This is a genomic window from Streptomyces sp. NPDC051913, assembly GCF_044593635.1.
Lineage (GTDB): Bacteria > Actinomycetota > Actinomycetes > Streptomycetales > Streptomycetaceae > Streptomyces.
Window position 1 is genome coordinate 1 of the sequence record NZ_JBIUCI010000034.1, and the last position, 41,351, is coordinate 41,351.

General features: G+C 68.0%; 35 protein-coding genes and 7 pseudogenes. 21 read left to right on the forward strand and 21 right to left on the reverse strand.

The genetic code is table 11. From position 1 onward, the window contains the following. The first annotated feature begins 360 nt into the window (after positions 1 to 360). Complete coding sequence (locus tag ACIHIX_RS46560) at positions 361 to 492, forward strand: hypothetical protein (RefSeq protein ID WP_399966746.1); 132 nt, start codon at positions 361 to 363, stop codon at positions 490 to 492. A 462-nt stretch (positions 493 to 954) separates the two neighbouring features. Here the strand turns inward: ACIHIX_RS46560 and ACIHIX_RS46565 are convergent, their stop codons facing one another. Then, entirely contained in the window at positions 955 to 1,221 is a 267-nt protein-coding gene (locus ACIHIX_RS46565) for a hypothetical protein (protein WP_399966747.1), read from the reverse strand. A 1,579-nt stretch (positions 1,222 to 2,800) separates the two neighbouring features. Between ACIHIX_RS46565 and ACIHIX_RS46570 the strand changes: the two genes are divergently transcribed. Beyond that, the gene (locus ACIHIX_RS46570; RefSeq protein WP_399966748.1) at positions 2,801 to 3,187 is read left to right on the forward strand and encodes a restriction endonuclease; all 387 of its coding nucleotides are present in this window, start codon (positions 2,801 to 2,803) and stop codon (positions 3,185 to 3,187) included. Positions 3,188 to 3,490: 303 nt separating this feature from the next. Here the strand turns inward: ACIHIX_RS46570 and ACIHIX_RS46575 are convergent, their stop codons facing one another. From ACIHIX_RS46575 to ACIHIX_RS46600, 6 genes are all read right to left on the reverse strand, one after another. Next, entirely contained in the window at positions 3,491 to 4,669 is a 1,179-nt protein-coding gene (locus ACIHIX_RS46575; protein ID WP_399966749.1) for a cytochrome P450, read from the reverse strand. Positions 4,670 to 5,221: 552 nt separating this feature from the next. Beyond that, positions 5,222 to 5,407: a hypothetical protein gene (locus tag ACIHIX_RS46580; protein WP_399966750.1), complete on the reverse strand. Its 186-nt coding sequence runs from the start codon at positions 5,405 to 5,407 to the stop codon at positions 5,222 to 5,224. Positions 5,408 to 5,411: 4 nt separating this feature from the next. Beyond that, a complete protein-coding gene (locus tag ACIHIX_RS46585; RefSeq protein WP_399966751.1) occupies positions 5,412 to 7,304 on the reverse strand; it encodes a hypothetical protein in 1,893 nt (630 codons plus the stop codon). A gap of 450 nt (positions 7,305 to 7,754) precedes the next feature. Next, the gene (locus ACIHIX_RS46590; protein WP_399966752.1) at positions 7,755 to 8,669 is read right to left on the reverse strand and encodes a replication-relaxation family protein; all 915 of its coding nucleotides are present in this window, start codon (positions 8,667 to 8,669) and stop codon (positions 7,755 to 7,757) included. Positions 8,670 to 8,926: 257 nt separating this feature from the next. Next, a complete protein-coding gene (locus ACIHIX_RS46595) occupies positions 8,927 to 9,457 on the reverse strand; it encodes a DNA-processing protein DprA (RefSeq protein ID WP_399966777.1) in 531 nt (176 codons plus the stop codon). A 224-nt stretch (positions 9,458 to 9,681) separates the two neighbouring features. Continuing rightward, on the reverse strand, positions 9,682 to 10,206 hold the full coding sequence (locus ACIHIX_RS46600; RefSeq protein ID WP_399966753.1) for a hypothetical protein: 525 nt from the start codon (positions 10,204 to 10,206) through the stop codon (positions 9,682 to 9,684). 413 nt (positions 10,207 to 10,619) lie between these two features. Between ACIHIX_RS46600 and ACIHIX_RS46605 the strand changes: the two genes are divergently transcribed. The 3 genes and pseudogenes from ACIHIX_RS46605 to ACIHIX_RS46615 form a co-directional block, all read left to right on the forward strand. Continuing rightward, entirely contained in the window at positions 10,620 to 10,814 is a 195-nt protein-coding gene (locus ACIHIX_RS46605; protein WP_399966754.1) for a hypothetical protein, read from the forward strand. Positions 10,815 to 11,547: 733 nt separating this feature from the next. Beyond that, entirely contained in the window at positions 11,548 to 12,726 is a 1,179-nt protein-coding gene (locus tag ACIHIX_RS46610; protein ID WP_399966755.1) for a Cmx/CmrA family chloramphenicol efflux MFS transporter, read from the forward strand. After that, positions 12,723 to 13,729 (forward strand): annotated as a pseudogene (locus ACIHIX_RS46615) (IS481 family transposase); the annotation flags it as partial. The gene ACIHIX_RS46610 and the pseudogene ACIHIX_RS46615, both read left to right, overlap by 4 nt. A gap of 92 nt (positions 13,730 to 13,821) precedes the next feature. Here ACIHIX_RS46615 and ACIHIX_RS46620 read toward each other — a convergent pair. Next, positions 13,822 to 14,388, reverse strand: coding sequence for a universal stress protein (locus ACIHIX_RS46620; protein WP_399966756.1), 567 nt, complete (start codon positions 14,386 to 14,388; stop codon positions 13,822 to 13,824). Positions 14,389 to 14,665: 277 nt separating this feature from the next. On the opposite strand from ACIHIX_RS46620, the gene ACIHIX_RS46625 reads away from it, so the two are divergent. Further along, positions 14,666 to 15,001, forward strand: a complete 336-nt coding sequence (locus ACIHIX_RS46625; protein ID WP_399966757.1) for an SAV_915 family protein — start codon at positions 14,666 to 14,668, stop codon at positions 14,999 to 15,001. A gap of 20 nt (positions 15,002 to 15,021) precedes the next feature. Then, positions 15,022 to 16,365, forward strand: coding sequence for a diaminopimelate decarboxylase (gene lysA, locus ACIHIX_RS46630; RefSeq protein ID WP_399966758.1), 1,344 nt, complete (start codon positions 15,022 to 15,024; stop codon positions 16,363 to 16,365). Between the two features lie 110 nt (positions 16,366 to 16,475). Here lysA and ACIHIX_RS46635 read toward each other — a convergent pair. The 3 genes and pseudogenes from ACIHIX_RS46635 to ACIHIX_RS46645 all read right to left on the reverse strand — a co-directional run. Then, positions 16,476 to 16,622 (reverse strand): annotated as a pseudogene (locus tag ACIHIX_RS46635) (zinc ribbon domain-containing protein); the annotation flags it as partial. Positions 16,623 to 16,834: 212 nt separating this feature from the next. Further along, positions 16,835 to 17,266, reverse strand: coding sequence for a DUF4240 domain-containing protein (locus tag ACIHIX_RS46640; protein WP_399966759.1), 432 nt, complete (start codon positions 17,264 to 17,266; stop codon positions 16,835 to 16,837). Between the two features lie 39 nt (positions 17,267 to 17,305). Continuing rightward, positions 17,306 to 17,551, reverse strand: a pseudogene (locus ACIHIX_RS46645) (transposase); the annotation flags it as partial. A 90-nt stretch (positions 17,552 to 17,641) separates the two neighbouring features. On the opposite strand from ACIHIX_RS46645, the gene ACIHIX_RS46650 reads away from it, so the two are divergent. Beyond that, positions 17,642 to 18,154 carry a hypothetical protein gene (locus ACIHIX_RS46650; RefSeq protein ID WP_399966760.1) on the forward strand — a complete coding sequence of 171 codons (513 nt, stop codon included), beginning with the start codon at positions 17,642 to 17,644 and terminating at the stop codon, positions 18,152 to 18,154. 343 nt (positions 18,155 to 18,497) lie between these two features. Then, positions 18,498 to 19,406: a hypothetical protein gene (locus ACIHIX_RS46655; RefSeq protein ID WP_399966778.1), complete on the forward strand. Its 909-nt coding sequence runs from the start codon at positions 18,498 to 18,500 to the stop codon at positions 19,404 to 19,406. Positions 19,407 to 19,958: 552 nt separating this feature from the next. Here ACIHIX_RS46655 and ACIHIX_RS46660 read toward each other — a convergent pair. Then, positions 19,959 to 20,564: pseudogene (locus ACIHIX_RS46660) on the reverse strand (transposase family protein); the annotation flags it as partial. Positions 20,565 to 20,810: 246 nt separating this feature from the next. After that, complete coding sequence (locus ACIHIX_RS46665) at positions 20,811 to 21,740, reverse strand: oxidoreductase (RefSeq protein ID WP_399966761.1); 930 nt, start codon at positions 21,738 to 21,740, stop codon at positions 20,811 to 20,813. A 111-nt stretch (positions 21,741 to 21,851) separates the two neighbouring features. Here ACIHIX_RS46665 and ACIHIX_RS46670 point away from each other — a divergent pair, with 111 nt between their 5' ends. Both ACIHIX_RS46670 and ACIHIX_RS46675 read left to right on the forward strand, forming a co-directional pair. Beyond that, positions 21,852 to 22,460: a TetR/AcrR family transcriptional regulator gene (locus ACIHIX_RS46670; RefSeq protein ID WP_399966762.1), complete on the forward strand. Its 609-nt coding sequence runs from the start codon at positions 21,852 to 21,854 to the stop codon at positions 22,458 to 22,460. 16 nt (positions 22,461 to 22,476) lie between these two features. Further along, the gene (locus ACIHIX_RS46675) at positions 22,477 to 22,881 is read left to right on the forward strand and encodes a PPOX class F420-dependent oxidoreductase (protein WP_399966763.1); all 405 of its coding nucleotides are present in this window, start codon (positions 22,477 to 22,479) and stop codon (positions 22,879 to 22,881) included. A gap of 1,346 nt (positions 22,882 to 24,227) precedes the next feature. On the opposite strand, the gene ACIHIX_RS46680 is transcribed toward ACIHIX_RS46675, so the two are convergent. Both ACIHIX_RS46680 and ACIHIX_RS46685 read right to left on the reverse strand, forming a co-directional pair. After that, positions 24,228 to 24,905, reverse strand: a complete 678-nt coding sequence (locus ACIHIX_RS46680) for a hypothetical protein (RefSeq protein WP_399966764.1) — start codon at positions 24,903 to 24,905, stop codon at positions 24,228 to 24,230. Positions 24,906 to 25,901: 996 nt separating this feature from the next. After that, positions 25,902 to 26,144 (reverse strand): WhiB family transcriptional regulator, encoded by a 243-nt coding sequence (locus tag ACIHIX_RS46685; protein WP_399966765.1) that lies wholly within the window; start codon positions 26,142 to 26,144, stop codon positions 25,902 to 25,904. Between the two features lie 1,230 nt (positions 26,145 to 27,374). Between ACIHIX_RS46685 and ACIHIX_RS46690 the strand changes: the two genes are divergently transcribed. The 3 genes from ACIHIX_RS46690 to ACIHIX_RS46700 are packed head-to-tail and all read left to right on the forward strand — an operon-like array spanning position 27,375 to position 30,471. After that, positions 27,375 to 28,958, forward strand: coding sequence for a PP2C family protein-serine/threonine phosphatase (locus ACIHIX_RS46690; protein ID WP_399966766.1), 1,584 nt, complete (start codon positions 27,375 to 27,377; stop codon positions 28,956 to 28,958). Next, positions 28,955 to 30,046 carry a B12-binding domain-containing protein gene (locus ACIHIX_RS46695; protein ID WP_399966767.1) on the forward strand — a complete coding sequence of 364 codons (1,092 nt, stop codon included), beginning with the start codon at positions 28,955 to 28,957 and terminating at the stop codon, positions 30,044 to 30,046. The genes ACIHIX_RS46690 and ACIHIX_RS46695 overlap by 4 nt, the downstream gene beginning before the upstream one ends. Further along, positions 30,043 to 30,471 (forward strand): STAS domain-containing protein, encoded by a 429-nt coding sequence (locus tag ACIHIX_RS46700; protein ID WP_399966768.1) that lies wholly within the window; start codon positions 30,043 to 30,045, stop codon positions 30,469 to 30,471. The genes ACIHIX_RS46695 and ACIHIX_RS46700 overlap by 4 nt, the downstream gene beginning before the upstream one ends. Positions 30,472 to 30,564: 93 nt before the next feature. Here ACIHIX_RS46700 and ACIHIX_RS46705 read toward each other — a convergent pair. The 3 genes and pseudogenes from ACIHIX_RS46705 to ACIHIX_RS46715 form a co-directional block, all read right to left on the reverse strand. After that, a pseudogene (locus ACIHIX_RS46705) lies at positions 30,565 to 31,032 on the reverse strand (transposase); the annotation flags it as partial. Positions 31,033 to 31,166: 134 nt separating this feature from the next. Beyond that, complete coding sequence (locus ACIHIX_RS46710; protein ID WP_399966779.1) at positions 31,167 to 31,331, reverse strand: hypothetical protein; 165 nt, start codon at positions 31,329 to 31,331, stop codon at positions 31,167 to 31,169. A gap of 99 nt (positions 31,332 to 31,430) precedes the next feature. Next, positions 31,431 to 31,914 (reverse strand): annotated as a pseudogene (locus ACIHIX_RS46715) (DUF2252 family protein); the annotation flags it as partial. 641 nt (positions 31,915 to 32,555) lie between these two features. Between ACIHIX_RS46715 and ACIHIX_RS46720 the strand changes: the two are divergent. Then, entirely contained in the window at positions 32,556 to 33,788 is a 1,233-nt protein-coding gene (locus tag ACIHIX_RS46720) for a PP2C family protein-serine/threonine phosphatase (RefSeq protein WP_399966769.1), read from the forward strand. A gap of 333 nt (positions 33,789 to 34,121) precedes the next feature. On the opposite strand, the gene ACIHIX_RS46725 is transcribed toward ACIHIX_RS46720, so the two are convergent. Then, positions 34,122 to 34,790, reverse strand: a complete 669-nt coding sequence (locus tag ACIHIX_RS46725) for a GAP family protein (RefSeq protein WP_399966770.1) — start codon at positions 34,788 to 34,790, stop codon at positions 34,122 to 34,124. Between the two features lie 292 nt (positions 34,791 to 35,082). Here ACIHIX_RS46725 and ACIHIX_RS46730 point away from each other — a divergent pair, with 292 nt between their 5' ends. From ACIHIX_RS46730 to ACIHIX_RS46755, 6 genes and pseudogenes are all read left to right on the forward strand, one after another. Then, positions 35,083 to 35,967 (forward strand): YhjD/YihY/BrkB family envelope integrity protein, encoded by an 885-nt coding sequence (locus tag ACIHIX_RS46730; protein WP_399966771.1) that lies wholly within the window; start codon positions 35,083 to 35,085, stop codon positions 35,965 to 35,967. Between the two features lie 190 nt (positions 35,968 to 36,157). Beyond that, positions 36,158 to 36,601, forward strand: coding sequence for a DUF6325 family protein (locus ACIHIX_RS46735; RefSeq protein WP_399966772.1), 444 nt, complete (start codon positions 36,158 to 36,160; stop codon positions 36,599 to 36,601). A gap of 35 nt (positions 36,602 to 36,636) precedes the next feature. Then, the gene (locus ACIHIX_RS46740) at positions 36,637 to 36,924 is read left to right on the forward strand and encodes an SHOCT domain-containing protein (RefSeq protein WP_399966773.1); all 288 of its coding nucleotides are present in this window, start codon (positions 36,637 to 36,639) and stop codon (positions 36,922 to 36,924) included. Positions 36,925 to 37,199: 275 nt separating this feature from the next. Continuing rightward, on the forward strand, positions 37,200 to 38,618 hold the full coding sequence (locus tag ACIHIX_RS46745) for a DUF2252 domain-containing protein (protein ID WP_399966774.1): 1,419 nt from the start codon (positions 37,200 to 37,202) through the stop codon (positions 38,616 to 38,618). A 422-nt stretch (positions 38,619 to 39,040) separates the two neighbouring features. After that, positions 39,041 to 40,348 (forward strand): chloride channel protein, encoded by a 1,308-nt coding sequence (locus tag ACIHIX_RS46750; RefSeq protein WP_399966775.1) that lies wholly within the window; start codon positions 39,041 to 39,043, stop codon positions 40,346 to 40,348. A gap of 104 nt (positions 40,349 to 40,452) precedes the next feature. Then, positions 40,453 to 40,692 (forward strand): annotated as a pseudogene (locus tag ACIHIX_RS46755) (haloacid dehalogenase); the annotation flags it as partial. 86 nt (positions 40,693 to 40,778) lie between these two features. On the opposite strand, the gene ACIHIX_RS46760 reads toward ACIHIX_RS46755, so the two are convergent. Beyond that, complete coding sequence (locus ACIHIX_RS46760; protein ID WP_399966776.1) at positions 40,779 to 41,132, reverse strand: nuclear transport factor 2 family protein; 354 nt, start codon at positions 41,130 to 41,132, stop codon at positions 40,779 to 40,781. Positions 41,133 to 41,260: 128 nt separating this feature from the next. Next, positions 41,261 to 41,338, reverse strand: a complete 78-nt coding sequence (locus ACIHIX_RS46765; RefSeq protein WP_399950088.1) for a hypothetical protein — start codon at positions 41,336 to 41,338, stop codon at positions 41,261 to 41,263. Positions 41,339 to 41,351 lie beyond the last annotated feature (13 nt).

Genomic DNA, 41,351 nt, shown 5'->3' on the forward strand with positions numbered 1-41,351 from the left:
CGCACGAGCACGAGACCAACTACTACGCTCAACACCAGCCCCAACCGGCGGCTGGAGTCAACGCATAGAGCCTCCACCGATCCCGGAGCGGTTCACCTGTGTCCGAACCCTCGGTCTGCCGGCGACGGCATGAAGCGTCGCGCCGACGTGGGCGGCTGACGCCGGCGTGACCGTGCCGATTTCTGCGCGTTGGGTGAAGTGACATGCGTGGATCGGAATGTCGTACGGTTCCCTGTTCTCGCCGGCGTGGAGTCGGGAACTGCTGGTCCTGGTGACCGCCCTGTCATGGCAAGTGGCCCCTGGTCTTTCCTCGAAGCCAGGGGCTATCGATTCGAAGTAGCTTCTCGCGGACGGGCTTGCTTGAGGCGTTACCAGCTCTTCCTCGACCCGACCGACGACAGGGCACGCTCCATCGAGAAGGCCGCCGACCCCGCCCGCGCCCACTTCGGCCCCTTCGCAGTTTTCCCGGCAACTTTGGCCCCGCTGCCCTGAATCCGTTGGTTGTTTGCCCGCAATGGCAAGGCTTGCCCACCCAACTCCCCAGGCTTGCCCAGGACATGCGCACTGGTCACAATGCTGCTGGCCTTCGTGCGGTTAGACCTCCCTCCCGGTGGGCAAGCGCTCGGCCCAGAGGTTGGACGGGTGGGCCATCGCGGCGCTGAGACGGCTCCGGCCGGGTCGTCCGCGCACATCAGCGGGCCCAATCTGCCGCCGCCCGGCCGAGGCGTGGCTGAGCACCTCATCTGGCCAGGTGAGCATCACAGTTGGCCGCTGGTTCTCCCCGCCTATGACAGGGAGAAGCAGCAAGTGGATCAGCGGAAAAGTACTTGGCCTCAGTGGTGGATCAGGAGCTCGCGCAGTAGTCGCAAGGCGTTGGCGGCAGCCGAGACTGCGGCCAAGGCCACACTCCACCGCGGCTTCAAGTTGCCCGGCGTCCTCTGCTGCAAGGTATCGTCAGAGCACATGATGCATCACCTCTCTTGTGGTGATCTTCGGAGCCTGTCGGGGCGAGTCGAAGCTGTGGAGGCCGCTCGCGCCGGCAGGCTTTGCAAATTGGCTGCTTGCGAACAAATCAGCGTGTTCGAGCGCGTAATCGCAGGTCAGCTCGCGTTTTCGCGACAGGAGCTGCACCAGCAGCCCGGCTGTTTGAACGGTAACAAGAGATCGGCGGTTAGCAAATTCGATCCCGGCTATTCGGACACGGATTCCGCTGCTACGCACGGGAGTTGATCGGGCTCCCCCCTGCGGAGGGCTGTGGCCAGGGCCGCAGCGAGGTGCTCGCCGATCTCCCGCGTCGGGTTCTCCACATCTTCCGCGCCGACCTCGCTCGGCAGGCCCTAAACCGGCACAGTGGACCGGTGAGTACGGAAGGAATCAACCAGCCAGGTGCCTCCCCGAGGCGCGACCGCCCCTCCGTGCAGCCGCGTGAGAGCGTCCAGAAGCTGCTACTCGGCGTTGCGGCGTGACCCAGCGCAGGTGTTCGTCTCCGGCGTCGGGCACCAGTCGGCAGCGAGCGCGACATGGTGTGCGGGTGAGGGAACCGATGAATCGATTCCGGACACTTTCGGAGGGTGATGGGCGCTCATTGCATCCGGCCCCGCATCCAATGCAAAGCATCGCAAACTACCGTGTCATTCTGCGCCGACAGCAGTGTCTCCGCACGCATGTGCACTCGGTGAGGATCTGTGCATGGTCCTGCAGGGATTCCTGCGACCCTCATACATAAAAGAAAATTTGACTTAAAGTGATTCGGGTACGGGCTATTGCAGCCGACTGGAATTGCCCCGCGGAGCGTTGCTGCGGCGCGAATGCAGCAATGCGCCGTCGGTAGCGTCGAGGCCCGCGTGACCAACGGGGCGCCCCCGGTCAGGCCATCCTTCAGCGTCAGCTCGACTGTGGCCGTCGGCATCAACCCGCGCAGCGCGTCCCCAGCCGCACTCGACCAGCGACTCGCCGGGCGGACGGCGCCCGGCGTGGTCGCCGCGTGGCGCAGCAGCCCGGTCTCGGCCGCAGATGCCCGATACCGTCGTGGACGCGCTGCGCACGGAACCAGAGTCCTTGGCCTGCAACGCCACCCATCGGCGCTGAGCGGCCGGGGCACCAGGCGATTCTTCTGAGACCGGCCGCCGTGCCGACGTCGTATCTTCGTCGAGCAGGTCGACGGGCTGAGCGAGCGGTATCGACGCTCCAGCTTCGGGCTGAAGCAGTAGCTGCGGGGCGTCGCCGTTGAGCTCGGCGGAGGGGTCGTGAACGGCTGTGCCGCAAGCTGCACTTGGCGGCGGGCCGCAGCCGGCTGCTGGGACTGCTCGAGGTTCCGCCGGTTCCCGACCGGGCCCCGGGCGTGCTCGTGGTCGACGAGCTCGCCTTCCGCCGCGGTCGCCGATATGGCAGCCTCCCGGTCGGCGTTGAGGCCGACTGCCCTGGGAGAATTGGATCTAGCGGTGGCGGAAATGACTGCCTGCTCAGAGCCACATTTCGGGATGGGCCAGCGTGATGACCTCCCGGTGCGAGGAGGACGCGGCGCCACAAAAGACTGCGGTTGGCGCATCCGTAGCCGCGGCCTGTGAGGAACTGTCGAATGACACGACGTACCCAGCACAGGGAGGCGGTGCTCCATGAGCGCACCCACACCCGCCGGCCCCCGGTCGGAAGGCCATGGCCTCCAGCCGCCCGCCTTCGGCCGACCTTCCCCGGCACGGATCGCCAGCGCTGACCACGGCTACGCCCGCCTCCTTACTGCCCAGGCTGCGCACGCGGACACCGGCGATCACGGCCAGGACGACAACGCGCCCGGTCCCCGATGAGCGCCACCCACGTAGCGCTCCACGATCCGCGCGGCTTGGCCGAGGCCGAACTCCCCCTGGACCGTGCTCCGCACGAGGCACTCATCACAGCCGTCCTCGCGTGGAAGGACCCGGACCTGGCACCCCGTGACTACGAACTGATCGCCCTTCACCTCACTGGGCACGCCCGCGCGGTGGCCGCCGACGTTGGGCGCCTCGCTGCAGCCCTGCCCAAGAACGACGGCCGCGGCGCCCTCGCCGAAGTCGTCCTCCGCGAAGCTGATGGCCGCCTGTCTGTCCCGTTCAAGGGCACTGCCGCCTGTGTCCAGAACCGCGCCCGTCTCGTCCGGGCCCTGTACACGCGGCTGGACCGCCTCACAGAAGCCGTGACCGCCGCCAGGTAGCCGACACGGCGTCACCAGTCCGAGAACAGGGGCACTCCGTCGGCAATCGCCGGTAGATCTGGTGGCGTGCACCTCAACGAGCTTGGCCCGCTGCTGGTCCGCCGCCGGGACGGCCGCCTCTGCTTCGACCGCTCCGCGCCGACCGGTCCCTGGGCGCCGTGCAGTGGCCGGAGGACCAACCTGGCGAATTGAAGCTGGCGAATCGGACAGAGCTACCTGAACATTGATCAGATGCTCTCTTAGTGAGTCAGATCATGTCACGCAGCCCTGCAGCAGTTCCGGCATTCGTGCTGTGTCGGACGGTTACACCAGGACGGGAAGCGATGCGAGCCCGCGGACGAGGCGCGTGTGGCGCCACTCCAGCCGGTCGGCTGGTCCAGCGAGCTGGATTGCGGGATACCGGCTCAGTACCGCTTGCAGGGCGATCTCCGCCTCGGCCTTGGCCAGGGGAGCGCCGACGCAGCGGTGGATGCCGTGGCCGAAGCTGAGGTGGGCGGTGGCGTTCCGGTCCAGGTCGAGCAGGTCTGGTGACGGGAAGCGGGCCGGGTCGCGGTTGGCGGCTCCGAGGGCGATCAGTACCGGGGTGCCGGCCGGGATGTCGGTGCCGCCGAGCGTGATGGCTTCGGTGGTGAACCGGAAGGTGGCGGTACTGACGGGGGAGTCGAATCGAAGCAACTCGTCGAGTACGGCCGGGACATCGTCCGGATTCTTGCGGAGGCGATCCAGCTTGGCGGGGTGCTGGAGCAGCGCGAGGGTGGCGGTGCCGAGAAAGTTGGTGGTGGTCTCGTGCCCGGCTACGAGCAGCAGTACCGCCAGGGAGACCAGTTCCTCTTCGCTGAGACGGTCGTCTCCGTCGCGCGCCGAGATGAGTCCGTCGAGGAGGCAGTTGCCGGGGTTCAGGCGCTTGGCGGCGATGAGCGTCGTCATGTAATCGGCCAGGGAACGCGAGGCCGAGTCGATGGTGTCGGGATCGCCTGCCGCGAAAAGCTCTCCGGACCATCGCCGGACGTCGGGTCGGTCTCCCGCAGGCACGCCGAGCAGTTCGCAGATCACGATGACCGGCAGCGGCACCGCCAGGGCGGCCACGAAGTCGAACCGTTCACCGACGGGCCACTGATCCAGCAACTCGTCGGTGACGCGAGCCATGAACGGGCGCAGCTGCGCGATGGCTCCGTTCGTGAACGCCTTGGTCACCAGCTTGCGCAGCCGGGTGTGCTGGGGTGGATCGGTGGCCAGCATGGTCCGTGCCACCGCCGGGTGAAGCCGACGTCGTGACTCCTTGCCCGCGAAGAACGCGGCCGTGTCCTTCGAGAGCCGAGTGTCGCCGAGGGCTTCCCGGGCTTCCGCGTAGCCGGTGACCACGTAGCTGGGGTGCCCATTGGCCCCGGTGGGCAGGGGCTGCACGGGGCAACTGGACCGCATGGCCGCGTAGGTGGGGTAGGGGTCCTGGAGGAAGCGGGGATCTTGGCTCAGGTCGGTCATGCTTTCAGGCTGCAGCCCGCTCAAGCTGGTCGTCATCCGCGACACGCCCAACACAGGGCCCTCAGGAGTTGGTTGGTCGGTTGCCAGAAGGAGCAGGAGCCGCTCCGTGTCCGCGCAGAGGTCCTTGCAGGAGAGGGCCATCGCCGACGGCAGGACGACTCGTCGGCGAACCGGCCGGTCTTCGAGGCGGGCGGCCCTGCCTTCACAACCACCGCTTCGACCGCCGTGGCTCCGTGCTCCGTTCCAGCGCCGAACGTGGCCCGGGCCCGAGATCGGGAGGGCCCTCGTGTGGGCCGGCCCTGACAGTCACGTGCGCGTCTTCGATGCCCGCTCCGGACAAGCCCTCACCGACGGCCCGCAGGAGCGGGCCGTCGTCATGGCCGAGGTCGACCTATTCCTCACGTGCCTTGTTGCGGAGCAGGAGGTCTGGCCGGGCGATGGCCCGCTGGCCCCACTCTTGCGTCAGGTGTGAGCCCACCGCTTGCCAGCGTACACGTGATGATGCCCAGCCGAGCGCGCGGCGCCGCAGGACGGTCTGCAGGATGTCCTCGGTCAGTCGGCACCAGGCCCGGCAGACCAGGGACCCGTGCTTGCCGTCACGGCGGCCAGGTACGCGGTGACGGCGGCTGTGTCCTGGGACTGGGTGCGTAGTCCGCTGTGTCCGTCCGGGCGGATCAGGAGGAGTTCGGCGTCGTGAGCCTGATACGTCGGCCGTGCCGTGGCGAGTGCGGTGACCATCGAATCAGGTTCTCCGCAGGACTCGGCCTGCGCCGGCCGCGATGGTGGTGGCCAGCAGCCAGCCGGTGCCGATGAGGACGATCCCCGCCCACTGCATGGCCCCGGACGGCTCGTATGCCCGTTCCTGGCCGAGATCGACCAGCGGCAGCAGGAGATCGAGGGTGTAGATGACCGGCTGGAAGCGGGGGTACGGGCCGCCGCCCACGGGTTCGGGCCGCCACGTCCCGAAGAGTGCGGAGCCGGCGGCCAGAAGGCACACCAGCAGCCATACTGCCCGCAGTGGGCGGTATCCGTAGCCGACCCCTGCGTCCTGCAGCAGGCTCCACAGCCGGGCGGGGAACGCGAGGGTCGGCCGCAGGTTGCGCTGCTTGGCGACCAGGACGGTCCGGGCGTCGGCGTCCCGGCCGTGGCGTCGGTAGACATCGGCCAGTTGCTCGTAGGGCTGGGGCTTGAAGCCCTCCGGGTCTTGCATCAGCCAGGGGAGGCGTTCCGTGGCGGGCAGGGTGGGACGCAGCATGTCGTACACGGTGCCGTCCAGGATCAGGGAGGCGGGCCAGGTAGAGGACTCGTCCCAGATCAGTGCCGCCTTGGTACGGCTGAGGTCGACGCTGCCCCTGGGAGGCTCTCGGAACTGAAGAAGCAGTGCGGCGACTTTCGTGCCGCGGCAGACGAGGGCTTCCTCTTCAACAGCCGTGTCCAGGATTGCACCCTCGAAGGACAGGACGCTGCGCACGGTGGCGTTGCTCATGCCGACCTTGCCGTGGACAGTGAATCCGCGGCTCATGTGCGCGACGCCTCCGATGTCGGTGCCGTGGGCGCTCAGGGCGGTCGGGCTGCTGTTTGGCGCGGTCAGTTCGGCCCCGTCCAGCAGGAGCGAGCCGCCGATCCGGGCGTCGCACAGGTCGACGGTGCCGTGTGCGGAGAGACCGTCACGGCAGTCGAGGTCGCCGCCGATGTGCGCGCGGGCCGCCGTCAGTGCCGTACCGGAAGAGTGGTTCAGGCGGGCGCCCTTGAGGACGACGCTGCCGCGTATCGAGGTGTCCGCGAGGGTGATCGGTCCGTCGATGACGAGCCCCCGCTCGGCCTGGATGTCGCCTCCGATCTGGGCGCAGCCGAGGTGGAGAGCGTAGTCGCCCGCGTCCAGGCCCGGGCCGGTGAGGGTGGCGTCGAGGAGTTCCAACGACGCCCCGATCGAGGCGCCGCAGAGGTTGACCGTTCCGGCGCAGGAGAAGCCACGGCCCATGTACAGGCCGCCGCCGACGGTGAGTTCGGACATCTGGAGATTTCCCCTGGGGGTGCTGATCGTCGCTCCCCGGAGTATGACCAGGTCCTGCACGCGGGCATTGGTCAGGTAGAAGGTGCCTGCGCAGTCCAGACCCGTCGCCGACAGGGATTCGTCCACGGCGACGGACCGGGCGTCGATGGCGGCTTCCCCGGGGCCGGGGCGGATCTTGGTGCCGTCGAGGAAGAGATGGGTGCCGACGGTCAGCGAGCGCAGGTCCAGGGTGCCGCCCGCCGTGCAGCCGGTGACCTTGAACTCCCGGGCGGTCCGGGCGCTGTGGGCTCGCAGCCCGGGGAACTGGCACTCGTCGAGTTCGAGCGCCTCCAACTGTGCGCCGTCCAGGCGCGGCGCCTCATCCAACCGGCACCGCCGCAGCCGTACGGCCCCGCCTATGGCGGCCTCGGACAAATCCAGCTCCCCGCGTATCCGCATGCCCCGCAGCCGGAGCCGGGCGAGGTGGCCCGAGCGCGGGGGCGGCACGGTCAACAACAGCTGGCGCACGGCCTCTCCCCGTACCTCCGGCACACCCTCGCACCACTCACCGCGCCGGTAGGCCTCCCACATCCGGCACTCGCCCTCACCCCACCCCGTCGGCGGGTCGTCATCGTCCGCCACCCGAGTCCCCCTCTATGCAGTGACGCCGATCAAATACCACGTTGCTGCCCACGCGGGGGAAGAAGTATCCGGGCTCCGTATGGAGGAGCTTGTTCGCCTCATCCCGATCTCATCGATGGCGCGTCACGTGCACTGCGGTTCATGTGGCCAACCATCGCGGTCTTGTGTCACGGGGATCACCGCTGGTCACTCTGTGCGGCGATAGATGGCTTGGACTGAGCAATTCGGTCAACGGATGCTCAGGCCAGAGGGCCGCTGTAACCACAGTTCCAGAGGCCCTGCACGCCCTGCAGGCCCGTGGGACGGGTGAGGCCAGGGTGGCCGGAACGCTCGGACGGCCAGTTCCGGGAGGCGGATAGGTCTTCAGCGCTATGGGTGCCCCAGGAGTGGCGCTGCTGGCCGGAACGCGTAGGCCTCAGGCTGTTGGGGACGCAGCCCCGGTCGATCTGATCACAAGCTGGTCCAGGGGCGCTTATCGCCGCGGGCCAGTGGTACCCACACCGGTGCGGACGGTCCGTGCTTTTCGATGTCCTCCAGGACGGCGGCACCGAGTGGCACCTCCCGGGCGAGGGCGGCAACGAGGGGGTGTTGGGCGGTCATGGCCTGCAGGTCGCTGATGCGGTCTTGCAGTCGTGCTCGGGTGGCGCCGGTGACGACGAACAGGACGCGGGGAAAGACGGGATACCAGCGCAGCCATGCCGGGCCGGTGGAGGCGGGTCGGTGGCGGCCGATGGGCTGTGTTTCGTGGTGGAAGAGTCTGGCGGAGTCGATGAGTTTCACGGCGAGGCGTTCGCTGCTCATGGTGGTGCGGTCGACTTCGACGAACGCGCGGAGTTTGCGGCGGTGTTGGCTGTCGACGTGCGTGTAGTGGAGGACGGCGTCGGCGACGAGTCGTTGGCCGTCGCCGATGGGGTGGGCGACTTCGGGTGTCCAGTCCCATGGTCCGTGTTCGTGTCCGAGGCGTCGGGCGTCGGTGGCGAAGGGCAGGTGGGCGCGGACGACGCACAGTGTGTGCGGTGTCTTCAGCGAGGCGGCGGTGGTGGAGGTGATGGGGTAGGGCGGCCGTCCCCGCAGCAGGGGGAGATCACGGGTCAGCCGTATCCCGTTGGGGGTGAGGTACCAGGCGTGGGTGCGTGATCGGTCTGCTTGCTGCAGCGGGGTGAGGTCGGCCAGGCCCGTGGTGCGCAGTTTGTTGAGGACGCGGGAGATGAGCTGGCGGGGGCTGTTGGGGCGTAGCATCGGCCGCAGTTGGCCGGTGGTGGCCATGCGGTGCAGGGGAAGCCCGGTCAGGACCTGCAGACGCAAGGGTTCAGCCGGGCTGGGGGCCGGTTCGGGGCCCGGAACACCTGAACGGGAACGGGTCATAGCAGCAGACAACCGCCTGCCCCTGACCATGAGCCCGACCATGGGGCCCTGACCATGGTTACGGCTCAGCAACGGCCTTGTGGTCGGGGCGTGGTCGGGCCCACCGGCTCCGGTCTGTCCGTGCCAGCTGATCGGATGAAGCCAATGGCTGATCCGAGCAGCGTCTGCTGCTGCGGGGCGTGGTGGCGAAGCCGCGCCGTGCCGGCCATCGGGCGACCCCCGGCCCGCAAGGGACCACTCCAAACCGGCATTGGTCTTCAGCGTCGCGCCGCTGGCTGCGGTGCCGGGCCGGTAGATGACTGCCGCGCGCTGCCCCTTTCGTGGAGGGCGCGCAGGAGCGGGGTGTGCACGTGGGGAGGGGCGTCATCCAGGGCGCGCGGCAGAGGGGGCAGCGTCGCCCGGCCCGCTTCGATGGCGGTCTGTTGGGCGGTGGAGTCGACGGCGTGGGCGAGCGTGACGCTGATCGTGTAGTTGGCCTCCGCGAGGGTGGCGGCGAAGTGGTGCGCGCGGGTGACGGCGTGCTTGGTGAGGGCCCGGTCGCCAGTCATGGTGACGGTGCTGACGGTCAGTTGTGCAAGTTGCTCGCGGTCGCGGACCCACAGGCTCAGCGGGCGGGTCCCAGGTTGGGGGGCGTGGACCGGGACGACTACGGGGCGCTGATTCTGGCGAACACGTTCGATGGGATGTCGAGGAACGATAAGGACCTGCTGGACTACTACGACGACGGGTGACTGAACGACGGCACTGGCAGACGTGGAGGCGGAAGGGCCCCGCGCCGGATTGTCCAGGCGGGGCCTTCGTCATGTGGTGGCGCTACTGCCGGAGCAAGAGGGCCTCGTACTCGCTGCAGTCGCCCCCTTCAGCGGTGCGCGCGTTGCAGCCCCGGCCGTACTCGTGGCTCTCGTATTCTTCGGCGGTCGCAGCCGCGTACTCGGAGCAGTTGCGGGCGGTGCCCTTCCTGACCTTGCGATGCAGGCCGGATTCAGGCGATCAAGATGGCGCCATCTTCCGATCAGTTGGTGGATCCGCACGGTGTGAGGCCTGTAGCCTTCGAGTCCTTCGCTTCCAGCGGCGCTGGCACATAAATCTCTTTCTCCGCCAAAGCGATGTCGCGCCGATCGCGTGCCGTGAGGCTCTTGATGTCTCCTCCGGGGAGCCGTTGCCACAACGTTCCGGAGGGCTCTGCGGCAACGAGCGAGGCAATGCTCCAGAAGGTGAGACGGAAGCGAGGGCTCACTTGGGTCTCAAGGACGCTGTAGGGGATCTCGTACCGGGTGCACGGGGGGATGGTTCCGAGTAACACCATGCCTGCTAGGGGCCGTTTGGCAATCCTGCCGTTCGGTTGCGTCCAAAGCTCCTCAGAGGCGATCTTCAAGTAGACGATCACAGGCTCAAGATTGCGATTGGCCACGAACTGTGTCCAAGTCACGCCGCCGCTGTCGTCTCGCTCGGTTTTCCACATCGTGAGGTGCGACGTCAGCTTGCGGCCCTCTTCCTGATGGTCCTCCCTGGATTGCGCAAGCTGGTCGTCGGCCACTTGGGCAGACTTCCATGTACCCCACGCCGAAACCGCCAGGCTTGCTGCGGCGACGACAGCAGCAGCAACTGCCGTGTGCCTTGTCCAGTCAGTGCGCTGATACCAGCGGTAAAGCCACCGAAATGGAGCGCTGGCCCAAAACCACATCGACCGAGGCGAATGGCGCTGATGGGAGCGTATTCGCAGCGGTGGGCGAGGGGTAATGGAACGTATGCGTAGCCGAGGTGGGCGAGGCCGTGGAGCAGGCATAGAACCTCTCGAGATTGGGCTTATGTCGCCCAAGACGCACGCACGCAGGCGTCAGTTCCGCCCTACGGGTGCCAGACGACGCAAGGACTTTCCTCGAGTGTTCAAGCCTTCCTGAGACGCATGCTCCGCGTTGGGCCGCGGGCACCACCCCACAGCCCAGTGGCGTGTCTGGACCGGGCAGGATCAAGCTCCTGGCGGGCGTCAAGGATGAGGTTCTCCGTGCTCATTTCCAGGCTGCATTGATCGTGAAGTACTCGGCCGCGAAGCTGCCCGAACTGGGCGGTGTCCTTGAGCTGGTGGAGGTTCTTCCGGTGTCGAGCGTCAGTGGTGCGTTGCTGCAGAAGCAGATGGGACGGTGAGTTCCTGACGGGCCTCAGAGGATCTGGGCACTCCGGGATTTCTGATGTTGGCCTGCGGGTAGTTCATCGCGAGATGGCCTACCCGGAGGAGGCGTGAGCGCCCGAAGGCCATAACGACCCGCAAGCCCCGGGAGGGGCGGTTGCCGAAGGGTGGAGGGGACAGGCAACCAACGGGCGTGACCAAGGAGTCCAGGCATGTTTCAGGCGTGCCGGGATCTTGGCACGCCTGAGAAGCGGCCACAGGTCCCGGAGAAGGGACCTACCGCTGTGAACACCCTCAACGCGGCGCTCAGTGCAGCCGCAGCAACTCTCGCGCTCGGGGCCGAGGTCTTCCGCTTCCTTCGTGACCGTCGAGCCCGGAGGCGGTCTGGGACGTCCATCGACGAGAGCTGATGTGAGCCGGCCGTCTGACGCTCCGGGAAAGGGGCGTCAGGCGGCCCGAGTCGTGAGTCGTCGTAGACGGCCTAGGTGTTGCGGGACAGGACGTTGGTAGGCAGGCCGATGTTCGGGAAAGCAGGATGCTTCGACGTGCGTCGGTCGGGTAGCGTGCGGGCCATGTCGAGTCCTGAGTCAGACAAGGTGGGGGCTTTCGGTCACGCCGTCAGCCCCCTGAACCACTGAGCTCGTAGCCCTGTCGTCGCGCCGCTTTCTGTGGTGGGACGAGTTTGCGCTCGGGGCTGGCCGCGGTGACGAGATGACCTTCTCGTGCCTCTCCTCACCTCGGAGCCACTCGATGCCTCTCCCGCTGTACCTGCTTGCCATGGCGGTCTTCGCCATGGGCACCTCGGAGTTCATGCTTGCCGGCCTCTTGCCGGACATCGCCTCGGAGTTCGACGTCACCGTCGGGACAGCAGGCGTGCTCACCTCGGCTTTCGCGATCGGCATGATCGCCGGCGCACCCCTGGTGGCCGCGCTTGCCCGCAACTGGCCCAGGCGCCCAGCCCTTCTCGGGTTCGTCCTCGCTTTCGCGGCAACGCACGCCTTGGGCGCCGTCACCACGGGCTTTCCCATTCTGTTCGCTACCCGAGTGGTCGCGGCAGTCGCGAACGCGGGGTTCCTCGCCCTCGCTCTGACCACAGCGGCCGCTCTGGTCTCACCCGACAGGAAGGGACGCGCACTGGCCGTCCTGCTGTCGGGCACGACGGTGGCCACGATCGCCGGTGTCCCCGGTGGGTCAGTGCTCGGCACGACACTCGGCTGGCGGGCCACCTTCTGGGCAGTCGCCGCTCTCTGTCTGCCTGCCGCTCTCGGCATCCTGAAAGGCATCCCCGCAGGACGTGACGAGGACGAGGCGACCGGCAGGCCGGCGTTGCGAGCGGAGCTCGCCCAGCTCGCCCGGCCGCGGTTGATCCTGGTGATGCTGCTCGGCGTGCTGGTGAACGCGGCAACCTTCGGCAGCCTCACCTTCCTCGCCCCCGTGGTGACCGACAGCGCCGGGCTGGGCGAGTTGTGGATCTCTGTCGCTCTGGTGCTCTTCGGTGCCGGTTCCTTCGTGGGCGTCACCGTCGCCGGACGGCTGTCCGACCGAAGTCCCGGCCCGGTTATCGCGATCGCCGGTCCGTTGCTGCTCATCGGCTGGCCCGCTCTGGCGGTGCTGGTCAACGAGCCGGCCGCCCTGTTCACTCTCATGTTCGTGCAGGGCGCGCTGTCGTTCGCGCTGGGCAGCACGCTAATCACCCGGGTCCTCTACGAGGCCGCGGGAGCCCCCACGATGGCCGGCTCGTATGCGACGGCGGCGCTGAACGTGGGCGCCGCCGTCGGCCCCGTCGTCGCTGCAGCCACGCTCGGCACCGAAGCCGGGGCTCTCGGACCGCTCTGGACAAGCGGGCTTCTCGTCGCGGTCGCGCTGCTCATCGCATTCCCCCTCCTCACCGTCATCACGGCCGGCCGGAACACAGAGGTGCTGCGGTGACACATGCGAACGCGCCCTTGAACATCGAGGGACGCCGACGGCTTGGGAGCGCTGCCGCACCCGTGCGATCGCACACGTCGCCGCCGAGGCGGGTGTCTCCCGCGCCTGTCTGTCCAAGTGGAAGAACCGGTACGACACGCACGGCGAAGTCGGGCTGCAGGACCGTGTCCGAGCGTCCCGCGGTCTTCACCGACCCAGATCCCGCCCGATGTCGTCGAACGTACCGAGCAGCTGCGGCGGGACAACAACTGGTCCGCCCGCCGGATCACCCTTGCACTCGCGAGCCAAGGCGTGCGGATCAACGAACGCACCGTAGGCCGGTGGCTGGAGCGCCTGGGCATCAACCAGCGCCGCTTCCTCGAGCCCGACGGCTCGACCAACAGGCGTCCGAAACGGATCGTGGCCCGCGACCCGGGCCACATGGTCCGCCTGGAGGTCAAGAAGGTCGGGCGTATCCCCGACGGCGGAGGGCGGCGGGCCCACGGACGCGGCTCCGAAGCAGGCCAGGGCTGCACAGCGCGCAAAGACCGGTGGGGCCAAGGGCGGGTACGTCTACCTGCACTCCGCCGTCGACGGATTCTCCCGCCTGGCCTATACCGAGCCCCTTGCCGACGAAAGGGCCGTCACCACGGTGGCATTTCTCAGCAGGGCCCGCGCGTTCTTCGCCGCCCACGGCATCCACCGGGTCGTGCGTGTGGTCACCGACAACGGCGCGAACTACCGCGCCGCGATCTTCGAGCGCGCCCTCATCCCGTGGGCCTCCCGCCATCAACGGACCAAGCCGTACACGCCCCGCCACAACGGCAAGGTCGAGCGCTACCAGCGCATCCTCGCTGAAGACCTCCTGTATGCCAGGCAGTGGTCCTCTGAAGCAGAACGGGCGCGGGCGATCGCGGTCTGGAACGTCCACTACAACTACCACCGGCCTCACACCGCCGCCAGTAACCGTCCTCCGGTCTCGCGTCTCCACGTGGGCGTCACCAACGTCATGGCCAGCAACACCTGGGCCCACATCCCGAGCACGTTCGCGAACACCAGTTGGCCATCTGACTCCTTCCTGAGCACGCGGACCTGCGGCGGTCGTTCCCAGCGCGCTCAGCTGCGAGGCGGCGGCACTGCGAACTCCCGCTCCACGTGCCGGGTGTCCAGCCGCAGCTGCAGCACGTTCCGGCGGTGCGCGGACTCCAGAGTGGCCTGGAGTGGGGAGTGCGGTACTGCCAGTACCGGGCAGCCGGCGTGGGCGAGGCAGTGGCGGGCGACTGAGGGCCACATTGCTCGGCGCAGCCGGCCCCGTCGTCCGGCGCCGATCACGATGACGTCGTTCTCACGGTCGGCGAGCTGCACCAGCGCCGGTCCCGGGACGCCCCGGGCGATGAGTGACCGGCCGGGCAGCCCGGTGTCCGTGCCGCCGAACACCTCGTACAGCGACTTCAGCAGTCGCTCCCGCGCCAGCCGCTCCCAGTCCTCGACCAGGATGGTCGCGGCCGTGGACCTGCGGGCGGCGATGTTCCCACCGGGCGGCTCCCAGGCCAGCACCGGCCAAAGCTCGGTGCCCCGCCGCCGGGCCTCGTCTGCGGCCCGGGCCAGGGCGGTGAGACTGCCCGGCGAACCGCTCACTCCCACGACGAGGCGAGCGGTCGAAGACGGGTGGGACTCGGACATCTGATCCTCCTCGGAACAGCCTCCATCTCACCTCTGTTCCTGGGCTTTCGAACACCGCTCGCGGCACTTCTTGGCACCCTTCTGACGGCCCTTCACACGCCCACCCAGCAGCCGCGTCAGCACTCCGTCAAGGTCGCCCGGATCACCGTCAGCGTCCCGTCAGGGCCCGCCCGTCAGCGGGGGAGACCGGGCATAACGTCGAGGGCGAGCCCCGGTCCGCCTCCCCGCGTCCGGGGCCTCACAGATCACCCGCACCCTGCCTTTCAGGAGGCACCCCATGGCAGAACTCCTTCAGGACGACGATCCCGAACCCTGCGATCGATCCCCGGCCGGCCCCCTCTACGTTCCCGTCCGGCCGGGCCCTTCCGGATGTGCGGCCCGGCTCTTTCGCACCCCGCTCGGTGACCGTTCGGCCGTCGCCTTCACCTCCGCGCACAGACTCACCGCCGCGCTCGGCCCCGACCAGGCATGGATCCGCCTCGCCGAGCCCGCCCTGCGCGCGCTGACCGCCCCGCTCGGTATCACCACCGTCACGGTGGACCCGCTGTTCTCGGCATCGGCTCCCGCCCCGGTCGAGCCCGCCGCTTCCGTTCCCGCACTGCGGATCGCCTGAGCCCGAGAGGGGCCGTCACGATGACCACGGTTCACGAAACCGCCGCCACCACCGAAGCTGCCGCGTCCGCCGAACTGTCGGTGTGGCCCGCCTCCACCACCGAACCCCGGCACGGCCACCTCGCGGTGGGCGGCGTGCTGCTGGCGGCGATCGCCGACCGCTTCGGCACCCCCGTCTACGTCCTCGACGAGGCCGAGGTCCGCGACCGATGCCGCACCTACCGCGACGCCTTCCCGGACGCCGAAGTCCTCTACGCCGCCAAGGCGTTCCTGTGCCGGGCCATGGCCCACTGGGTCGAGGAGGAGGGCCTCGGCCTCGACGTCTGCTCCGCCGGTGAACTGGAACTCGCCGTCACCACCGGCTTCCCGCCGGACCGCATCACCCTCCACGGCAACGCCAAGTCCCCGCACGACCTGGAGGCCGCCCTGCGTCTCGGCGTAGGGCGGATCGTCATCGACAGCCCGTCCGAGATCGCGCGGCTGGCCGCGGCGGTCGGGCCTGGCGGCCACCAGAAGGTCATGGTCCGGGTCGTACCCGGCATCAGCGCCGGCGGCCACGAGAAGATCCGCACCGGCACCGACGAGCAGAAGTTCGGCCTCTCCATCGCCGACGGCTACGCCCAGCACGCCATCGCCCGCATACTCGATCAGCCGCAGCTCGAACTCACCGGCCTGCACTGCCACTTGGGCTCACAGATCACCAGCGTCAAGCCGTACCTCGTCGCCGTCCGCCGCATGGTGGGCCTGATGGCACGCCTCCACGAGCAGCATGGCCTGACCCTGCCTGAACTCGACCTCGGAGGCGGCCACGGCATCGCCTACCGGCCCGGCGAACCCGCCCTGGACCTGACATCCTTGGCGCGCGAGGTCCGCGCCGAACTCACCGACGCGTGCGCCGCGGCCGGACTCGCCGTCCCCCGACTGATCATCGAACCAGGGCGGGCGATCGCAGGTCCGGCGGGCGTCGCGCTCTACCATGTCCTGTCCGTCAAGCGCACCGGCTCGCACACCTACGTCGCCGTGGACGGCGGCATGAGCGACAACCCGCGCCCTGCCCTGTACGGCGTCCGCTACGCACCCCGCCTGGTCGGCCGCCACAGCACCGCGGCCCCGGCCCGGGTGACCGTCGTCGGCCGGCACTGTGAGGCGGGCGACGTCCTGGCCGCCGACGTCGAACTCCCCGCCGACGTACGCCCCGGAGACCTCCTGGCCGTACCCGTGGCCGGCGCCTACCACCTGTCCATGGCCTCCGGCTACAACCTGGTCGGCCGCCCGCCGGTGGCCGCCGTACGCGAGGGCCTCGCCCGCGTCTTGGTCCGCCGGGAGTCCCTGGAGGACATCCGACGGAGGGACGTGGGGCTTTGACATGCTCCTCGCTCTGAAGGGCGAGGATTCTGGCCCTCCTTGACTGGCTGCCGTGTCGCTACGCGGCGCGGTGTCCGGTCGGGAATCCGTGGCTTCCGGCTTCTTCGCACTGCGCTGCAGGTCCATTCCCGGACGTTGAGGGGTTTGGGTCCGTCCACGGCGCCGCAGGTGGAGCAGGTCTGGGAGGTCGGTGTGAACCGGCCGATCGTGACCAGGGTGCGGCCGTACCGTTGCGCCTTGTACTGGAGCATGCCAATGACCTGAAGGCGTACCGCAGCTGTATGACGATCACCGTAGGCACGTCGAACCCACGTCGTGACCGGAGGCGTGTGAACGATCCGTCACCGTGACGAAGCAGGGTCCGGCTCCGCCGCAATGAGGCCGCGACGCTCCGCGTCGCAACCGCAAGATTCGCTTCGCCCCCGGCCCAAGACGTCGTTTCTGATGGTGAGGAACGGATCGTCGGCGTCTATAGCTCCGTCCACCCGGCACGATTGGAGTAGGACTCGTAGCTGTACTGGGTACTGCGGTCCCACTCGTCTCCGGTGAGGTGCTCGTATGCGTTGTTGGGTACGTAGAGCAGTGCCTCGGCCCAGACGAGGTCGCTGGCGTAGGGCATGAACCGCTGTGGGTCCCGAAGTACGCTCTCGTACTCCTCCCGGCCAGCTGCGACGACCGCAGCCCTGGTGTAGAGGAACTGATCGCTCGACAGATCATCGCCATATTCCTGACGGTCCAGTCTGTACAGTGCCCAGGAGAGCTGCTCGGCGAAGCCGACCACGTCAAACACGGGTCCCTTTGCTAGGCGGGCTGCCAGAGAAGCGGCGAGCTGATGGCCGTCAGGGTCAGGGGTTGAAGGGCTGCACTCATGGATGAGCTGCCAAAAAACGTCCTCGTTCATGTCGCAGAGCATGACGGACGGGTGTGACAGGCAGCATCGTCAGGCCTTCTCCCTGGCCAGTCTGCGATAGGCGATCAGGGCTGCGGCTATGCCGACGAAGGCGAGGAAGTGTTCGGCCTTGCGCTCGTAGCGGCGGTGGAGTCGGCGGCAGCCGGCGAGCCAGGACTCGGTTCTCTCGACGACCCATCGGTGGCGGCCGAGCCGCAGTGAGGACTCGATGCCCTTGCGGGCGATGCGGGGGCGGATGCCGCGCCTGCGGAGCCATCGGCGCAGGTGGTCGTAATCGTGAGATTGCTCCGGGGCTCTGAGGATCTGCTCGCCGGGGTATTACCGAAGAACGCGGGGTCCGTAAGGTGTGTCGGGGGGATGCGGCTCATGGTATTCAACATCATCTCGCTCGTGATGTCGGTGATGGCCTTGGCGGCATCCACGTGGGGGGTCAGCCAGCAGATCAGACGGGCCGGCGCCGACAGTGATCTGGCCATGACGACGGAAGTGCTGTTGACCCACATTCGCGACCCTGAGTTCCAAAAGGATCAGCGCTGGGTCCTGTTCGAGCTGACCTCGCAGCACAGTCCTGACCAAGGTATCGACCTTCTGCCGGATGAGGCCAAGTACCGGGCGTGGAACGTCGCGTTTGTCTTCGAAGCCATCTCCATCATGATGCGCTTCGGCATCGTCAACTCCGAGATCCTCATCAGCCTGTCGCACCATCGCCTGATGCGGACTTGGGAAGTCCTGGAGCCGTACATCCAAGCCGAGCGTGCCCGGCGCGGCAGCGTGGTCTTCCCGTTCTTCGAGGACGCCTACGCCACGGCGCGACGAACCGATCCGGAGGCGCTACATCGCCGGCTGGGACTCAAACAGGCAGACGGCAGACGGCGGTGAGCAGAAAGCTGCTCGGCACGTGCCGAAGAAGTTCACCCAGCGGATCGAGTACGCGGCAACGAACAGTGGCGCCGGCAGCAGCAGTTGGACCAGCCCGCCGACCAGGCCACGCCCACTGGTCAGCTGCCCACTTGCGCGTCGACGCTGCTGGTTCTCTCCGCGGACGGCAAGGGCATCGTCATGAGGCCAGAGCATCTGCGCGAGGAGACCGCCCGCGCCGCCCAATGGGCCCAACACGTCTTTCGCACCCGGCTGTCAAGTGGCGAGAAGGCGAACCGGAAACGGATGGCGACGCTGGCCTGCGTCTACGACACCGCCCCCGGCCGTCCGCCGCCCGCACGACGTGATCGCCCCGCCCGGCGGCGGCACCGGCAACTGCTGGCCTCGGCCAGGACCTCGGGCCAAGCACAAGTGGCTCACCGGCTCCGTCGAACAGGACTCCGCCCAGGTCATCGCCTCCACCTTCGCCCAGGCCGAAGCCCGCGACTCTGAACACCTCCGCGACAGGATCGTCCTGGTCGACGGCGCCCGCCACCAACTCGACCTGATCCAGGCCGAAGCCGCCCGCCGCGACGTAGGGATCCACATTGTCCTGGGCATCGTGCACGTCCTGGCAAAGCTCTGGTCCGCGGCCCGCTGCTTCTACGCCTCCACCGATCCTGACGCCGAAGAATGGGTCGCCGCCCACGCCGCCCGCCTCCTAAACGGGGCCACCGACGACGCCGTCATCGCCCTGAACGCCGAGGCCGACGAGTGCCACCTGACCGGCGAGCAATGCACCGGCGTCGACAGGTGCGTCCGCTACCTGAGCAACATGCCGTCTCTTCACTACGACCAGGCCTTCGCCAAGGGCTGGCCGATCGGCAGCCGTGCGATCGAGGGAGCGGCCAGGTATCTGGTCGCCGACCGCCTCGCGATCACCGGAAGCCGGCGGAGGCAACGCCTTGTTCCACCACCAAGAAAGGGACCGTCAGTCGGCATGGGAGGAGCCTATGACCCTCTGTGGCTGTACCCACTGCCTCAAGAAGCTCGTTCAATCCTGACGCTGCAGGTCGACAGGCCGAGCTCGGCGGTGATTGGCAGTCACTCGAGAAGCCGCCATGAGGTCACCAGCCAGGCGAGTAAGAGCGAGGACACGGCGGCGGCGACGATGAGCTGCGGCACGTGCAGGGCCGACGGCAGCGGCACGGCCATGATCGCGTTCACGCCGCACATTTGGATGAGGACGAGCAGAATTCCCGTGAGCTTGTAGGACGGCCAGGCATCGCCCGCTCTGCGGATCAGCCAGCTGACTAGGACGATGGCGAAAAGACCGCCCGTAGCGAGGCCCTGACCGATGGGAGTCTGCGCGAATTGACTGGTCACCCACATGATCACCGTTATGGCGATGGCCATGGACAGGGCCCCCACCCACCAGTCCGTGACCCATCGCGGTGGCGGATCCACGATCCACCGCGGCGGGGTCGCCGAGTGGCCCGGCTGTGAGTATGCGGGAGGGGGCAACTGCGGATAGGACGGATAGGCGGAGGCGGTGGGGTACTGCGGCCGGGCGTCTGCCGGAGCTTGGCTCGGCCACGTCGGGTACGGGCCGACGCCAGGATCCGCCTGGTCCGGGAATCGGCGAACCTGCGCCTTGTCCTTGCGCACTTCCCGGATCCCGAACCCTACGCTGGTGAGTCCGAAGGCGATGGTGATCCCGTTCGCGATCCAGTCCGTCACAGGCCAAGTGTCGGCTCAGCGAACCGAAGTTGTCACTATCTTGGAACGTCCATCTGGCCGAAATGGGCGAGACCAGGATGAGCGCGGCCTCCTGCTGCGGGCTGAGGTGCGTCTGGCTACAGCGTCTGCGGTGCGGAATGAGCAGGCCGGTTCCCTGGTAGTCGCTGTCGGCGATGACTGGGGCCCGCGGCAGCCCCGGTCGACACCGGACTCGGTGAAGGCCCTGCAGTCGTCGCGACTGCCGGGCAGCGGGAGACCGATCGCCACGACCAGGCGGCTGTTGGCGTCGATGACGACCTGCAGGTTGGTCGAGTACCGGTAGTTCTTGCTGGAGGCGGCGATGCTCCGGTCGCGGTTGGGCGCCAGGGTGCCGTCGACGTTGCAGACGGTGTCCTTGCGCGGCCGGCGGGCCGGGGAGATGGCCAGCAGCGGTGCGAGGTGATCGAGGATGCGGCGGCAGCAGACGTCGAGACCCCGAACAGCGGTGCCACCTGCCGCAACGTGAGATTGGTTCGCCAGTACGTCGCCACCAGCAACACCGCTCCTGCAACGGCAGTCGCCAAGGCCGGCCCCGCTGAACGTCGCCGCCACGACGCCGTACCAACGCCACCAGCCTGGCGAACTGCACCTCGGTCAGCGCGGAGAACGGCTCCATCCGTTTCAGATCATCCGCTGAGATCACCCCACCCATGCCCAGCCAACGCATCAACAGCACCAGTTACGAGACAACCTCCAGGGTGGCCCACGCAACGGGCCCAATGGGACGGTCGGAGGCTTCACCCCTGCAGCGCCGCACAAGGCGGGTTCCTGAGGGAGATCGATCCGGAACTTGAGGGGCTTTCGCGCCAATGAGTTCATGTCTGTTGCGTTTTCGGCATTCCGGACGTGGGAGCAGGCGCTGAGGGGCGATTGCTTCTGTTGCCGAGTTGATCCGTTGTCACGCGGGGATCGAAGTACCGGTTAGTTGCTCAGAGAGGTTCCAGAGGCGGCGCTGGAGCTCGGGGTCGTGGGAGGCGGCGCTGGACTGAACCGCGATGGGGTGTCCCTTGCTCTGCTGGAATCCTCGAGGGCCGTAGTACTGCCCGCCGCGGGCTTGAGGGTCGGTGGCGGCACGCAGAACCGGTAGGGCGCCCATCACCGGCGACTGCAGGAGCAGGGGGCGGATGGCGGCGAACGCGGTGCGGGTGAGCAGGGAGTTGTGTGCCATTGCCTGGCGCGAACCGGTGGTGTCGGCGCCACCGGGGTGTGCGGCCAATGCGAGTGGTCCGCCGTTGCCCACGCGGCGGTGGAGCTCATAGGTGAACAATAGGTTGGCCAGCTTGGAGTGCCCGTACGCAGCGGTCTTGTTGTAGGTGCGTCGCTGCCAGTCGAGGTCGTCGACATCGATGGGGCCGCCCATGCGGTGGCCGGCGCTGCTGACGGTGACCACTCGTGACGCGGGATCAGGGGGCAGCAGGTCCCACAGCAGTGCGGTCAGGGCGAAGTGGCCGAGGTGGTTGGTGCCCATCTGCAGCTCGAAGCCGTCCGCTGTGATGGTCCGGCGCGGGGTGTACATCACGCCGGCGTTATTGATCAGCAGATCGATACGTGGGTGCTCGGTGCGGATTTCTGCTGTTGCCGAGCGGATCGAGGCGAGGGAGCTCAGATCGAGGTGCTGGACGCGAACCTGGGCAGTGGGCTCGGTAGCGGTGATCGCCTCAGCGGCTCGTTTGCCTTGGGCAGGGTCCCGTACCGCGAGCGTCACCGCTGCCCCGCGCACGGCCAGGGCTTTCGCGGTTTCGAATCCGATCCCGGTGTTGGCTCCGGTGATGACCGCGGTGCGGCCTTGCTGGTCGGGTATGTCGTCGGTGCTCCAGCGCTGGCGCATGCTTTGATCCCTCCAAGGATTCACGGTGTGTAGGGAGGCATTGGCGGTCGACGCACCATTCACATGGTTAATACCATTCACCTCATGGTAAATCATGTTAACCTTTGGGGTATGGCAGTCAAGCGAGCACGCCCGAGCGGCGTCCACCACGGAGACCTGCGCAATGCGCTCGAGCAGGCCGCGCTGGCCCTCGTCGACGAGAAGGGGCCGCACGGATTCACCCTCGCCGAGGCATGCCGCAGGGCCGGCGTCAGCGTCTCCGCGCCCTACAAACACTTCGCCGACCGTGATGCCCTTCTGGCCTCCCTGGCTCTGAGGGGATACGAGGAGCAGCGGCGGCGCTACCGGGCGGCGCTGGCCGATCACGCGGATCCCGCCGAGCAGCTGGCCGCCTTCGCCGCTGCTTACGTTCGGTTCGCCGCCGAGGAAAGGGCCCTGTTTGCCATCACGTTCCTCGCCGGCCTCAACAAGGAACACCATCCCGAGCTCGCCGCGGCGGGAGCCGTCCTGCATGACGACCTGACACCCGTGACCAGCCAGATCACTGGAGACCTGGAAGAAGGGCTGGACCTGCTGGTCCAGGTAGCCGCGGCCGCCCAAGGCCTGGCCTTGTTCCATCAGGAGCAACTCCTGCCCGGCGCCCGCAACTCCAGGGCCTGGGTCGAGGAGCAGGCGGCCCGTACCGCCCGTGCACTCGCCGCCCGATGCGGCCCCCAGTGACACCGGAGGAAAGACCATGTCCACTACCCAGAAGTCCTATACCGAGGCCCTGCCTCACATCGCCGGCAGCAAGCACGTTCTGCTGACCACCTTCCGAAAGAACGGAAACCCCGTCGCCACACCTGTCGGCACCCTTGTCGACAACGGCACCGTCTACGTGCTGACGGACCCGACCACCGGCAAGGTCAAACGCATCCGCAACAGCTCACAGGTCACCATCGCGCCGTGCACGATGAGCGGCGCGATCCCGCAGGGCGCGCCCACCGTCAGCTCCACCGCCCAACTGCTGGACGGCCCCCAGACCTCCCGCGTCCAGAATCTGATGAAACGGCGTTTCGTCATGTACCGCCTGGTCGGCCTTCTCGATCGCGCTCTACGGCGTCAGCGCCCCCTCGTAGCCATCGCCATCACTGCAACCTGAACCGCCTCGCGCCAGACCTGCCGAACCTCGCCTGGCGAGTCGCGGTAAATGGTATTAACCTTAAATTATTCGTACCCCTGACTCGCAATCCCGAAGCACCCTCATGGACACCCGCTATAGTTTGATTCAGATCGAGCGCGTCGCTTTCCCGTCGGACGGAGCGCCCCTGATCGGTCAGCTCTTACCGGCCCCCGGCAGCGAACTCGGACCGGCTGGCGGCGATGATCGTCACGGGCGCGTGGGGCACGGTCAAGGAGCAGATGCCCGCCGGATACACCAGAGAACTGGCGTCACCGCGGGTACGCAGCGCTCACGTTTGACTTCAAGGGATGGGGATAAAGCGACGGACGTCCCCGGTCCATCCACCGGCGATACAGCCAGCTCCATGATCAAGCCGACCAGCATCAAGACCAGCGAGGAAGTGCGTGACCGGCTTGGCCGTTGCCAGCGCGGGCCCCGTGGACGAGATCGCTCGCTGTGAGGTCAATCCGCGGGCCACTGCCGTGCGGTGACGGTCCACGGAGGTCACCTCGTCCAGGAAACGGCCTGGGCTCCGCGCGACGATGGACACGTGATCGCCCGGTCAGCACCTTACTGATCCTTTCGTAAGTTCGGTGGGTGTGCTGGGTGGATGGTCAGGCCGGCGTGGGCGAGAAATGACCATGGCAGTTGTGGATTGTGGTTGATACGTTGGATGCCTTGCTCGGTGGCGTCGGCGACATCGGCGAGGTGGTCGCCAGCTAGGTTGGCGAGTTGCGCCTAAACGCGGGCATCACCAGCAAGGAACTCGCCCAACGTCATTAGTCAGCCGAATGTTCGCTCGGTGATGTCCGTGGGATGGAAGTTGCGGACGGGCGTCCAGAATTCGTGAAGTCTGAGGTCGTCGGCCCAGCTGTCGAGTTCCTCGTCCGTGTCGTGGAAGAACCAGGACTCAAAGTGCCCACAGTGCCCGAAAGTTGCGGGACGGGTTCGTCATGGAGTTCGCAGTGGAGCTGGATGTAATGGTCGTGCTCGCCTGAGGCATCGTTGACCTCGAACTGCCGGGCAAAGTCCTGGGTGAAGGCGGGTTGCCCATCGAAGGCGTGGGTTCCGATCTGGCAGAGCAGGCATCCGCGCCGGGAGTGTTCGCTGCATCGAAGCGTTGCGAGCCAAAGCGCACGAATCTCAGCCACACCTCGTCCACGCCCAGTTCGGCGAGAGGTTGTTGTCCAGGGCTCAGCTCATGCCGAAGCTGCTCCCGGGCCCACTCTATGGGCAGTCTCTTCGACATTCCTGTCCGTCTCGGGCGCGAGGGAATCTGAGGTTTCACGGAGTTACAGCATGCCTTCGAACGGTCGTCGACGGTCTCAGTACCGCACGTCGGCCGTCATTGCCGAGGTACCCGTCAGGCGCAGCATCTTTCCGTGATTGCTGATCTCCGTGGTCCCCTCTTGCCCGTCTGCTGACCATTTCAGGAGGCCCTTCCAGCGGCAGTCCCGTTCCCTGGCTTTCACGATGAGCGTGAAACGTGACATCTCTTTGTCGGTGACCCCGAACGGGAACGCCGTAACCGGGCTCCGTTCCGGGTCGTCTCCCAGGTCACCATCCGCGGGCACGATGTAGGCGACCGGGGAGTCGAGATCGACCGTGATCAGCTTGGACGTCACCAGCCCTCCGCCGAAGTAGTGGAAGTATGGGCCGGCCAAGGCATCCTGACACTCCTTCTCGATCTCCAGCCCGTCGATGTTGACTGTCGCGGGCGTCGAGCTCTGAAGACTGAAAGTGATCACCTGACGCAGGGCCGGGACGGCTTCGCCGGTTCTCTGCCATTCGCGGAGAACCTTGCTGATCTCGTCCCGGTCGGCGGACGGCAGCGACTTACCGGGTGCGATCCAACCCTGGGTCGGGTCCTGGTAGATGACTTCGCGTGGCACGAGTTGCAAGGTGGTCGGCGGCGGATCACCGATGCCGAAGAGGTCTTTCACCCACTGCTCAACCGGAGTGGTTACTGCAGTCACGACCACGGCCGTCACCACGGCGCCCACCAGGGCGAGGATCCTCGGACTGAGCCAGCGCCGTGCACCCTCGCCGCCCCCATCGCCTTGTGAGGGACGTTGGGTAGGCGGACCGTCGTCAGGCCCCGTACGAGAAGACATGACTCGAAGGCTAGGCGCCGATCTGCCCACGCCGGGCTGCACGCACCCCGGCACGCCCACACCATCCCGCGCTCAGCCGAACAGGGCGAGCATCAAGCGCGGGTGTTGGACACTTGTTCAGTAGCCCTTCGCCGCCGGCCTGATGGTGATCCCAATGTGCTGAAGGTCAGCCTGTTTCGGATCGCAGGGCCAGTACCGCATCGCCGAGTCGCACATCCCAGCCATGGCGCGCCGGCACGGCTTGGGCGCCGGCGATCCCGGCCTGCGGATCGGTCAGCGCTATGGCGACGTCCTCATGGAAGGGGAAGCTGTTCCACCTCAGTTCCCACCGTTTTCCCGTGGCCCCACAGACGTCGGCCCCTCCGGCTCCACGCCAGCGTGCGGCCCAGAGAGTCCATGAACCAGCTGCCCAGTGCCCATTGCTGGTTGGGGGTCGCGCAGGCCGATCCTTGAGGTCAGACCCGACAGGAGTACCAGCGCCTCCTGCGTCATGGACGGTACGTCGTCCAGGGCCTTGCGCTCCGGGCCCGTCAGGCCGTGGTGCACGCTCCACACCCGGTGGTCCTGCCACTGGCGGTCTGCATGCGCCGGAGGCGCTGGAACTGCTGGAGCCTCAGGTGAGGTAGCCGCCGCGGCGTCCTGTAGGGCCTTCGATCGGCTCCTCAGCGAGGTTCCCCCGCGCCCCTTGTCCGGGACGACGGCCGCTCGCCGGCTGAGTTGGCGACGACTCGAGCTGCAGGTTGTGACCGTCATGTCTGGGATGGTTCTCTCACGAGCCGTCCCACAGCCCCAGCCGTTACAGACGGCGCTGGCGATGTCTCTCGCACAGCGCCGTGAGCCCGAAGATCCCACCGAGCAGAAGGCCGCCGATCGGCGCGAAGGGGGCTAGTCCGTATCCGGTCCTCGCTCGTTGAGCAGTGCGCGGCGGATGGCGCGCCGCTGAGCCGCTGTGGTGGCGCCCCAGATGCCGGCGTCCTCCCCGTTCTCGATGGCCCAGAAGCGGCAGTCGAGCAGGGCCGCGCAACGACGGCAGACCGCCCGGGCTTGATCGACTTGAGGGTTGCTGTCCAGCTCCGTGAGGGGAAAGAACAGCTCGGGATCTTCGTCCAGACAGGCGGCGTCACGCATCCATCCGCGATCGCTCCAAAGACGGCGAGGGGGGACGAGGTCGTGCACGGTGCACCTCCGCACAGTTCCAACTGCGGTCCGGCTGCGGCAACGAGGTGCCGCAGACCCGGCAGAGGTGCTCCTTTCACTGTAATGGCGGTGCGGCAGGGATGCGCGCCTTGCTTGGGCTCCTGTGATCGCAGGGCCAGGCCGCGCTGTTGCCCGTACTGCTCGTCAGTGCGGCCGTTGGCTTCTGGCCACGACCAGGTGCCGCGGTATCCACAGGCAGTGGATGTGACAGAGGGGGATGGAGGCGACGGATCGGCACCTGATCAGGTGATGAGTCTGTTTGCGGCTTGCACTCCGCCCGTGGGGTACCGGGAGTGGTAGGCGGTCGAAGATGTCGCGCAGAGCGCGCTAGCTGTGGTCCGGCGCAGCGGTGGTGACGCCTGTCGTGGTAGATGGCGCGGCCGGGCGGCATCCGGCGGTCTGCTGGCCATGGGCGTGTCGCAACTGGTCACGAGCGTGCTGTGCATGCAGTTGGCCGATCGGGAGCGTCCGCCGAGCAGTGATGTTCGCACGATGAGGTCGAGGATCGGGCGTTGAACAGGAATATAGGGCTGTTGCTGTTTCGGCTGTCATGCTCTGCCGCGTGCGCCTGGGCATCTCCGTGACCGGCCGTCGCGCGCTGCCTAATCGGTTGCGCGACGTTGCCCGGTATTCATGGCGACAGTTCGATGGGGTTGATCCCGGGCGCTGTGGGCACGGTGTGGCCCGCGCGCCTGCTTCTGTCGGCGTGGATGTGTTGCCGCGCAGTGGCGTCGCTTGTCGGCCTGATCCGATCCCTGTGAGCGAGAGCGCTCTTGTCTCACACCGAAGAGTGAATTCCAGGCCGCTGTGGGTGCGGCGCGCTGGTGGGGGACCCATCTGCTTCGCTGCAGAATCTACAGCGTTGTGAAGATCGTAGGGGGGTGGGTGGCGGGTGCCCCGCTGTGTCTCTCGCTCGAATCGCACTGGGCGAGTTGTTCTTGAAAAATGTGCACACTGAACCTTCACATTTGGGCAGATGGGAGGTGTTGCGGGAAGCGGCTTGCCAGACGGGCATTCGCGAGAGATCGTTGCCTGACGGCAATAATTTCTCTGGGGTTGGAGAGGTGAGGGACTCGCGCAGCGGGTCCTCAGTATTTGGTTGCTACTCAGGCGCAGGCGGGCGCGGAACCAGACTTCCCGTGGGGCAGTGCCCCTTACCCGGTGCTGGTCGCTGATGCGGCGGGCACGCTCACAAAGCGCAACGAAGCCGCTCGAGTGGCGCTGCCCGCAGCGTGCCCCGGAACGCATCTTGCCGATGTGGTTCCGGCCTGGCTCGCCGCGGCCCACCGCTCAACGTGCCTTGCTGGCCTGCGGGGCGTGCATGAGCCGAAGGCGCCGCTGTCCGGCGTGATCGCAGGACGGCGTTTCGAGGCGCACTCCAGCGTGCGGGACGACGGCACGGTGGCGTGGTGGCTGGTGGACGACACCGACCATCAACTGGCCCGTGAGGCCCTGCGTATGGAGCGGGAGCAGACGGCGTTTCTCGCGGCGGCGTCCAGTGCACTGCTGTCCTCGCTGAATCTGGGACGGTGCATGGACGTGACCGCGCAGATGGCGTCCGATCACCTGGCCGATGCGGCCCTGGTGATCGCACCGTCCCGTGGTCGCCGGTTGCCCGTGGTGTCCTGCTTGCGTGGTGGCACCCCTGTCGCGTCTCAGGAAGCGATCGATCCTGACGAGGTTCCCGGTCTGGGTGAGGCTCTGCGTGGGTTCCCTCCGGTTCCTTCCCGATGGATCGATGCCTCCGCGGCGCCGCACTGGATGACTCCTGAGGGCTTCGGTCCCATCGGGGCGATAGTCATCACTCCGTTGCCCGGCCACGGCGTTCCTGCCGGTGCGCTGGTCCTGCTGCGCAAGGAGGGCAGAGCCGCCTTCACCGATGAAGAAGAGGTCTTCGCCCGCCTTTTCGCCGCACGTGCCGGAGCGGCGATGTCAGCGGCTCGCCTGTACGCGGAGCAGACAGCCATCAGCGAGGTCCTTATGCGGGATCTGCTGCCCCCGGTGCTGCACCAGATCTCCGGTGTGGACTTCGCCGGCAGCTACCGCCCGTCGGCGGATCACGAGCGGGTCGGCGGGGACTTCTACGATGTGCACCCCGGCACCGCCGAGGGGGAAGCCTCGCTGGTGGCGCTGGGTGATGTGTGCGGCAAGGGTCTGGAGGCCGCAGTCCTCACGGGCAAGATCCGCAACACGCTGCATGCTCTGCTGCCCCTGGCCGACGATCACGAGCGGATGCTCAGTCTGCTGAACACCGCGCTGCTCAACTCGCATCACACCCGGTTCGCGACGCTGGTCCTGGCCTCCGCAGCCCGCAAGGCCAACGGCGTGTGTGTGCGGTTGACCAGCGCCGGCCATCCGCATCCTCTGATCATCCGCGCGAACGGAACGGTTGAGGAAGCCGACACCCGCGGCACCCTCATCGGCGCCCTGCCAGACGTCGGGGCCCGCACCGCGACCGTTACGCTCGCCCCTGGTGAGTCCTGCGTGCTCTACACCGATGGAATCACCGATGCCAGGGGCGGCCCGCTGGGCGACGCGTTCTTCGGTGAGGAACGCCTTCAGCGTGCCCTGGCCGAGTGCGCCGGTATGCCGGCGGAGGGCATCGTGGAACATGTCCAGATGCTCGTCTCCCAGTGGCTGGGCAACCGAGGCCATGACGACATGGCCGTCGTCGCGATCTGCGCACCACGCACCCACCATCTCAGCGCGGTGGACGGCCACACCCGGGGCAGGTACACGGCATGAGCACAAGCACTTCGCACCGCTTCCCCACGCCCACTCACACCCGCGAAGCAGCAGGCCAGCTGTGGGACGCCGCAGCGGCCAGAGATGAGCAGGCCGCCACCGACGTCGTCCTTCGCGCCCTGGACGAGGGCCTGGATCCCGAGTCCGTCCTCCTGGACGTGATCGCGAAGGTTCAGGTCAGAGTCGGTGAGGAATGGGCCGCGAACCACATCAGCGTCGCGCAGGAACACGCCATGACGGCCATCAACGAACGCGCCGTGACCGCACTCGTCCTGCATCCCACCACCCGCCGAACGCCCAGCCGAGGCCGTATCACGGTGGCGTGCGTGGACGGTGAATGGCACGCGCTGCCCGCTCGGCTGCTGGCCGAGGTGCTGAGGCTGCGCGGCTGGCAGGTCGACTACCTCGGAGCGCAGGTACCCGCACCGCACCTCATCGCCCACCTGCACACCACGAAGGCCGACGCGGTTGCGCTGTCCAGCTCCATTCCCACCAGGCTCCCCGCCGCTCATGCGGCAATGACCGCCTGCCAGGCCATCGGAGTCCCTGTCCTGGTCGGCGGAGCCGCGTTCGGACCCGACGGCCGCTACGCACAATTGCTCGGTGCCCAGGCGTGGGCCCCCGACGCGCACGCCGCCGCCGACCGGCTCGCCAGGGCACCCCTGCCGCGCCCTCGGACTGACCATCAGCAAGTGGACGACCTGCCGCACCTGGCCGACCAGGAATACACGTTGGTCGCCCGCAGCAACGCCTCCCTGGTACGGACCGTCCTCCTCGGCCTCCAGGACGCGTTCCCAGCCATGCACGCCTACGACGACATGCAGCGCGAGCGCACGGCGGAAGACCTCGCTCACATCGTGGAGTTCCTGGCCGCCGCCCTCTACATCGGCGACGAAGACCTCTTCACCGGGTTCATCACTTGGACCGCTCGGATTCTCCAGGCGAGGAAAGTGCCCACGCAGTCCCTACCACCGGCCCTGAACCTCCTCGCCCGCGAGCTCAAAGACTTCCCCCGGGCCGCGCGCATCCTCCAGCACGGCATCCAAGCCCTCACCACCCACCACACCGCAGCCGGAACGCCAGCATGACCATCCTGCCTCCCGCACTCCACCTGACCATCGATGACACCGAGGACACGGTCCGCATAGAAATCACCGGAGATCTCGACTACGACACCGCCGATCTCCTTCTGCAGCAGGCCACTGCCCAGCTTTCGGCCCGGCCGGGTCTCCAAGACCTGCACCTGCACTGTGCGGGAATCGGCATCGTCGACTCCACAGGACTGTCGATTCTGTTGATGATCGGCCGCCGTGCCACCGCGGCACGGGTACGTCTGCATCTGGACGAACGGCCTGCGCCGCTCAACCGTCTTCTCAGCATCACCGGTACGCTCGAGTACTTCACGGCAACGTCCCTCACCGGTGACGCAGTCACGCACCAGGACACGACGGAACGCCCCACGACGAGAGCAGCAGGAACGGTCGGTCCGACCGGACCGGACGCCACTACCTGAGCCAGCGGGAGTGTAAATCCAACGGCGGATCCCACGATCATGGGACTGGAAGACGTTCGGGTCTGTCCCGTAGTCGGTGGTGACGTTGGGTGGTCAGGGCAGGAGGATGCGGTGGCGGAGGAGATCGAATCCGGCGCGTCCGTGCATCTGCCTCATGCTTCGCTTCGTGCGGGTGTTGACGCCTTCGGTGCGGCCGTTATGGAAGGGCAAGGTGAGTCCGGCGTTCACCGCGGGCCGGTCGATTTCGAGGCCGTTGGCGAAGCTGCGCAGGTGAGGTAGCACGACAGTGCGGGTCGCGGTGATCCACTCGGTGAGTCTCACGTCGTTGCCTTCGACTGGTTTCAACAAGGCGGCGAAGCCACGCACGAGATCGGCGAGGTCAGTCATCTCCGGGCAGGCTGCAGCGATTTTCTCCAGCAGCGCTGTGTCCTTCGGCCGCAGGTTCTCGGGGTGGGTGAGTAGGATCCGGGCGGCTCGGCGTGGAGTGAGCACCGGACGAGCGCCCTCGGCGCGTCCCTGGTTGAGGTAGCGGACCAGGAGATTGGCGCTGCCGGTGTAGCCCAACTCGGGCCGTGCGGTGGGCATCGCGGGGGGCGTGGCATGGACGGCGTCGACCGGGACGATCGCGTTTTGCGGCAGCGGCCCGCCGGTTCACAGCGGGCCATGGCGAACTCTGGGCGGCCGTATCCCGGCCATTACCGCCGGTTGAGACCGTGTGTCTCGCCCTCGACCGCGCGGGCGGCCCCGACGAAGGCCCCGGGCCGGTGGGTGACCCGGCGACGACGAGCGCAACGTGCCACCCGGAGTCCCGCCAGGGCCAGCAGATCCACGCCGAGGACGGCGAGCAGGGCGACGATCACGAGGTTCCCTCCGTTTCCTCGGCCGTCGCCTGCTGCCGCCGTACAGGATCCCCCGGTACGGTGCGGCGTTCCTGCAGGTCGTACGGCGCGTCCGCGCACTGCCTGGACGATCTCGTCGCATTCCGCGGCTGAGAACGCGTTGGCGCGGCCGGCGATCACCAGACTCTCGGCGAGCCGCTAGACGTCCCACTCGAACGGGTCCTGGCAGGGTCTCGTCGAAGTCGTTGATGTCGAAGACGAGGTGGCGTTCGGGGGAGGCGAGAAGGCGGAAGTTCAGCAGATGCGCGTCGCCACAGAGCTGAACGCGCAGTCCCGTGTGGGGAGCGGTGCCGAGTGCGCAGGCCATGATCGCGGCCGCACCCCGGTAGAAACGGAACGGGGACTCGAGCATCCGGCCGTACCGGATCGGTACCAGCTCCGGCACGCGGGTGGAGGACTGCGCTTCGATCACGTAAACCGGATCGGGCCGCTTCTCATCCGGGTCGAAGAGGGCATGGCTGGAGCGCGGCCTACGGGCCCGGACTCCTATGCCACGCGCCGCACGTTCGCACGGAGTGAGGGAAGCGTGGTTCGTCGCGGCCATGACCGGACCTCTTTCTTCGCATCGTCACATCCCTCGCCTCTCGCGGTATCACCCGAGGCAGGTGATGCACGGTCGTGGTTCAGACAGGTGTGATGGGCCTTGTGCGAGACAGAGGGACCGTGCGGACACGGACAGCGCGCCTGGCGCTCGTCGCGGGGGCGGCCGTCGGCGTGTTCATTGTCGCGGGCGCCGGTGTCAAGAGCACCGTGCTGTTCGGCGTCGGTGGGCGGGGCCCGCCGGAACCGCGGCGGCGTTGGGGTGGGTGCTCTCCCACCGTGGCCTGCCCAGGACGCTCGCCACCTCGTTCGGCGGGGTGCTGCCTGTTGCCGTCCGCGTGCACTTCGTAGCGGTCGGCCTGCTGTGGCCTGTCCTGGTCGCCCTCGCCCCGTGGGCCTGGGGATGTGGACGGGACGTCTCGCACTCACCACCCACGCCCGACTCCGGGCGCCGCAGGAGCGGCCCGCACAACCGCTCACGCGGCTGTTCCGCATCATGAACCAACAGTCGGGCGGCGGAAGGGTGGGCACGTTCCGCCTCGCGGACCGAGCCCGGGAACTCGGATCCGAGGCCGTCGCGCTCGATCCCGCGCACCCCCGTCGTCGCACATCACCAATCACCGTCGGTGTCGAGGCAGGTTGCACATGAGGGAACCGCAGATCGATTACGCGGAGGTCTTCCATGCCCTGCCCGGCATGGTGGCGTTGCTGTCGCCCGACCTCGTGTACGTCGATGTCAACGAGGACTTCGAGCGGCTGGCCGGGCGCACCCGCGAGCAGCTGCTGGGCCGGTACATCTTCGAGGTCTTCCCCGAGAACCCGAATGACCCGGCCGCCGCGGGCATGCGGGAGACCCGGTCCTCGATGCTGCGTGCGGTGGCCACCGGCGAACGCGACACCATGGCGATCATCCGGTACGACATCGAGGATCCCCAGCGCCCCGGCCATTGGGACGAGCATTTCTGGAGCCCTGTCAACGCACCGGTGCTCGGGCCCGACGGGCGCGTGGTACTCCTCGTGCACAGGGTGGAGGAAGTCACCGAACTGATCCGCGCCCGCGGCGGCGAAGGAAGCAGCGACCGCCAGGCCCGTGTGCTGGAAGCCGAGCTCTACACCCGCTCCCGTGAACTGCAGGAAGTCAACGAACGCCTCCGCAGGGCCCACTCACATGAACGCGAGGTCGCTCTGGCTCTGCAGGAAGCGATGATGCCCGCCCCCGTCCCCCTCGGGCAGCACCGGGCGGCCGTGCGCTACCGGCCCGCCGTCAGTGCCCTGAACGTGTGCGGCGACTGGTACGACCTGGTCGACCTGCCGGGTCATCGCCTGGCCATCGCGGTCGGCGACGTCGTCGGCCACGGCCTCAAGGCTGCCTGCGTCATGGGCCTGCTGCGCAGCGCACTGAGCGCGGCCGCCCGCGTCGCCGACGGCCCGGCCCAGGCCCTGGAAGTCCTTGGGCTGTACGCCCGTTCCGTCAACGGCGCCGAGTCGACCACCGCGGTGAAGGTTTTCCTCGACTGGGACGACAGCACCATCACCTACAGCAGCGCCGGCCATCCACCACCCGCCCTGCTCCATCCCGACGGCACCGTGACCTTCCTCGACCAGGCCACCGACCCGCCGCTCGGAGCCCGCCCCGAACATGTCCCGCGCCCCGAGGCCACCACTCCCTTGACCGACGGCGCCACCCTCGTCCTGTACACCGACGGCCTGATCGAACGCCGCGCCGAGGACATCGACACCGGCCTGACGCGCCTCACCGACTCCCTCACCCGCCACCGCCTCACTGACCCCGAGGCACTGGCCGACGCTCTCCTCGCCGACCTCTTGCCGGCTGAGGGGAATACCGACGACATCGCCCTGGTCGTCATCCCCTTGTGACCCGCAGCCTCCGCCGCCACAGCCACGCTGCTCCCACCGCCGGGGAGGGCGCGGGCAGCACGATTCCAGGACTGGCCAGTTGCTGCCGCCCAGGCGCGGTCACCGGCGACGACGCCCAGACCAGCGCGGCGGGGCATGCCACCCGAGCCAGGGAGCAGGCTTTCGAGGATTACGCCCGCTGGACACGGCGACCCCCTTCCAGTGCGGCAACCTCCGTGTTGTGCGCCGAATGCGTGTCAGAACATCGGCGTGGGGCCGGACGCGTCCGTTTCGCTGAGGCTGCGGCGCTGTGATGGTGCTGTTCGCTTTCGGTATCTGCGCGGTCGAGAAGGCTCAGGATGTCAACTGGGCGATGCTTCTGCTCACCAGGAACAGCCCGGCCACCAGTGCCACGGACACAAGCGCCTGCTCCTGATGGGTCTCGATCCAGGTACGCAGCTTCCCCAGGCGCAGCCGCGCGGAGTCCGGAGCGAACGTCGTGTAGACCTCCATCGCCAGCAGGCTGCTTGTGGCAAGGAGGCAGTACCCGAACAGGGCCAGGTAGGAGGAGGCGTGGGACAGGTCGGCGCTGACCACCGTCGCCGCGCCGGCTGCCACGAGCCCCCACGGCTGGAGCAGGGGACCCAGCCCCGCCGCGGTCCAGAGGGAGAGCCGGTCGACTCGCGCCATCAGCCCGCCGGAGGACGTGTGCCGGTGGCCGGTCCGCTCGCGGTTCCTGTGCCGTGACCGGTGCCGGTGCCAGCCGTACCCGACCATCCCCACGCCGATGGCCAGCTTGGCAGCGGACGCTGCGGTGGACGGTGGGGACTTGGGAGGGGGAGGTTCGCCGCCGGTGCTGAGCAGCACGGCGGCCAGGACGGCCACGAAGCAGGCCAACCAGGCCAGGATGAAGACCAGGCCCTTCCAGATTCCGCCACGTGCCGACAGGACCAGGACGAAAGCGGTCACCGACAGCGGGAACACGGCGATCGCGAGGCCGATGAGCATCAGGTCAAGCACCATGACGGCCTCCGCTTGACCCTGCGCGCCCAGTCGCGGGGCGGCTCTCGCTCATGGCCCCAGTTTCACCACCAGACCCACACCTCACAACTCCCCGATGGCGGGGCCTGTCGGCGCCGGATGCCGTGCGAGGAACCGTTCACCCGTTCGGCGGTGCGTCGTGCCGTGGCCGAGGGCCGGGCGGGCGCAACGGCGGCACGCTGGCAGCATGCAGCCAAGGACAGGGACGAGGACCGGAGAGGGCGGCCCGGACCGCCCGCCGCGCCGGGCGTCGTGGCGGGAGCGGGGTGCCTTGATGCGGTCCCGGCTGATGGGACTGCGGACCGCGGCCGAGACCCGGTTTCCGGTGATCACACGTCTGCTGTCGCAGCTGATCTCGGTGAACGTGTTCGACTCGGCGACCCGGCTGGCTGCCCAGACGTTCCTCACGGCTGTGCCCCTGCTGTTCGTGGTGGCCTCCATCGCCCCGCAGTGGCTGCGTGACCAGTTCGTCGCGTCCGTACACGACGCCTTCGGGCTGTCGGGCAGTGCGGACGACGAGCTGAACAAGGTCCTGCAAGGCACCGGCGACCCGTCAGACGAGTTGCGGCAGACCACCGGCGTCGTCGGTGGGCTGATGGTGCTGCTCTCGGCCACCGCGTGCAGCCGTGCCATGCAACGGTTGTGCCAGCGGGCATGGAGCCTGCCGGGGGCGAGCGCGCGGGTGGCTGCCTGGCGATGGATCGCCTGGCTCGCGACGTGGTTGGGCATGTTCGCCGTTCAGGGGAGCCTGCGCAACGGCTTCGGCCTCGGCCTGTGGCTCGGCGTGCCACTGCTGCTGATCGCGGAGACCGGTGTCTGGTGGTGGACGCAGCATCTGCTGCTGGTCGCGCGTGTGCCGTGGCGGCCGCTGCTGCCGGGCGCGCTGCTCACTGGAACGGCCCTGAGCGTTCTCACCTCCACCGCGTCGCTGTACGTGCCCCGGGTCCTCAACCACAGCCTGGAGAAGTACGGGTCGTTGGGTGCGGTCTTCACTCTGTTGTCCTGGCTCATCACGCTCTGCGTGGTCGTGACCCTGTGCATCACCGCCGGCGCGGTCATCGCCTGCGAACCCTGGCCGGCCCGCCACCTGGGCACACCCGGACCGTATGGCCCGCCCTCCGACGACCCGCCAGCAGACGCCGCTTCATCCGGCATTTGAGCACCGGAATGACTCGAGGGCACTGGGCGCCGACACAGGCGGGCGGCCCTGAGCCCTGATCCCTGAGCCCGCGAGCTGGGAGCCCCCGGCCGGTGAACGACGTACCGAGGTGCGAGGGCCAAGTTCCGGTGATGCAATCGATGTGCGGGGCTTTTGGGGGACGACAGCCGCGAGCACCAGAGGTGACGGCGTGAGCGACGAATTCGAAGAACTGGGTCCGATCGACTATCTGGTCGTCGAGTTCCCCGGGAACCGGATGACGGGCGAGGGCTTGCCCATCCTCGTGGATCTCGTGGACCGCGGACTGATCCGGATCCTGGACCTGATGTTCGTCAGGAAGGATGACGACGGATCCGTGACTGGCGTGGAGATCGCAGACTTCACCGGCGACGGCGAGCTCGACCTGGCCGTCTTCGAGGGTGCGTCGTCAGGGCTCCTGGGCCAGGACGACATCGACGAGGCGGCCGAGGCGCTGGAGCCCGGGAGCTCCGCCGCCATCCTGCTCTACGAGAACCGCTGGGCCGCGCCGTTCGCCGCAGCCCTGCGCCGCGGCGGGGCCAGGATGGTCGCCTCTGGACGGATCCCGGTGCCCGCGCTCGTCGCTGCTCTCGACGCGACCGAGGCTTCTCACTGAAGAGTCGACCTATGACGGGCAGAAGGGAAACAGTCATGCCAGGTCTCCTCCGCGGTGTCGCGCGAACCGCCGTCGTCGCCGGAACGGCGACGGCCGTGTCGAACCGTGTGTCACGCCGACAGCAAGGCCGATGGGCGGCCCAGCAGGAAGCCCAGGCGCCCCCGCCCCAGCCTGCGGCCTACGCCGAACCGGCGGCGGCTCCGGCCGCCTCCGATATGACCAGCAAGATCGAGCAGCTGAAGCAGCTCGGCGAGCTGAAGGACCAAGGCGTGCTCACCCAGGCCGAGTTCGAGGAGCAGAAGCGCAGGCTCCTGGCCACGTGATCGGACCCCCACTCCCGGGAGTCATGTCCTACTCGCGGCGGTAGGGACGGCGGACAACGGTCCACTCGTTCATTGCAACGCCGGCTGATGCGGGATCGGGACACATTGGGAGCGGCGCTCGTTCTGGGGGCCGCCTGATCGACAGGGCGCGATGGGCGGAGTCGGTCTGGATCTGATCCATGTCGTGCTCGGCAATGCGCGCCCATCGGGTCAATCCAATGCCGATGCCCTATACGTCAGCCAACACTGAGCGCCCTAGCCCTGGAGCCACCGCCATGACAGAGAACCACCTGGACGGCCGGGACGCGCGGCATCGCACCCCGCAGGAGCGCGCCGCGCTCGGTAAGGCGGCACGCAGCGACGTACCCCGCTCCAGCCACGGCGAGTTCACCCCGGGACCCAAACGGCCCGATCCGCTGCAGATCATCGAGAAGCAGTCGGCGACGCGGCTGCCCGAGCTCGTGCCGATCCGCTACGGGAGGATGTCCGAGTCACCGTTCCGGTTCTACCGGGGGGCCGCCGCCATCATGGCGTCCGACCTCGCGGAGACGCCGAGGACAGGATTTCGGACCCAACTGTGCGGTGACGCCCACATGTTGAATTTCCGGTTGTTGGCCTCGCCCGAGCGGCGCCTCATGTTCGACATCAACGACTTCGACGAGACCCTGCCGGGTCCCTGGGAGTGGGACGTCAAGCGCCTGGCGGCCAGTCTCGTCATCGCCGGCCGGGCGAACGGCTTCAGCACCAAGGAGCGGGCCGGGATCGTCCGGGCCACCGTGCAGTCGTATCGCGAGAGCGTGCGGGCGTTCGCTGGAATCGGCAACCTGGGCGTCTGGTACGCCCAGTTCGACGAGAAATGGGTACGCGACCAGTTCGGGGCGGACCTGTCCGCGAGGGGCCGGAAACGCTGGGATCAGGCCGCGGCCAAGGCGCGGTCGCACGACACCGTTCAGGTCTTCGACAAGCTCACCGGTGTCGTCGACGGCAAGCGCCGTATCCTCCCTGACTCACCGCTCATCACACGCCTGGAGGACCTGCTGCCGGACGACCAGCGCGGTCAACTGGAACAGCAGATCAGTCGGCTGATCGAGCGCTACGGCAAGACCTTGCAGTCGGACCGGCGCTTCCTGCTGGAGCAGTACCGGGTGGCCGACATGGCCCGCAAGGTCGTCGGGGTGGGCAGCGTGGGTACCCGCTGCTGGATCGTGCTGCTGCTGGGCCGGGGTGACGAGGACCCGCTGTTCCTCCAGGCCAAGGAAGCCGACGAGTCGGTGCTGGCGCCCCATGTCGGAGGCACCGCGTACCCGACGCAGGGGGAGCGGGTCGTCTCCGGGCAGCGGCTGATGCAGGCCACCAGCGACATCTTCCTGGGCTGGGAGCGGGTCGAGGGACTCGACGGCCGGCGCCGGGACTTCTACGTACGCCAATTGCGGGACTGGAAGGGAGTCGCCGTGGCCGAGGACATGGTGCCGCGGGGCATGCGCACGTTCGGCGCGCTGTGCGGTGCGACGCTGGCCCGTGCCCACGCCCGGTCCGGCGACCGCATCGCCATTGCCGCGTATCTGGGCGGCGGGGAGTCCTTCGACCGGGCACTGGTCACCTTCGCCGAAAGCTACGCCGACCAGAACGAACGGGACCATCAGGCCCTCGTCGACGCCGTCAGCGCCGGGAAGCTGCCGGCCGAGGCCGCGTGAGGCGACGTCCGCGTGCTGTCGCCTCACCAGCCTCACCCCTTACGGGTGATCACCCGTAACAGGGTGCCGCGCATGCTCGAAGAAGCACCCCTGGGTGCGACTTGTCACCGACGGAGGGAGGAACCGGCCAGGGCCACGACCAAAGCCCACCGCCGCTTGGAATCCGGGGCGGCCGCCGATGGACTGACGACGTTCGCCGCCATCCTGCTGTTCATTGCCGCAGTCCTCGACCTCTTCCGCGGCATCATCGCCCTCGCCGACGACGACGTGTACGTGCACACCCCGAACCAGGCCGTTGGACGCTCAGAGCGACGCGGCCACGGGATGCGATGCCGAACTCGGGAGGAGCCATCGCCGCAACGACGTCCGAGAGCGGGTCCGCGCCCGGGAGCCAGCCTCCGGAAGCCGACCTGCTGAGGACCATGCTGGCCCGACCGGAGTACCGCAAGGCCTTGGTGTTCTGCGGGCTCATCGGGATCCCGGTCGCGCTGATCGCGTTCTGGTTCCTCGTGGCCCTGAACCGGTTGGAGCGGTTGATCTGGACGGACTGGCCCAGACACCTGGGCCACGAGCACGCTCCTTGGTGGTGGGCACTGCCCCTGCTGACGGTGGCCGGTCTCATCGTCGGCCTGGTGGCCGCACGGCTGCAGGGCCGGGGCGGACATGTCCCGGCCGGGGGCCTGCACGCGGGCGGCATCACCCGCAAGGCGCTGCCGGGTGTCCTGATCGCCGCCCTGGTGGCTCTGCCGCTCGGCGCCGTGCTGGGCCCTGAGGCGCCGCTGATCGCGATGGGCACCGGACTGGCTCTGCTCTTCGCGCGCCTGGCCCGCGCCCCGGAGACCGAGGCGAGCACCGCGCTGCTCGGTGCGGCGGGTGCGGCCGCCGCTGTCTCGGCGCTGTTCGGCAACCCGATCGTGGGCGCGGTGCTGCTGATGGAGGTGGCCGGGGTGGGCGGGCCGCAGCTGTTCGCAGTGATGCTGCCGGCCCTGCTGGCCAGCGGGGTGGGGGACCTGGTCTTCACGGGGTTTGTCCGCTGGACCGGCTTGGCGACGGGAAGCCTGGACATCGGCCTGCCCAAGCCGCCGCCGCTGGACTGGGCCGACGTACTCTGGGTGCCGGTGCTGGCGCCCGCTGTCGCGCTGTTCATCCACTGGCTCTTCGTGGGTGGGCGCTTCGCGGCCCGCTTCGTGGCGACCGGGACGGTACGCGGCACCACCCTCTGCGCCCTGGGCGCGGCGCTCTGCATCACCCTCTACGCGGTCAGCACAGGTCGCTCGCCGGCGGAGGCGGCCCTGTCCGGGGAGTCCGCCCTGTCCCACCTGGCGCAGGACCCGCACGCCTGGCCGGTGGGTGCCCTCATCGCGGTGCTGGCCTTCAAGGGCTTGGCGTACGCCCTGTGCCTGGGCAGTCTGCGCGGTGGCCCCGTCTTCCCCTCGCTGTTCCTGGGCGGTGCTGCCGGAGTGCTACTGGCACCGCTGCCCGGTCTGGGGCTGGTACCGGCCATGGCGGTCGGGATGGCGGCCGCAGTGACCGCAGCCCTGCGGCTGCCGGTGAGCAGCGTCGTCCTGGTGGTACTCCTGCTGGGCAACGTGGACACGGTGGCGCTGGTGGTGCTCGCCTCGGTCGTGTCCTTCGTACTCGCCCAACGACTGCCGGAGGGGCCGCACATCCCGGCGATCAGCGAAACCTCGGCTGACCGGGCGGCCGGCCCGCAAGCGCCACGGCGCTGACCGGCGGTCCTGCCTCAGCGCATTCACACTGCCCTTGGAATTTCCCGGCCGGCTGCGCTCGCCTCCGATAGGGGGATACCTCATGGCCGAGCCGAGCCCCTGTGCTGGAGGTGCCTCGTCACACACTCCACGCAATGTTCGGGGCGGTGATCGCGCAGGGCCGTGATGACCGTGAGGTTTTTCAGGAGTTCAGGCCGGGCTTCGATCTCTACGACGAGCGCGAGAAGCGGGCCGCCGCTGGCCTGCCGGAGCGGTTCTGCGAGGACGGTCCTTATCAGGATGTGCGGCCCGCGCTGCGCAAGTTGCGGGCGGATGGTCTGTGGCTGGGCATCGCGGGGAACCGGCGGCGGCCGGCGCTGAGCCCCGGCCTGTACGCCGAGGTTGGCCACGGCTCGCCGAGATCGTCGTCCCCGCGATGCCGTGGCGTCGGTCAGACGGTGAACATGGTCAGGACGGTGGCGATCCGCGCGTCGCGGATGGTGATGATGTCGATCCCGCGGACTGCGGGCGCCCCGGGCGGGCCGAAGGCCCAGGCGAGCGCTGCGGCGTCGGCGCCGGCGTAGCGTCGGCCGTCCTCGGTGAACTCGAAGTCGGCGGGGGCGTTGGCGAGGAGGGCGGCGGCCTTGTCCTCGATGGCGTCGCGGCCGGTGGTGACACCTTCGGGGTCGGTGAAGACGACGTCCTCGGTGTAGATGCGGTCGATGGCTGCGCGGCGGGATGCGGGGTCGCGGTTGCCGAAGACGTCATGCAGGTTGGCGGTGAGCAGGTCGGTTACGTCGCGCATCGTGAGTGAGCCCTTCAAGGGTGGCCGGTGCGTCCGGCCAGCCTCACAAGGCCCGGCCGGACACCCGTTGCGGTCATGTCAGGACAGAGATCAGCTGATCGGCTGATCGGCTGACCAGGCTGTCGTGGTCAGATCTGGCTTGCGCCGCCGTCGACGTATATCTCGGCGCCGGTCATGTAGCTGCTGGCGTCACCGGCGAGGAACAGGACGGTCTCCGCG

What these genes read in the sequence shown, in the direction of transcription:
- ACIHIX_RS46685 (WP_399966765.1), bottom strand. Translation starts at nt 26,144, where the DNA reads ATGCGTGACGCCGCCTGTCTGGACGAAGATCCCGAGCTGTTCTTTCCC.
- ACIHIX_RS46720 (WP_399966769.1), top strand. Translation starts at nt 32,556, where the DNA reads ATGAGGGAACCGCAGATCGATTACGCGGAGGTCTTCCATGCCCTGCCC.
- ACIHIX_RS46650 (WP_399966760.1), top strand. Translation starts at nt 17,642, where the DNA reads ATGGTATTCAACATCATCTCGCTCGTGATGTCGGTGATGGCCTTGGCG.
- ACIHIX_RS46620 (WP_399966756.1), bottom strand. Translation starts at nt 14,388, where the DNA reads ATGTCCGAGTCCCACCCGTCTTCGACCGCTCGCCTCGTCGTGGGAGTG.
- ACIHIX_RS46745 (WP_399966774.1), top strand. Translation starts at nt 37,200, where the DNA reads ATGACAGAGAACCACCTGGACGGCCGGGACGCGCGGCATCGCACCCCG.
- lysA (WP_399966758.1), top strand. Translation starts at nt 15,022, where the DNA reads ATGACCACGGTTCACGAAACCGCCGCCACCACCGAAGCTGCCGCGTCC.
- ACIHIX_RS46590 (WP_399966752.1), bottom strand. Translation starts at nt 8,669, where the DNA reads ATGACCCGTTCCCGTTCAGGTGTTCCGGGCCCCGAACCGGCCCCCAGC.
- ACIHIX_RS46640 (WP_399966759.1), bottom strand. Translation starts at nt 17,266, where the DNA reads ATGAACGAGGACGTTTTTTGGCAGCTCATCCATGAGTGCAGCCCTTCA.
- ACIHIX_RS46610 (WP_399966755.1), top strand. Translation starts at nt 11,548, where the DNA reads ATGCCTCTCCCGCTGTACCTGCTTGCCATGGCGGTCTTCGCCATGGGC.
- ACIHIX_RS46725 (WP_399966770.1), bottom strand. Translation starts at nt 34,790, where the DNA reads ATGGTGCTTGACCTGATGCTCATCGGCCTCGCGATCGCCGTGTTCCCG.
- ACIHIX_RS46750 (WP_399966775.1), top strand. Translation starts at nt 39,041, where the DNA reads ATGCTGGCCCGACCGGAGTACCGCAAGGCCTTGGTGTTCTGCGGGCTC.
- ACIHIX_RS46665 (WP_399966761.1), bottom strand. Translation starts at nt 21,740, where the DNA reads ATGCGCCAGCGCTGGAGCACCGACGACATACCCGACCAGCAAGGCCGC.
- ACIHIX_RS46740 (WP_399966773.1), top strand. Translation starts at nt 36,637, where the DNA reads ATGCCAGGTCTCCTCCGCGGTGTCGCGCGAACCGCCGTCGTCGCCGGA.
- ACIHIX_RS46625 (WP_399966757.1), top strand. Translation starts at nt 14,666, where the DNA reads ATGGCAGAACTCCTTCAGGACGACGATCCCGAACCCTGCGATCGATCC.
- ACIHIX_RS46675 (WP_399966763.1), top strand. Translation starts at nt 22,477, where the DNA reads ATGTCCACTACCCAGAAGTCCTATACCGAGGCCCTGCCTCACATCGCC.
- ACIHIX_RS46695 (WP_399966767.1), top strand. Translation starts at nt 28,955, where the DNA reads ATGAGCACAAGCACTTCGCACCGCTTCCCCACGCCCACTCACACCCGC.
- ACIHIX_RS46575 (WP_399966749.1), bottom strand. Translation starts at nt 4,669, where the DNA reads ATGACCGACCTGAGCCAAGATCCCCGCTTCCTCCAGGACCCCTACCCC.
- ACIHIX_RS46730 (WP_399966771.1), top strand. Translation starts at nt 35,083, where the DNA reads ATGCGGTCCCGGCTGATGGGACTGCGGACCGCGGCCGAGACCCGGTTT.
- ACIHIX_RS46760 (WP_399966776.1), bottom strand. Translation starts at nt 41,132, where the DNA reads ATGCGCGACGTAACCGACCTGCTCACCGCCAACCTGCATGACGTCTTC.
- ACIHIX_RS46700 (WP_399966768.1), top strand. Translation starts at nt 30,043, where the DNA reads ATGACCATCCTGCCTCCCGCACTCCACCTGACCATCGATGACACCGAG.
- ACIHIX_RS46580 (WP_399966750.1), bottom strand. Translation starts at nt 5,407, where the DNA reads ATGGTCACCGCACTCGCCACGGCACGGCCGACGTATCAGGCTCACGAC.
- ACIHIX_RS46570 (WP_399966748.1), top strand. Translation starts at nt 2,801, where the DNA reads ATGAGCGCCACCCACGTAGCGCTCCACGATCCGCGCGGCTTGGCCGAG.
- ACIHIX_RS46670 (WP_399966762.1), top strand. Translation starts at nt 21,852, where the DNA reads ATGGCAGTCAAGCGAGCACGCCCGAGCGGCGTCCACCACGGAGACCTG.